Origin of the sequence: Agrobacterium sp. Ap1, from assembly GCF_017313375.1 — a bacterium.
Classification (GTDB): Bacteria; Pseudomonadota; Alphaproteobacteria; order Rhizobiales; family Rhizobiaceae; genus Neorhizobium; species Neorhizobium cellulosilyticum.
In genome coordinates this window covers 1-57,671 of record NZ_JAFLMY010000016.1, presented here as the reverse complement: position 1 = coordinate 57,671, position 57,671 = coordinate 1, and the positions used below count along the sequence as shown (strand labels likewise).

The following is a 57,671-nucleotide window of genomic DNA, read 5'->3' as shown; positions in this document are numbered from 1 at the left end:
GCAGATCATCAATCTTCTACGGTCGGGCATACGGAGTGAAAAACATGCGTGACATCATTTTCGATACGGAAACGACCGGGCTTGAATCCAAGCAGGATCGCATCATCGAAATCGGTGGTGTCGAGCTGATCAACAATTTCCCGAGCGGAAAGACGATCCACATCTTCATCAATCCGGGTGATCGTAAGGTTCATCCCGATGCTTTGGCTGTCCATGGCATCACGGACGAGTTCTTGAAAGACAAGCCGAGCTTCGCTGAAGTCGCCCAGCAGATCGTGGACTTTTTCGAAGGGGCACGATGGATCGCCCATAACGCCAACTTCGATATGGGTTTCATCAACGCGGAATTCGAGCGGATAGGTCTGCCTCCTGTACCTTCCGATCAGGTTGTCGATACGCTGGCCATGGCGCGTCGGAAACACCCGATGGGTCCGAACTCGCTCGACGCCCTTTGCCGTCGTTACGGGATCGACAACACCCACCGTACAAAACACGGCGCATTGCTGGACTCCGAACTACTGGCCGAAGTCTATATCGAAATGAATGGTGGCCGACAGGCCGCCTTGGGACTGGTCGGCTCAGATCAGGTGGTAGAAGTCGCCGAGGCTGAAGAGACGGTAGTCATCACGGACCAGGTGCGCCCGCGCGCACTTGTGAACCGGTTGAGCGCACAGGATTTGGAGCATCATGCATCAATGATCGCCTCTATGAAAGGCAAGGCGATCTGGCTAAAATATCGTCAGGAATAGGGTCGTTCCAGCAAAGCGCAAAACGGTCTTGTGTCTGGAACTGCGTGAGACGCAGCGATAGTGCAATAAAAAAGCCCGGAACTTCCGGGCTTTTCCGATTTTTGTCTGATCAGCTGTTGAGCGGCTGAACCTTGGCGCGGGCCTGTTCTTCGGCCATGCGCTGCGAAAACATCTGGGCAAAATCGATTGGATCGATCATCAGCGGCGGGAAACCGCCATTGCGGGTCACATCTGCGATGATCTGACGCGCGAACGGGAACAGCAGGCGCGGGCATTCGATGAACAGAACCGGCAGCATGTGTTCCTGCGGAAAACCGGTGATGCGGAAGACGCCGCCATAAACCAATTCGGCTGCGAACACGACCTTGTCGCCTTCCTTGGCTTCGGCGTTCAGCGAAAGAACGACGTCGAAATCGGTATCCGACAGCGGGTTGGCGTTGACGTTCACGCCGATATTGATGGCCGGCGCGTTGTCACGCGCCTGAAGCGACCGGGGTGCACCTGGATTTTCGAAGGAAAGGTCCTTGGTGTACTGGGCAAGAATGTTGAGCGAAGGGCTCGCCGACTGCGTGTTTTCGTCTGCCATGGGATATCCTCAGGACTGATGCGTTGAGGCCGCATAACATCTAGGCATTTTGCTTACAACCCGTTGCGGCTCTGGCTTATGGTCACGGATCGCGGTCAATGCCTTTTGACCACGGAGAAGATGGGTTCGGATCCGTGTTCCGATGAAAATCCTCTTCCTCGAGATCGACGACCTTGCCGGCTGCATTCGGATTTTCGCGCGCGCCGCCGGCCGGATGGCTGAAACCGCCACGGCTGCTGCGGGGGCCGACCACCACGACACGCTTTCCGATCGCCGACCAGAGAAGCCGCCGCACGAACGGAATGAACAGTGCGATGCCGATAATGTCAGTGACGAAGCCGGGCAGAAGCAGAAGGATGCCGGCAACGACGATCATCGCCCCGTCGATAACGGAACTTGCCGGGATTTGCCCCTGCTGGCTTTGCTCCGAAAGCTTCTTCAAAAGATGCAGGCCCTGTTGCCGCATCATGAAGGCGCCGAGCAATCCGGTACCGATGACGAGGCCAAGTGTCCACCACAGGCCGAGCGCACGCCCGACCACGACAAATCCGGCGATTTCGGCCAAAGGCCAGGCAAGCAGCACGCTAAGAGCAATAAATGGGCGCATGATCCATTGAATGTTGTACGAGGTCGTTTCGAAGGCTCACACCTTCGCTATTTGAAGATGGCTTAATGCAGACTATATGATGATGTGAATTCAACTTTTAAACGGTAATTGCGGGTTAATATGGGTTCCAACGACTTCATTACACTCTTTTTCCTTGTTGCGGCGGTCCTGATTTTCCTGCAACTGCGCAGTGTGCTCGGCCGCCGGACGGGAAACGAGAAGCCGCCGGAGACATATGTCTCGCGCGAAGCGCTTAAAACCCCTGCCGCTGCGGATGACGGTAAGGTCGTAACTTTGCCGCGTCGCGAAGCCGGCGAAGAGGATCAGCGTCTGGCGGAGGTCGATGCTCTCGTAAAGCCCGGCAGCGAGTTGAACGAGTCGCTGAAGTCGCTGATAAGGGCCGATGCGTCCTTCCAGCCGAAGGAATTCCTAAACGGCGCTAAGATGGCCTATGAGATGATAGTCATGGCGTTTGCCGATGGCGACCGGAAGACCCTGAAGGGCCTTCTCTCTAAGGAAGTCTTTGAAGGTTTCGATTCCGCTATCCGCGAACGCGAGGCCCGTGGCGAAGTGGTGAAGTCCACTTTCGTCGGCATCGACAAGGCGGCCTTCACCCAAGCCGCTCTCAAGCAGTCGGAAGCTCAGGTCACGGTTCGCATCGTCAGCCAGCTGATTTCGGCTACCTTCGACAAGGAAGGCAAGCTAATCGACGGTGACCAGGAGGCCGTTGCCGAAGTGACCGATATCTGGACCTTTGCAAGGGATGTCCGCTCCAAGGATCCGAACTGGAAACTGATCGCGACCGAATCCGAACAATGAGCCCGACTTCGCCAGGATACCGCCTGTCTTCCGTATCCTTCGGCGACCTTCCCGGTTGGGAAAGGGACGATCCCCGCGCCTTGTTTGATGCGATGGCGCGGTGTCTTACCCATATTCGCGACGTGAAGCCCTATCGGGCCGGCGTTCTTGGCCTCACCGCCGATGACTTGATGCCGCTTCTGGCTGCAGCTGGCATACTATCGTCTGATATGACGCAAGCGCAGGCGCGCGCGTTTTTCGAAGAGAGTTGCATTCCCTTCCGTATCGAGCGCGATGACGCCCAGCCGGGTCTGGTGACCGCCTTTTACGAGCCGGAAGTCGATGTCTCGGCAAAACCAGACGAGACGTTCGCCCATCCCTTCTATTTCCGTCCTGACGATCTCATCGATCTTGACGAAACCAACCGGCCTACCGAAATGGACTCCGGCTACATGTTCGGTCATGCGACTGCTTCCGGTGTGACCGAATATCCGGATCGTAAGGAAATCGATCGAGGTTTTCTCGCCGGGCGCGGCCTTGAAATTGCTTGGGCACGGTCGAAGGTTGACGTCTTTTTCGCCCATGTCCAGGGCGCAGCACGCCTTCGTTATCCGGATGGCGACATTCGCCGTATCACCTATGCCGCAAAGGCTGGTCATCCATTTTCTCCGATCGGAAAGCTCCTGATCGATCTCGGGGAAATCCCGCGCGAAAAAATCTCGATGCAGAGCATCCGTAAATGGCTAGCCGAGAATCCGGCTAAGGTTGATGAAATCCTTTGGCATAACCGGTCCTATATCTTCTTCCGCGATGCCGATGTTTCCGACGACACACTCGGTCCCGTCGCCGCGGCCAAGGTGCCGCTCATCGCCGGGCGCTCCCTTGCTGTGGATCGTATGATCCATACATTCGGTTATCCCTTCTTCATTCATGCTCCGACGCTGCTTCATCTCGATGACGGTCAACCCTTTGCCAGGCTGATGCTGGCACTCGATACCGGATCGGCTATTGTCGGCCCAAGCCGCGGCGATATCTTTACTGGTTCAGGTTATGAAGCGGGAGAACGCGCCGGAACTGTCAGGAACGAAGCCGATTTCTATATCCTGATTCCCAAGGCGGCGGCTGGCAGGTTTGGAGCATGAACGGCGGACGTAAACTCAATTCCGAGGAACGGATACTGTGGGGCAAGGTGGCAAAATCCACCCGCGCCTTCAAGGAGCGCTGGACCGATCTTGCCGCCTTCGAGGCCGAAGAAGTCGCCCACGCGGCAGAGGTCGAGAAATCGAAACCCGCATCGCCTCGAGAAGTGCCGGAACAGCTGGCAGAACAGGTTCGCACCGCTAAGAAGCCGGCCGGCTATCACTATCCGCTCGAAAAGCCGACGAAGAAAAAACTCGCCAAAGGAAGGCTTGCAATCGAGGCGCGCCTCGATCTCCACGGCCTTTTCCAGGGTGAGGCGCATGACCTTTTGCTCGATTTCATCTATCGGGCGCATGAACGGGGCTTGCGCCATGTTCTCGTCATCACTGGCAAGGGCAGTTCGATGGGCAGTGAAGGCGCCCTTCGCCGCGCAGTCCCGCTCTGGTTCTCCAAGGCCGAGTTTCGTTTCCTGATTTCGTCCTATGAATGGGCAGCCCGCCATCACGGCGGCGAGGGTGCGCTCTATGTGAGGCTGGCGCGCACTGAGAGGGCAGACCGTTGACGCCGTTCGGCCAGGCGATGCGCGAACTGCGCCAGCGCAGGGGCGTTACCCAGCGCGCCCTGGCGCAGGCCATAGGCGTCACGCCAGCCTATCTTTCTGCGCTCGAACATGGCCATCGCGGCCGCCCGACCTTCGAGCTTCTGCAGCGTATTGCCGGCTATTTCAACATCATCTGGGACGAGGCGGACGATCTCTTCCGCCTGGCGGATGCATCCGATCCCAGGGTCGTTATCGATACCGCAGGCCTGCCGCCGGAATACACGCTTCTGGCCAATCAGCTGTCGAAACGGATTAGCACTTTGACGCCAGAGATGGTAGAAGAGATCAACAGGCTCTTGAATAGCCCGCAATAGTCATTTTTCTCGGGAAGAACCACGGCTTTCCTGCCATAATGGTGTGCTCAACCTTTAGAAGCCGCCCGCGATTTCCTATATTGAAAACGGAAAAAGCGGTGATTCGCGCGTCACCGAGAAGAACCAACTGGAAGAAGCTGAATGACCGATCTACCCGCCAGCGAAAATGGTGCGAGTGCAGAATATGGTGCCGATTCGATTAAGGTGCTGAAGGGCCTAGATGCCGTTCGCAAGCGCCCCGGCATGTATATCGGTGATACGGATGACGGCTCCGGTCTTCATCACATGGTCTACGAAGTTGTCGACAACGCGATCGATGAGGCTCTGGCCGGCCATGCCGATATCGTCACCGTCACACTCAATTCCGATGGCTCCGTCACCGTGACCGACAACGGTCGCGGTATCCCGACGGACATCCACAAGGAAGAGGGGGTCTCAGCGGCGGAAGTCATCATGACTCAGCTCCATGCCGGCGGCAAATTCGACCAGAATTCCTATAAGGTTTCAGGCGGTCTGCATGGCGTTGGCGTCTCGGTCGTCAATGCGTTGTCGGTCTGGCTTAAGCTTAAGATCCGCCGCAACGGCAAGGTCCATGAAATTCGCTTCACCCATGGTGTCGCCGATGCGCCGCTGAAAGTAATCGGTGATTACGAGGGACGTTCAGGCACGGAAGTCACCTTCCTCGCCAGCCCTGAAACCTTCACCATGACCGAGTTCGATTACAACACACTCGAACACCGCCTGCGCGAACTCGCCTTCCTGAATTCGGGTGTCCGAATTCGGCTCACGGATCGCCGCAAGCCGGACGTGAAGGAAGAAGAGATGGTCTATGACGGTGGCCTCGAGGCCTTCGTCAGCTACCTCGATCGTTCGAAGAAACCGCTCGTTGAAAAGCCTGTCGCCATCAAGGGCGAGAAGGATGGGATGACGGTTGAAGTGGCCATGTGGTGGAACGACAGTTACCACGAGAATGTTCTCTGCTTTACCAACAATATTCCGCAGCGTGACGGCGGAACTCATATGGCGGGTTTCCGGGGAGCGCTTACCCGGCAGATTACATCCTATGCGGAAACCTCGGGCATCATGAAGCGTGAAAAGGTTTCGCTGACAGGTGACGACTGCCGCGAAGGACTGACGGCAGTGCTGTCGGTTAAGGTACCAGATCCGAAATTCTCATCGCAGACCAAGGACAAGCTGGTTTCCTCGGAAGTTCGTCCTGTTGTCGAAAGCCTTGTCAACGAGGCGCTCAGTTCTTGGCTGGAAGAACACCCTGCAGAAGCCAAGGTTCTCGTAGGCAAGGTCGTAGAAGCCGCCGTTGCTCGTGAAGCCGCCCGCAAGGCGCGTGAGCTCACCCGCCGCAAGGGCGTTCTTGATATCGCTTCCCTGCCGGGCAAGCTGGCTGACTGCTCCGAGCGTGATCCATCCAAGTCCGAAGTCTTCCTCGTCGAGGGTGATAGTGCAGGTGGCTCCGCCAAACAGGGTCGCTCGCGTGAAAACCAGGCGATCCTTCCGCTGCGTGGTAAGATCTTGAACGTCGAGCGCGCCCGTTTCGACAAGATGCTTTCCAGCCAGGAAATCGGCACGCTGATAACTGCGCTCGGCACATCGATTGGCAAGGACGAGTTCAACGCCGACAAGCTGCGCTATCACAAGATCATCATCATGACGGACGCTGATGTCGACGGAGCGCATATTCGCACACTGCTCCTGACCTTCTTCTTCCGCCAGATGCCGGAACTGATCGAGCGTGGCCACATCTACATCGCCCAGCCGCCGCTCTATAAGGTCGCGCGCGGCAAGTCCGTTCAGTACCTGAAGAACGAGGCGGCGCTTGAGGAATACCTCATCAGCATGGGTATCGAGGAAGCAAGGTTGATCGTCGGTTCCGGTGAGGTTCGTGTCGGCGAAGACATGCGCGAAGTGATCCACGATGCACAGCGCCTGCGCTCGCTCGTCGACGGCCTTCATTCCCGCTATAACCGTTCGATCATCGAGCAGGCGGCAATTGCTGGCGCGCTCAATCCGGACCTTACCGACAACCGCGAACGTGCCCAGCAGACAGCCGACCTCGTCGCACAGCGCCTAGACATGATTGCGGAAGAGACGGAACGCGGCTGGACCGGTCACGTGACGGACGAGGGTGGCCTGCGTTTTGAGCGCATGGTACGCGGCGTTCGCGAAGTGGCCTTCATCGATAACGCGCTGATCGGCTCGGCCGACGCTCGCCATATCGATCAGCTGTCGGGCCGTTTGCAGGAAATCTACTCGACCTCGCCGATCCTTGCCCGCAAGGATGGCCAGCTGGAAATCTCCGGTCCGCGTGCGCTTCTCGATGCTATCTTCGCCGCCGGCCGGAAGGGCCTGTCGATGCAGCGCTACAAGGGTCTTGGAGAAATGAATGCCGAGCAGCTGTGGGAAACCACGCTCGACCCGAATGTTCGCTCTCTGCTGCAGGTCAAGGTGAACGATGCGACCGATGCCGACGGCCTCTTTTCCCGCCTTATGGGCGACGAAGTCGAGCCGCGTCGCGAGTTCATCCAGGACAACGCATTGAGCGTCGCCAACCTCGATATCTGAGGTATTTGCTCAGTCCAAAGCTGAAACGGGGCCGACAGGCCCCGTTTTCGCATCCGGCTAAGGATTCAGGCGAAACCTTGCACAGTCAGGCTTTTGATCACGGTTCGCCGGAGAACTTCCCCTCGAAGGCGATCTCCGAAACGGCCTTTCGTCCGCTCGGTATCTCGCGCTCCCTCAGGTCTTCCGGCAATGTCTCCTTCGCGGCCATGCGGCCAAGCGCGGCTGCGGCTTCCACTCTGAAACCCTCGGGCAGTTCGAGCACGTCCACAGATTTTTCCTTGTCGAACCCCTCCATTCCATGCGCGTGATAGCCGAGCTTCATGGCCTGGCAGATTACTGAGAACCAGGCTGCGCCCGTATCGTAGGAATGCGTATAGGCGGGCTTGTGCTCGCCGTTTGATGAACCCCGGTAGCATTTCGAAACGATAATCATCAGGGCAGCGGCATTCTTTGCCCAACGCTGGTTGCCGGGAACGAGAAGATCAAGGATCGCCTCGAATGCCGGCGTGCCGCGAAGACCATAGATGAAGCGCCAGGGCTGATTGTTGCCGGACGAGGGCGCCCAATGCGCCGCGTCGAGAATGGTCAGCATCTGTTCGCGATCCATCGTCTCGTCAGTAAAAGCGCGCGGCGACCAGCGATCGAGAAAATACGCGTCGATGGGAAATTCGGATGTGCGGGAATTGCTGCTGGTCATCGAGGTCTCCTTGTCATGTTGCCCAACATATGCCTCACCGGCTCTTTGGCAATCACCCTCGCGCAGGTGACAATCGACCCCACATCCGTCATAGATGGGTGAGGGGAGGGAGGCGTTCTACGGAGCGCGCAAGGAGAGGAGTGCACCGCCATGAAAGGCAGCGCGATCATGTTCTATCAGCTGTATGAATTGAACCACGCTGCGCTCGCGCCGTTTCGCGCCGGTGCGGAAGCACTTCGCTATGTCTCTAGCAATCCGCTCAACCCCATGTCGCAAACCGTGCTCGGCCGTACGTTGACGGCAAGCCTCGAAGTTTTCGAGCGGGCCACGCGACGCTATGCCAAGCCGGATTTCGGCCTGAACGAAACCACCGTGAATGGCGAAACGGTCGCAGTGGAAGAAGAGATCATTTGGTCTAAACCCTTCTGTCAGCTGCTGCATTTCAAGCGCGATCTTCCGCCGGCCCATCAGCCGGATCCGAAAATCCTGTTGGTCGCGCCTATGTCCGGACATTATGCGACACTGCTGCGTGGAACGGTCGAAGCGCTGCTTCCTCATGCGGAGATTTACATCACCGATTGGGTCGATGCGCGGCTCGTGCCTGTCACGGAAGGCGGGTTCGATCTTAACGATTACATCGATTACGTTATCGAGATGCTGCAGGAGATAGGCCCTGGCGCACATGTCGCCGGCGTCTGTCAGCCGTCGGTACCCGTGCTCGCAGCCGTCGCGATCATGGAAACGCGAAAGGACCCGATGCTGCCTGCCTCGATGATCCTCATGGGTGGCCCGATCGATACCCGCATCAACCCGACGGCGGTCAACAAGCTGGCAAACGAGCATCCGCTCGAGTGGTTCAAGGATAACGTCATCATGACGGTACCCTTTCCGCAACCCGGTTTCATGCGTCCTGTCTATCCCGGCTTCCTGCAGCTCTCGGGTTTTATGTCGATGAACCTCGACCGCCATGTGATGGCACATCGCGAATTCTTCGATCACCTCGTCAAGAATGACGGCGAGTCGGCGGAGCGACACCGGGACTTCTACGACGAATACCTCGCCGTGATGGACCTGACCGAGGAGTTCTATCTCCAGACCGTAGATACCGTCTTCATCCGCCATTCTTTGCCGAAAGGCGAGATGATGCATCGCGATGTCCCGGTTGACACTGGTGTCATTCGCAACGTTGCATTGATGACGGTCGAAGGCGAGAATGACGATATCTCCGGCTTGGGCCAGACCAATGCCGCCCATGCGATATGCCCGAATATCCCTGACAGCATGCGCCTTCATTACATGCAGCCGGATGTCGGTCATTACGGCGTTTTCAATGGTTCCCGTTTCCGCCAGGAGATCGCGCCGCGGATCATCGAATTCACCCGGCTGCATTCCGGAACCCGGCCAAGCGATGCGGCGCCTAAGCCTACGCGTAGCGGCAGGAAAAGCGCGCCGAAGCCGGAATAGATCGAATTCCACTATCGATTTCCGCATTTTAGCGGATTTAATCTTTGCTCTTCTTGAAGCGCGATCCGGGGCTCACCAAATCGATTCCCGTCGGGCTGGCATATGGCCTCCCGCTCTAACCCTAAGGGTGTGACCTATGAACCAGTCTGCATTGATACGTCCGGAGTGGACGCCGGCCACCATTGCTCTCATGGTGCTCGGTTTCATAGTTTTCTGGCCACTCGGCCTTGCTATGCTCGCCTATATCATTTTCGGGGATCGGCTTCGTGGCTTCAAGCGCGATGGCAATGATCGCGCTGACAAATGGTTCGCCGGTTGCCGCAAGGCAAGCCGCCGTTACAACACGCATTTTTCGACCGGCAATGTCGCTTTCGACGACTGGCGCAAGGCCGAGCTGGATCGCCTGGACGAAGAACGCCGCAAGCTTGATGAGATGCGGGAAGACTTCGATACCTATGCGCGCGAGCTTCGCCGCGCCAAGGACCAGGAAGAATTCGACCGCTTCATGCGCGACCGCAAAAATCGTCCTTCGGGCGATCAGCCGGTGGTCGATGTCTGACCTCAAGGTCGGCTCCGAAATGATGAAGGCCGGTGCTCTTCGGAGCGCCGGCTTTTTTGATGGGCAGAATCCCGGTGAATCGGGTAAGGAATAGTCATGTTCGCGCTGTTGAAGAAGCCGGTTCGCCGATCACCCAAACCACTACAGACGGTCAAGCGGATGCTTGCTGTGGGGGATCGCGCCATGCCGTTGACCATCAAGGAGAACAGCCGCGCGACCCGTATCACGCTCAGGATCGAGCCGGGCGGCAGGGCGCTCAATCTCACCATCCCCGTGGGCCTGAAACATTACGAGGTGGATGACTTTCTGTCTCGCCACGAGGGCTGGCTGAAAACCAAGCTCGCCAAATTCTCCCTCGACAACCCGATCCGGCCGGGTGGCACCATTTCCATCCGCGGCGTTCAGCACCGCATAGAACATACCGGATCCTTGCGCGGCATCACCCAGGCGCTGGTTATCGATGGCGAACCGGTACTCAAGGTAAGCGGGCTTGAGGAACATATGGGCCGAAGGATCTCAACCTTTCTCAAGAAGGAAGCGCGCCACGATCTCGAAGCGCAGGCCCGCCGTCATGCCGCGGCGATCCGCAAGCCGATTGCCTCGGTTTCGATGAAGGATACGCGCAGCCGCTGGGGCTCATGTTCCTGGGACGGCAATCTCAGCTTCTCGTGGCGCATCGTCATGGCGCCGCCGCTGATCATCGATTACCTCGCAGCTCACGAGGTCGCACATCTGAAAGAGATGAACCACGGCCCGAAATTCTGGGCGCTCTGCGGAGATCTTTGCCCGCGCATGGACGAGGCACGCCGCTGGCTGAAACTGCATGGTTCGCAGCTTCACGCGATAGATTTCAGCTGAGAGAGTTGCGCCGAAAGGCCGATACAGCATGTCTCTCGAAAGCGGTCCCGGTTTCGGGATAAAGACATGCGTAAAAACAAAGACCTAATGCACGACAGGCGAATCTGAAAGATCGCGACGTGCTTTAGGCAATAACTGGCTTACTGCCAGTTGCTCATGCGCATGTTCCAGTTTTCCTGGCTCGTACCCGGCGCCTGATCAGCCATCGCCATCCCGGCTCCAAGACGCTTCTGCACATTCGGACGTGCAGCCGGGACCGGAACCTTCGCGACGTTCTCAAGGCTGGCCTGATAGGCATGGGCAGGGGTATAGGAAGCGTTCTGCGGCACCGCATAGGCGGTATCGAATGCCTCTTCCATGCTGGACCGAGCAACCGCTGCCGTAATCACCGGCGCAAGCGGCGGGTTGTTCGAGGCGACGGCCGGCTGTGCCGAACCGTTATGTCCGCTCTTTTCCGGCATTGCAGCAGCCTGGGACGTGACGGCAGGTGCCGAAACCGCGGCCACCTGCGTGCTCGCAGCGGCAGCACTTGCAGCCTCGGCAATGATCGACGACGACAGGGCTGGGTTCTGCTCGGGATCGTTCGACGCATAGGCGAGAATGTAGCTGTTGGCCGGCTTCGGAGCCGCCGTCTGCAGATTGCCGTCCTCGTCACGCTTTTCGTAGAACACGTTGCCGCCGGCAGCGGCTACATAATGCATGTTGTTGTATGGGAAGCTGTATCCCTCTGTATGGAAGAACATAGCGTTCTTCACGTCGGGATGGCGCGCGCCCTTCAACACTGCATCTGCCGCCGTGTTGAGATCCGGCGCGGTAGCCTCGTCCATCTTGCGGGTCATCACGCCCGGAGCAAACTGGTTTTTCTGTGCCACGACGCCGCAAATCGTCTCCGGGTAGATGCCGGAGGTCAGGCGGTTCATGATCACGCTTCCAACGGCCAGAAAGCCATTTTCGCTCGTCCGCCTGGATTCGAAATACATCGCACGCTTCAAGCATTCACGATCTTTATTGGTGTAGCTATATACGGCCTTTTGTGAGCCAGTTTGTGCTGACGCCAATTTGGTCGTTTTGTCTTTAGCGTCCACTGACGACACGGTCTGCGTGCTGGTGCATGCAGAGAGCAGCCCCCCAACCGTCAGACATAAAGCTGCCCGCCAGGCAGCTGTCGTAATCCTCGTCATGGTACCCCGCCAAAAAATTTCAAAAATCATCTGGTTGAGGAATAACCTACCTCAATTCATACAGTTTATCAATTATCTTTCATGACAGGCCAAACCTCGGAAATTCCATTCCTTTTTCGATTTTGGCTGCAACAAACTTTCATGAGCGAAAACTGATATTTCACACATTCATCAAGCGTGAGCATGTTACGATTCGTATATGAGACATCACGGTTAATTCTTCGTATCCGGCAATCCGCCGCTGTCCATCCATGTAAAAGATTCTCGACTCCGCAGGCATTTCGTGTCACTCCGCGATCATGAAACTCGACATCAAGATTTGTGGTTTGTCGACGGCGGATGCCGTGGATCGCGCCGTTGAGCGCGGCGCAACCCATATCGGCTTCATCTTCTTCGAAAAGAGCCCGCGTAACATCGCGCCCGAGATCGCCGGTGAGTTGGCCGACCGGGTCCGCAGCAGGGCAAAGATCGTCGCCGTTACCGTGGATGCGAATGACGAAGACTTGGACGATATAGTCTCGCTTCTGCACCCGGATATTCTCCAGCTTCACGGACATGAGACGCCGGAACGCATCCTGCATATCAAGGCGCTCTATGGCCTGCCGGTAATGAAAGTGTTTTCGGTAAGGGAAGCCACGGATCTGCATCGGGTCGACCCCTTCATCGGCGTCGCCGACCGCTTCCTCTTCGATGCGAAGGCACCGAAAGGATCGGATCTTCCGGGCGGTAACGGTGTCTCCTTCGACTGGAACCTGATGGCTTCGCTTGACGAAGGCGTGAATTACATGCTTTCCGGGGGCCTGAATAAGGATAATGTCGCTGATGCGATCGCGTCCACGCGCGCAACGGGTATCGATGTATCGTCCGGAGTGGAAAGCGCCCCGGGCCTCAAAGACGTTGGAATGATCGATGCGTTTTTTGATGCTGTCGCCGATGCGAAAGCCAATAAGCGCTGAAGGAGCATAGAGTGAACGATACGCCTAAACCCAATTCCTTCCGCTCCGGCCCCGATGAGGACGGCCGTTTCGGCATTTTCGGTGGCCGCTTTGTCGCGGAAACACTGATGCCGCTGATCCTGGATCTTCAGGCCGAATGGGAAAAGGCGAAGAACGATCCGGAGTTCCAGAAGGAACTGGCTGATTTAGGCACCCATTATATCGGTCGCCCAAGCCCACTCTATTATGCCGAGCGTCTGACTGAACATCTCGGCGGCGCAAAGATTTATTTCAAGCGCGAAGAGCTGAACCATACCGGCTCCCACAAGATCAACAACTGCATCGGCCAGATTCTGCTGGCCAAGCGCATGGGCAAGACCCGTATCATCGCCGAAACCGGTGCCGGCCAGCACGGCGTGGCCTCGGCCACCGTCGCTGCTCGTTTCGGCCTCCCTTGTGTCGTCTATATGGGCGCCACCGATGTTGAGCGCCAGGCCCCGAACGTCTTCCGCATGAAACTGCTTGGCGCCGAGGTGAAGGCCGTCACGGCCGGTTCCGGCACGCTGAAAGATGCCATGAACGAGGCGCTGCGTGACTGGGTCACCAATGTCGACGACACCTATTACCTGATCGGCACTGCCGCCGGCCCGCATCCCTATCCGGAAATGGTCCGCGATTTCCAGGCCGTCATTGGCCAGGAAGCCCGTGAGCAGATCCTGGAAGCCGAAGGCCGCCTGCCGGATGTCGTCATCGCTGCCGTTGGCGGCGGTTCTAACGCCATCGGCCTTTTCCATCCCTTCCTCGATGACGAAGGCGTCAAGATCGTCGGCGTCGAAGCCGGTGGCCATGGCCTCGACGGCAACGAACACTGCGCCTCGATCACCGCAGGCTCTCCGGGCGTGCTGCATGGCAACCGCACCTATCTCTTGCAGGACAAGGACGGCCAGATCCTCGAAGGCCATTCGATCTCTGCCGGCCTCGATTATCCGGGCATAGGCCCTGAGCATTCCTGGCTGAACGATATCGGCCGCGCCGAATATGTGCCGGTCATGGATGACGAAGCGCTCGAAGCCTTCCAACTCCTGACGAAACTCGAAGGCATCATCCCGGCGCTAGAGCCCAGCCATGCCATCGCCGAAGTGATCAAGCGTGCGCCGAAGATGGGCAAGGACCAGATCATCCTGATGAACCTGTCCGGCCGCGGCGACAAGGACATTTTCACCGTCGGCAAGTTGCTTGGAGTGGGGCTGTAATCATGACTTCCAGAATGGACACACGCTTCGCCAAGTTGAAGGCCGAAGGTCGCCCCGCTCTTGTCACCTATTTCATGGGCGGCGATCCGGATTATGCAACCTCGCTCGGCATTATGAAGGCTTTGCCGGAAGCCGGCGCCGATGTGATCGAACTCGGCATGCCGTTTTCCGATCCGATGGCGGATGGCCCGACCATCCAGCTCGCCGGCCAGCGCGCCTTGAAGGGTGGCCAGACGCTGGCAAAGACGCTTGATCTCGCCCGCGATTTCCGCAAGAGCGACGATGAAACCCCGATCGTCATGATGGGCTATTACAACCCGATCTATATCTACGGCGTCGACAGGTTCGTCGATGACGCGATCGCAGCCGGCATCGATGGCCTGATCATCGTTGATCTGCCGCCGGAAATGGATGACGAGCTCTGCATCCCGGCGCTCGCCAAGGGCATCAACTTCATCCGCCTGACGACCCCGACCACGGACGAGAAGCGTCTGCCGACCGTGCTCAACAATACGTCCGGCTTCGTCTATTACGTTTCGATGAACGGCATTACCGGTTCGGCTTTGCCCGATCCGTCGCTGATCTCCGGCGCCGTCGCCCGTATCAAAGACCACACGGATCTGCCGGTCTGCGTTGGCTTCGGCGTCAAGACCGCCGATCATGCCAAGGCAATCGGTGCCGCAGCAGATGGCGTTGTCGTCGGCACGGCGATTGTCGCCCAGGTCGCCGGCAGCCTCACCAAGGATGGTGCTGCTACCGCCGACACGGTTTCCGCCGTTTCCACTTTCGTTCGCGGTCTTTCAACCGGCGTGCGTTCCGCGCGCCTTGTTGCTGCCGAATAACTGGCCCACATAAGGCATGCCTCTCGAAAGTCGCCACCGGTCTCGAGAGCGAGGCATGTCTGAAAATTGAAGATCTGAGGCGTGGCACGCGATTTTAAGGATCGCGATACGCTTCAGTCCTGACACTGTTTTATCGGAGTACCCCCAAGTGAACTGGATCACCAATTACGTTCGACCGCGCATCAATTCCATGCTGGGTCGTCGCGAAGTTCCGGAAAACCTCTGGATCAAGTGCCCTGAAACCGGCGAAATGGTCTTCCACAAGGACCTCGAAGAGAACAAGTGGGTCATTCCTGCCTCCGGCTTCCACATGAAAATGCCTGCCAAGGCGCGCCTCAGGGACCTGTTTGACGGCGGCGAGTTTGAAGCCCTGCCGCAGCCCAAGGTCGCCCAGGATCCGCTGAAGTTCCGCGATTCCAAGAAATATGCCGACCGCCTCAAGGACAGCCGCCTGAAGACCGAGCAGGAAGATACGATCCTGTCGGGCCTCGGCACCGTCCAGGGCGTCAAGCTGGTTGCCGTCGTGCATGAGTTCAACTTCATCGGTGGCTCGCTCGGCATGGCAGCCGGCGAGGCGATCGTGAAGGCTGCCGAGCGTGCGCTGAAGGAAAAATGCGCCCTGATCATCTTCCCGGCGTCGGGCGGTGCCCGCATGCAGGAAGGCATTCTTTCGCTCATGCAGCTGCCGCGCACCACGGTTGCCGTCGATATGCTGAAGGAAGCCGGCCTTCCTTACATCTGCGTGCTGACCAACCCGACCACCGGCGGCGTTACCGCGTCCTACGCGATGCTGGGTGATGTCCATATTGCCGAGCCGGGCGCTGAAATCGGTTTTGCCGGCAAGCGCGTCATCGAACAGACCCTGCGTGAAAAGCTGCCGGAGGGTTTCCAAACCTCTGAATACCTGCTTGAACACGGCATGGTCGATATGGTGGTCAAGCGCCACGATATTCCCGAAACGCTCGCCCGCATCATCCGCATGCTGATGAAGCAGCCGATGCAGGAAGCGGTTCCCGCGCCGGAGCCGAAGCTGGAAGCAGTTGCTGCGACGGCCTGACCTGAGGCAATTCCGGCAACCGGTTTTGTCGGAATTGCGTTGAAACCAAAAGACTGGGTGGCCGCACTCTCGGAAAAGGGTAGGGCCGCCCGCAAAGACGACCAGAGCCGGAGCTACGGGATGTCGACCATGAACCAGCCCGTCGCAAGCGAAGCCGCTCAGGAGATCGAGCGGCTGATGACCCTTCATCCGAAAGGGTTTGATCTGTCGCTTGAGCGTATTACCCGCCTCCTTGAGATGCTCGGCAATCCGCAGCTGAAACTGCCGCCGGTCATCCATGTCGCCGGCACCAACGGCAAGGGCTCCTGCACCGCCTTCTGCCGCGCGCTGCTGGAGGCAGGTGGCCATTCGGTCCATGTCCACACATCCCCTCATCTGGTAAATTGGCACGAGCGTTTCCGCATAGGCGTGAAGGGCGGTCGCGGGCAACTGGTCGATGACGCGCTCCTTGCCAATGCTTTGCGCCGCGTCGCAGCCGCCAATGACGGCCAGATGATTACCGTCTTCGAGATCCTCACCGCCGCCACCTTCCTGCTGTTTTCCGAACAGCCTGCGGATGCGGTCATTCTGGAAGTCGGGCTGGGCGGCCGCTTCGATGCGACCAATGTCATCGCCAATCCCGCCGTTGCCGTGATCATGCCGATCGCGCTCGATCACCAGGCCTATCTGGGTGATCGTGTTGAACTGATCGCCGCCGAAAAGGCCGGCATCATGAAACGCAAGCGTCCCGTCGTGATCGGTCATCAGGAATTCGAGGCCGCCCGCGAAGTGCTGATCTCGACGGCCGATCGCCTCGGCTGTCCGCTCTCCGTCTACGGTCAGGATTTTTCCGCCCATGAGGAATTTGGTCGCCTGATCTATCAGGACGAGGATGGTCTTCATGACCTGCCTTTGCCGCGCCTGCCGGGCCGCCACCAATACGCCAATGCCGCAGCCGCCATTCGCGCCGTCAAGGCAGCCGGTTTTACGGTCACCGATCAGATGATGGAGAAGGCGATGGTCAGCGTCGAATGGCCGGCACGCCTGCAGCGGATCACCGAAGGCAAGCTTCTCGAATTTGCACCCAAGGGAGCCGAGATCTGGCTCGATGGTGGGCATAATCCCGCCGGCGGCGAAGTCATTGCCGAGGCAATCGCAGCCTTCGAGGAACGCCAGCCGCGCCCGCTTTATCTGATTACCGGCATGATCAACACCAAGGACCCGGTCGGTTATTTCCGCGCCTTTGCCGATCTGGCGGAACACGTCTTTACTGTCCGCATCCGCGACAGTGAGGCCGGCCTCGATCCCGTGGTTCTCGCCCATTCCGCATTCGATGCCGGACTGGTCGCCGAACCGTCCGCCTCGGTCGCCGAAGCGCTTCAGGAAATCACCCTCCGCCAGATCCCCGATCGCCCGCCACCGCGCATTCTCATCGGTGGCTCGCTCTATTTTGCGGGCAACGTCCTGGCAGACAACGGCACGCCGCCGACTTGAGGGTCTTTGACTGGATTGGGACGGGCTAAATCTTGCTCCGAGCGAGAGCAGCCACACGGATCACAACCCAACAATGCCGCATAACTTCATCAAGGCAAACAAAAACCCGGCTGGAAAACCAACCGGGTTTGGATTCACGTGAAACACTTTTTTAAATGTTATGCGGCGCCGGAAATCCAGGCGGCAAGCGCGGTCTTCGGTGCGGCCCCCACCTTGATATCAGCCACTTCGCCGCCTTTGAACATGGCGAGCGTCGGGATCGAACGAACGCCGAACTGGGCGGCCAGTTCCGGGTTTTCGTCGATGTTCAGCTTGGCGACCTTCACCTTGCCGGAAAGCTCGGTTGCGATCTCTTCAAGGCTCGGAGCGATCATCTTGCACGGGCCGCACCATTCAGCCCAGAAATCCACGACGACCGGCTCGGCGGAGTTCAGAACTTCGGCCTGAAAATTGTTGGTATCGACCTTAACGGTAGCCATAGGGCTCTCCTTTACGATTCTTCGTTGATGCAAATGTGAGATCGGCATTGATCATTTTCAATGTCCGTCATGTCACTTTGTCTTGAGCTCCGCAAGCGAGCGCGACATCACGTCGACAGGTAAAGTGATGACGTTTGCACTCTCGGTATAGACCAGTACACAGTCGATCTGCTTGCCGGGATAAAGCGGCTTTAAAATCTCGCGATAGATGGTGAGCTGCGCCCGATGCGTCAGCGGCACTGCCTCGACTTCCATCGGCGGTTTGCGGTTGGTCTTGTAATCGAGAATGATCACCCGGTCGTCCATCTCCACCAGCCGGTCGATCCGCCCCGAAATCGCATAATCCTGCCCCTCCAGATGAAGTGTCCCCATGATCGACACTTCCGCCTGGCTGCGGGCCGAAAATACCGGCGCCAGTCCTTCATGCGAAAGTACCGACATCACGCTATCGACCAGCTTTTCCCGCTCGGCCTTCGGCCAGAACCGTGCAGCCCGCTCGGCATAGCGATTGGCGGCCGTTTCACGCTCGCCATCGGAAAACTCGGTCAGCATCTGCAGCATGCGGTGAACCAGCTTGCCCTTCTGCAGCGCAAGGCTTGCTTTTGCCTTGTCGCCGAACAGGGGAGAGGCGACGATCAGGTCATCCGCATCGTCATCGATCATCACGCCGGCGCCCGATGGGCTGAGCGGCCGCGGCAATATCTTCTGCGGGGGCAGGGGGCGTGACAGGTCGCCCGGCAGGCCCGGCCTTTCCGCCGCCTTGTGTTCTTCGCGCTCCGCCCGCTCGACGGTGCCGCCGGTAACCGGAAGCCGCCATTTCAACCCGTTCCATTCGCCATCCGGTCCGCTGAACGTGGCGGCGCTGCAATGCTGCTCGTCGAGCGAAAGCGCACGCGAGATCATCGCCTGCCAGCTGTCGGGATTGTCGCGCACGCCGCGATAGCCGCAGACGATCAGCCGGTCGGCCGCGCGCGTCATGCCGACATAGAGCAGCCGTCGATACTCCTCTTCGGAAAGCGTCTTCAGCCGCTCTTCGTCGGTACCGGTCAGCGCGTTCGAAAGCGTCTTGCCCGGCAGCCATGCCGGAACATCGCCCCGCGCGGTTTTCAGAAACCGGAATTTCGGCACATGCGATGAGATGAAGGATTTCGAATTGCTGTCGACCAGAAACACGACCGGCGCCTCGAGCCCCTTGGAGGCATGCACGGTCATGATCCGCACCTCGTTGCGTCCGCCATCCTGCTCGCGTTTCACCTCCGGGCTTTCCAGCTCCAGCGTCGAAACGAAGGCCTGCAGCCCGGGCAGGCCTGATGTTTCATGGTCCAGCGCAAAGGTCAGGAACTCGTCGAGAATGTCGCCCGCTTCCGTGCCGAGCCGCCCGAGAAACTTTCGCCGCCCACCATATTGCCCCAGAATCCGCGCATAAAGATCATGCGGGCTCAGCAGCCGGGAGAGATGAAGTAGATGCTGCAGCCGCTCCGCAGCATCACCGAACCGCAGCGGCTGCTCCTCGGCAAGCGCCAGAAGCCGCACCCAGGCGCTGGTATTTTCCGCCCGCAGCGCCGCAACCTCGAACACGTCCTCTTCGGAAAGATCAAACAGCGGGCTTTTAAGCAAAGCCGCCAGCGAAAGATCGTCCTGCGGCAACAGCATGAAACGCCCGAGCGCCAAGAGGTCCTGAACCGCGATATGGCTGGTCAACCGAAGGCGGTCGGCACCGGCAACCGGAATGTTGTCGCGCCGCTTCAACGCTCTTGTCAGCGCGTTGACAAAGGCGTCACGCTTGCGCACCAGAACCAGAATGTCACCCGGCTCGATTGGACGTTCCACGCCCTTCTCGATCACCGTTTCACGGCCGATCATCTCGCCGATCCGGTCGGCGATCCGCGCTGCCAGAATGGCGGCCGGCGCCTTGTCCGGTGTCGAATCGAAGGGCGCTGTCCAGTCCTCTTCCTGCTCGGACACTTCCGGCGCGACCACATCCCAGAGATCGACCGCACCGGCATGGCCCATGCGGTTGGACCGGTGCTGCACCGCGTCACCGATCGCCGAAAGTCCCTTGGCATTCTCTTCGAGCGAAAAGACCTGGTCGACGGCGGAGAGAACATCTGCCGTGGAACGGAAGGAGAGGGGCAGGCGGATCGCGTGAAACGGCTGGCCGCTGCCGCTCACCTGTTTCTGCGTCGCGGCGCGCTCCTCGGCAAACCGTTCCGGACGCGCGCCCTGAAACGAATAGATCGACTGTTTCTCGTCGCCCACGGCAAAGATCGTCCGCAGCGTTTCACGTGCGCTGGCGCCGGAATAGAAATCCTCAGCCAGCGACTTGATCACCGTCCACTGGATCGGGCTGGTATCCTGCGCCTCGTCGACCAGAATATGATCGATGCCCTGGTCGAGCTTGTAATGCACCCAGGCACCGACGCCATCTCGGGTCAGAAGATCGGCGGTCCGCGCAATCAGATCCTCGAAGTCGAGCAGGCTGCGCCTTCTCTTCAGCTCCTCGTAATCCTCGGTCAACCGCGCCGCCAGTGTCAAGGCCGCCGTGGTCGCGGAAAATATCCGGATCAGCCGCAGCCGGTCCTGGCACGCGAGCACATGGTTGCGAGCCTCATCGATAGCAGCGGCCAATTCCGGGGCGATCTTGGTCATCGCGGAGGCGATCAGGCTGCGATCTGCCTTCACCGTTCCCTTCGCAGTCAGGAATATCGAATCGAGATGTTCCGCTCGCTTGAATGGATCGGCCTCCTTCATCACCACACGCAATCCGTAGGCGACGGCATGAACGGTAGAGCCACCCTTCTGGTCGGCCAGCGACAGATAGAGATCGAGCGTGAGGCCGGAAAGCCCCGGAAGCGGCCAGTAGCTGGCAGCGATACTCTCTTCCGTATCACCCGCATCAAGCCCGAGCATCCGCTTGAGTGCAGGCCCGATCCCGTCATGGCGCTCCGCATTCGCCGTGAAACGCCGGATCGCCGTGCGGTTGGCCACGATATCGGAAAGCAGCGTTTCCAGCCCGAACTCGTCACCCAGATCGAGCACATGCGCAAAGGCCTCCGCCAGATCAGCGTCGTCTTCAGCAGAGGTTGCGGTCAGAAGCGAACGCCGCGCCTCCGCCAGAAGCGCCGAGGCCGCCCGGTCGTCGAGCACGGAAAAATGCCCCGCGACATTTGCCTCCAGCGGAAACTGATGCAGCAGCGCTTCGCAGAACGCGTGGATCGTCTGGATCTTCAGCCCGCCCGGCGTCTCCAGCGCCTTGGCAAACAGCCGCCGCGCCTCGGCCAGCTTGGCCGAATCCGGCTCATGACCCTCAATGCCGGTTATCCGCTTGCGCAATTCCTTGTCGGAAAGCACCGTCCATTCGGAGAGCCGCTGAAACACCCGGTTCGACATTTCCGATGCCGCAGCCTTGGTATAGGTGAGGCACAGGATGGAGGAGGGGCGGCAACCGGCCAGCAGCAGCCTTATCACCCTCTGGGTCAGAACATGCGTCTTGCCGGAACCGGCATTGGCCGAAACCCAGGCGGAACTTGCCGGATCGGAAGCGCGCGATTGCTGCACCGTGGTCCAGTCGATCCACTGTTTCGGCTCGTCGCCGGCCGGCAGATCATCGCCCTTTTGCAATTCATCGGTGAGGATCTCACTCATCGGTTTCACCCTCTCCGTCATCATCCGCCGTCGACCATTCGGCAACCCGGGCGAGGTGATCATATTCACCACCGAAATCGCCCTGCGCAAACGGTACCAGCCGCGAGGCAAAGCCGGCATCGCCGCTTCTCAGTTTCAGCACGAACTTTGTCAGCTGATCGATCGATTCTTCTGCAAGATCGATTGCCGATTTCGGCTGATTCTTGGCGGTGGCCGTCGTCCCTTCATTATTGACTCGGTCCGGTTTGAATCGATGCCCGGGCTTCAATCGGATATAAAGAAGATCGCCCGGCTGCTGAGTGCCAAGTGACTTGAAGCCGCCTGCCTTGAGCACTGCTGCTTCCAGCGCCAGTTGCGGCTCAAGCAGCGTGCGTGCTTGCGGAGGCGTCGGGCTCGAGCCCGTCTTGTAATCGATAATGTCGGCCGCACCGGAGGTCATGATGTCGATACGGTCGGCACGCCCGGTGACATGTATGCCGGCCCCGGGAATTTCCCAACCGCCGCCGACTTCCGTCACCGTGCTGCGCACTTCCGGCGCACGTTTCTCTTCCCAGTCAAGAAATGCCTTCGCCACTTCGACAAAACGCGGGCGCCAGACCCGGTCGATATGCGGCGGCAATTGCTCGGCGTCGAACAGTTCCTCCGTGATCCGCATCATGGATTCACGTGAAACATTGCTGCCCGGCTTGTGGCCTTCGCGAGTGTAGCGATCGATGATCGCGTGATAGAGATTACCGCGCTCCCGTGCGCCGGGGTCTTCGTTGAACGGCGAAAGCGGATCGAGCTTCAGGATACGGCGGGCGTAAACGGAGTAAGGATCGCGCCGCAACCGGCCGACCTCGCTGAAGGAATATTTGACCGGCTGCAGCTCCGCCGGCGGTGTCGGGGCAGGGCGCTTTGCCGGCTTCTGGTCTTCGCCCGCGTCGATCAGTGAAGCCCAATGACGAAAATCTTCGCCGCGCGCTTTCAACCCGTCGGCAAAAGTCTTGCCCCCCAGCGCCAGCAATCGCTGCAGCCAGCGGGAAGCAACCGTCGGCGTTGCGCCCTGGCGCAGCGAGCGTGAAAAGATCAGGTTGCGGGTGCCGCAGGCCATTTCGAAATCATGCGCCAGCTGGCCGATCCGCCGCTCCGGCGGCTCCAGCCCCATATCGGTCTTCATCGAGCGGGACAGGAACGGGTTGTTGACCGTCTGTCCTGGCCACGATCCTTCGTTCAACCCGCCGAGAATCATCGTATCGACGCTCTGCAACCGTGCTTCCAGCGTACCGAAGATGAACACCCGCGGATGTGCAAGCGAACGGGGTTTCACCGCCCCGCCCGTCGTCAGCGCCATGACGATGTCGATCCATTGCGGACCATCGGCATCGATCTGACCGTCGGTCTCCATCACCTCGGCAAGCAGGCCGGAAAGCTGCTCACCCGCCTCGCCGGACCAGAGGGCCGCAAGATCGCCACGCTCGTCGATCGCAATTGCCTCCAGCGCCTTGCCGGTGCGGCTCGCCCATTCGGAAAGCGGCAGCTTTGCCGTCAGCCCGCGGCCGTCGGCACGCCGGTGAATGAAAGAACTGACCAGAGGTTCGACCGCCTGCGTGATCCGCCGGGCAACATCCCTCGCCATCTCGATCGCATCTTCCGGCAATGAGTCGATCCAATGCGGCGTGTGCCGGTTCTCGGCATGCGCTGCCAGCTGAGTTTCGAGCAGCGGTTCGAGCGTCGAAATATCCATCTCGCCGACGCCACCACGCAGTGCGAGAACTTCCAGCGCGTCGATCGCGGTCTTGAGTTCGGCAATGGGCAGGCCAAGCCGCATCAGCGGATGTTTCATCAGCCCGACGATCGCAACCGGATCGCCCGGCCGAAGTGCCGCCTCCAGAAGCAGCTGGGTCAGCGTTCCCTGCGGCGTGCCGGAAAGCGCCGAACCGGCCGAATCGTCGGCGAGGATGCCGAACCGGGCAAGCTCCGCCGTCACCCGCCGACCAAGCGCACGGTCCGGCGTGATCAGCGCCGCCTGCGCGGCATTGCCATTGCGGCCGGGCTTCTGAAGCGCCAGCCGAAGCGCGATGGCAATCGCAACCGCTTCCTCCCGCTCGTTGGCAGCCTCGATCAGAGACACATCGGCAAAGGCTGCACCAAGCGCCTCGATATCCGCATCGTCACGCCATTCGCTCCAGCGGTCGGTCGCCTTTGCCGGCACCAGCGCCTGCGAAATCGCAGCCGCCCGAAACGCCAGATCGACCGGTACCTCTCCGATGATCCTGACATCATCGCGTACAGCGCTGATCTTCTTCAACAGCTTTGAAAGACCGAATTGCGAATGGCTGCGGCTGGCGGGATCGGGCCTGCCGTCAAAAGTTTCCTCTTCGACGGTCGCCCACTGGTCATCCGGCATGGATGTGTCGAGGCCCGGAAGCACGACCGTGCCATTCGGCAGGCGGGAGATTGCCGCGATCAGCTCTGCTGCCGCCGGCACCGAACCCGTCGATCCGGCGACAATGACCGGCCCCCTATGCTCCCGCTCACCGATCCGCCGCGCTTCGCTGCGTAAGATCGCGGCACGATGTTTGGCAGGGGAGGAGCGTTTCAACTCTTCCAGTCGGAGAGGCCAGAAGGCGCTGGCGATCTTCAGAAACTCGGCGGTCAACTGCCACCAGAGCGCATGTTCTCCGGTCTGCAGGTTGTCGAGATCAGCCCAGTCGCGCTCTTCCGTCTCGATCGCATCAAGCAATTCGGCAAGCGCCCGGGCAAGCCAGATCGCATCGGCGGGGCTAGCCGGCGCCACGAGCGGCGATTCCGAATGCACGTCGAGCACGATCTTCGGCAGCTGGTTGCGCCAGGCAAGGATCAGCCGGCCAAGTTCGAGCAGCCGGGATGTCCCGCCGATCGGCAGCGCCATATCCATTTCTTCCGGCGCAACCAGATCGAAAAAGCCGCTGTCATCGTCCGTTTCGCCAAGCGGCCGGATCACCGGCAGAATGGCGGCGCTGCCGCCGAGCAGATCGACGAATTCCGAGCGCAGCACGCGGGCCGAGCGCCGTGTCGGCACGAAGATCGTTACATCGGCCAGTGACAGCGGATCGGCAGGATCGTAGCGAAAATCCTCGTTCAGCCGCCCGTCGCAAAGTGCGGCAGCCAGCGTCTTCAGGAATGGCACGCCCGACGGGATCGAGAAAATTCGCCGTTCAGCCGGCATGGGTCACACCTTTTCGGAATGGCGGGCAATAACCGCCTCTGCCTCTGGCAATGCTTCCGGCGTTCCCACCGTAATCCATTCGCCATCCATGACGAGACCGAAAAGCCGGCCCTTGGCGATCGCCCTGTCGAAATAGATGTTGAGATTGAAGGCATCATCCGGTGCGTCGTCAAGCAGCGAGGAATGCAGCACGATCGCGCCGGCATAGACCACCGGGTTGTCGCCATCGACATACCGGCTCAGCTGCCCGTCCGGATCGAGCTGGAAATCGCGTTTGCCGTTATGGCCGGTCGTGCGTTCCAGCGGCACGCAGAGCAGCGCCATGTCCATCCGCTCTGGGTCGAAGAATCCGGCTAATTTCTGCAGGTTGGTGGGCGAGCCCTGCTTCTCGCCGATCCAGAAAAGATCGGCATTCATCACATAGGTGATGCCGGGAGGAAGCAGCGAAAGCCCCTTCTTCAACCCACCGCCGGAATTCATCAGCTGGGTGCGCTCGTCGGAAATGAGGATGTCGAGCCGCGGATAGGCGGCAAGATGCGCTTCCATCCGGTCGGCGAAATGATGCACGTTGACGACGGCACGGGTCACGCCGGCATCCGCCAGCGCATCGAGCCCGTAATCGATCATCGGCTTTCCGGCGACCGGCACGAGCGGTTTCGGCATCGTGTCGGTGATCGGCCTCAGGCGCGTGCCAAGCCCGGCGGCAAGCACGACGGCCTGCGTGAGTGGAACCAAAGTCATCATCGAAGCCGTATTTATGATTCGGAAAAGTCTATTCCAGCCCGTGCACACCAATCGCGCAAGGGGGCGAGCGCCTCATGGGTAAGCGCCGTGGAAAGATGACGCAATGTGCGCGGCATGTGCTGAAGATATTGCGGCTTGCCGTCGCGCTCTTTCAATCGCACCCACAGGCCGCCGAGCTTGCAATTGCGTTGCGCCGCCATGATAGCCCAGGACTTGAGGAAAGAGGCCTCATTGAATTCACCCAGCGAGCGGCGAAGCGTCACGTAGTCGATCATCATCTGGTCGGCCAGCGCCTTGGGAATGTCGACACGGGCGTCCTGCACGATCGAGGCAAGATCGTAGGCAGTCGGCCCGATCATCGCATCCTGGAAATCGATCAGCCCGACGCGCCGTACACCGGCCTGTTGCGGCTGCCAGATGATGTTGGGTGAATGAAAATCACGCAGCAAGAGGTTCTTTTCCGCGCTTGCCAATTCACCGATCAGCCCGTCCCAGATCGCAAGATAGTCCTGCCGCTCTTCCTCGCTCGGCTGTTCACCGCGCTTCCACGGCAGATACCAGTCGAGAAGCAGCCGGGCCTCCATCTTCATCGCGGTCGGATCGAAATCCGGCACGTGATGGGAGGGGCCGCCTTCGATCGGCAGATCCTGCTGCATCGCATGGCTGTGCAGATAACCGAGGCAGACGACGCTTTCGCGATAACGGTCCTCGATCGGCCTGCCGTTTTCATCCAGCACGCCTTCCTGGCCGAGATTTTCGAGAAGCAGGATTCCCTGCTCGTAATCCACCTGCAGCACTTCCGGCGCCGTCAGGCCGATGCCGCGCAGATACTGCGAAATCGCCACGAAAGGATAGGCATCTTCGGCAATATGGGCGACCTTCGGATAAGGCTTGCCATCAAGCACCGGCGGCCCTTCCGACCGTTTCGGCCAGTCCATCAGCAACAGGGTTCCGCCGGTCGTGGTCTCCACACTTTCATAGGCCCGCATCGAGGCGTCGCCGGTCAGGAACCTGCGGGTCGCACCGGCATAGCCATGGAATTTAAGAAATTCGCGGATCGCCAGCACGCGGCGGATGCGCGAAAGGGCAGGGGCCGGTGCCGTGATCGTCACCCGGCGTCCCGTGCCCTCATGCGCAAGCTTCAGCACGATTCGACCGGCAGGCAGAAGATCGCCGGCCATTTCCGGCCATTCGACAAGGCAGATGCCGGATGACAGCGCTTCGTCGAATCCGAGCTCATCGAGTTCGGAGGAATCACCCAGCCGGTAGAGATCGAAATGCGCGATCGGAATGCGCAGCTCGTCATAGGATTGCACGAGCGTGAAGGTCGGGCTCGGCACTTCCAGATCGACGTCATCGGCCACCGCACGGATCAGCGCCCGGGCAAAGGTCGATTTACCGGCGCCGAGATCGCCCGAAAGCGCTACGCAATCGCCCGGCTTCAGCGCCAGTGCCAGGTCCTCGCCGAACTCTATCGTGTCCCGCTCACCGGCAAGGATCAGCGTCAGCGACTGGCCGTCACTCATTCGGCCGCGACCGAGTGGAATGAGGCATTGGTCGGAATGCGGCAGGTGACGGTCGTGCCTTCACCGGCCCGGCTGTCGATCGCAACATCGCCATTATGCAGGTGAACGAAGCTTTCGACGATCGAAAGCCCGAGGCCGGCACCGCTGCGCTTGCCATCCTTGGCCTGAGCCTTGAAGCGGTCGAACACGGTTTTCAGCATGTCCGGAGGAATGCCGGGGCCGCGATCGCGCACCGAGAAGAACACGTTCGCCGCATCGCGCCAGCAATTGAGCGTGATCGTCGAGTTCTCCGGCGAGAAATTCGTCGCATTGGTCAAAAGCTTGATCAGGATCTGCTTCAGCCGCTGCTGGTCCGCCACGATCGTGCCCATTCCAGCGGGCGCGATGATTTCCAGCGTCATGTTGTTTTCCTGCAGCCGGTCGGCGATCTGCATAGCCACATCGTCCAGCAGGTCCTCGATCGCCAGCTCCGAATAGTTCAGCTCCATGATACCGGCATCGACGGTTGCGAGATCGAGAATGTCGTTGACGATGGTGAGCAGGACCGAAGACGAGGTGGAGATATGGTCGATATATTCGGCCTGCCGGTCGTTCAACGATCCGATACCGGGAGTCTTCAGAAGATCGGTAAAGCCGATGATATTGGTCAGCGGCGAACGCAGCTCGTAGGAAACGTGCTGGACGAAATCGTTCTTCAGCTCGTCGGCCTTGCGCAGCGCCTCGTTCTTTTCCTTCAGTGCCTTTTCAGCCTGCACGCTGGCCGTTTTGTCGACGAAGGTTAGCATCGTCTGCGCGTTGGGCAGTGGTGTGACCGCGTAATCGAGAATCAGGCCGGAATAAAGCTCGAACGTGCCGTCGAGTGTCGGTCTCTCGTCATCGAAAGCGGTAAGCGCCTGGGCAAACCTGCGCCAGCCATCCGGCTCGGCATAGGAAGCGGCGCATGCAGTCTCGATCGTCTTGATATGGGTGCCGGGTTCCGCCTGTTCGGCGGTAATGCCCCAGAGGGCACGGAAAGCCGGGTTTGAAAGCCGGATGCGCCCATCGGGGCCGAACACCGCCACACCTTCGGTCAGATGGTCGATTGTTTCGCCCTGAACACGCACCAGCGTATTGTAGCGAGCCTCGAGATCCACCTGCTCGGTCAGGTTCTCGAACACCCAGGTCGCGCCGCCCTGCGGGTGGGCGGTGGCGATAACGCGCAGCGTCTGGCCGTTGGGCAAATGCCAGGTATCGGTCTTGGTATCGAGCGACTGGTAGACGGCAAGCGCCGTATCTTTCCAGTTCCGCCAATTCAGTTGTTCCGGCAGTTTGCCGTTGGTGCGCAGCTTGTCCAGCAGTTCGCTATTGTCCGGCTTTGATTCGAGGAAGGACAAATCCAGATCCCAGAGCTGCATGAAAGCCTGGTTGTAGAATTGCAGGCGGCGTTGGCTGTCGAAGATTGCCACCGGTGTTGCCAGATGGTCGAGTGTTTCGGCATGGCTTTTCAGTGTCCGCTTCAGTTCCTCGCGCACGGCCTCCGCTTCGGAGACGTCGATCGCCATGCCGGCCGAACCATCGGTCGTCACCACATCGACCACATCCAGCACGGTGCGATTGCCGTGAACGACTGTCGAGAGCCGATCATGGAAAGGCGATGTGACGGTGGCCTTGGCTCTGATCATCTCGCGGCTGACGGTGCCGAGCAGTTCTCGGCCTTCTTCGACCGCGCGTGTGGAGGTTGTTGCGTCGACAGCCTCGCCATAGGCATGGTTGACCCAGGCAAGCTTGCCCTGGCTATCACGGCGCCAGACCGGTTGTTCGATTGTATCGAGCAGCGATTCGAACATCGAGATTGAACTTCCCAGGCGATCTCGCTCGATCTTCAACTCGGCAAGTTCCGCCCTCAGATTGTTGAGCGCAAGGAAACGCACGAAGGCCTTGCCGCCCGAAACCCGGCCTTGAACTTCAAGAACCTCGTCTCTGGCGGTCTCGATCACCATGTCGAAGCTTCGCGCATGGCTCCTGAGCTCGTCGATCGCTTTTTCGAGTTCCGCAGCCGAGCCGGGACGAAGCCAGCGGCCGAAAGCGAGGAATTCCCGATCTGCCTGCGGAGCACCCGTCTCGACGGGGAGGTGACCGAGGAATTCAGCCTTTGGCGAGCCGCTTTCCCACACGACGATCCGCCGGTTCTTGTCGGCAATCAATGCTTCATATTTCGAGATTCGCTGCTGCGCTTCCGATAACGCGCCGCGCATTTCTTCCGTCTCGACTTCCATATTGCCGCGCTGGCGCACCAGCCAGACGGTCGAAAGCAGCGCAGCACCCAACGCACCGATGACGACCGAGGAGACGATGACCTGTGCTGAGGAGAACAGCTGGACAGCCGTTTCTTCCTGCGCGAAGGCAACCGTCGGCAATGCGACCAGCGCAGTCCCGGAAAGAAGGGAACGGGCGATCCGCTTAAGCCGGATATAGGTTTTTCTGCCGTATCCGCTCTTTGCGAAATACGGGTTTCCAAAAGCGCGCATGCGCAAGCCAGAAACTGGATCGGCCTGCTTTGACAGGCTCGTTTTTTTTACCGCCATGACCGGTGTGTCTCCGTCCAATTGCCGCTCATCGACAAGACATACCACTTCGCACCTTGCCCGAAGCCGAATGGCCGAGAGGTCGAATCAAGTCCCAAAACAATACGTGTTCGGCGGATAGGCGGGAAGGGATGAAGGCAAAAAAGAAGCCGCAGCCCTTTGTCAAGGCTGCGGCCACAAGATGTTGTGGATTAACCGGCTAGCTATTAGTAGCGGTAGTGGTCAGCCTTGAATGGGCCTTGCGCCGGAACGCCGATATAGGCGGCCTGCTCATCGGAAAGCACCGAAAGCTTCACGCCAAGCTTGTCGAGATGCAGGCGAGCGACCTTCTCGTCGAGATGCTTCGGCAGGATATAGACTTCGTTCTTGTACTCGCCCTGCTTGGTGAACAGCTCGATCTGGGCCAGCGTCTGATTGGTGAACGAAGCGGACATGACGAAGGACGGGTGACCGGTCGCGTTGCCGAGGTTCAAGAGACGGCCTTCCGAGAGAAGGATCATCCGGTTGCCCTTCGGGAACTCGATGATGTCGACCTGCGGCTTGACGTTGGTCCACTTGAGGTTCTTCAGAGCAGCGACCTGAATCTCGTTGTCGAAGTGACCGATATTGCCGACGATCGCCATGTCCTTCATCTCGCGCATATGCTCGATGCGGATGACGTCCTTGTTGCCGGTCGTGGTGATGAAGATGTCGGCAGACGATACGACGTCTTCGAGCGTGACGACCTCAAAACCGTCCATGGCGGCCTGCAATGCGCAGATCGGATCGACTTCGGTAACCTTGACGCGAGCGCCGGCGCCCTGTAGCGAAGCGGCCGAACCCTTGCCCACGTCGCCGTAACCGCAGACGACGGCAACCTTGCCGGCCATCATCACGTCGGTGCCGCGGCGAATGCCGTCGACCAGCGATTCCTTGCAGCCATACTTGTTGTCGAATTTCGACTTTGTGACAGAGTCGTTGACGTTGATCGCCGGGAAGGGCAGCAGGCCCTTCTTGGAGAGTTCGTAGAGACGGTGAACGCCTGTCGTGGTCTCTTCGGTGACGCCCTTGATTGCATCGCGCTGCTTGGTGAACCAGCCCGGCGAAGCCTTGAGGCGGTTGTTGATCTGCGCAAACAGGATCTCTTCTTCTTCCGAACCCGGATTGGAAAGAACATCCTCGCCGGCTTCGGCGCGAGCGCCGAGCAGGATGTACATGGTGGCATCACCGCCATCATCGAGGATCATGTTGGAGCTACCGCCATCGGTCCACTGGAAGATCTTGTCGGTATATTCCCAGTACTCGGTGAGCGATTCACCCTTGACCGCGAAGACCGGGATGCCGGCGGCAGCGATGGCCGCAGCAGCGTGGTCCTGGGTGGAGAAGATGTTGCAAGAGGCCCAACGGATATCGGCGCCGAGTTCCTTGAGCGTCTCGATCAGGACGGCCGTCTGGATCGTCATGTGCAGTGAGCCGGAGATGCGTGCGCCCTTCAGCGGCTTCGAAGCGCCGAATTCGGAGCGGCAGGACATCAGGCCCGGCATTTCGGTTTCGGCAATGTCCAGTTCCTTGCGGCCGTAAGCAGCAAGGTTGATATCCGCGACGATGTAGTCCTTTTCAGTGCTCATAAGCTCTCCGATCACGTTGCATGGCGCTCAAGCCGGGTGAGGCACCCGGCTGGCTCAAAACTCCCAAGCGGTGTAGCAGGCTTCCTGGCCGCTTGCAACGGTGATATAAAGAGGTCTTTATATGTTTATGTGACGTCGTTAATCAGGCTTCTTCGCCGAATTTGTTGGCGATCAGAGCCTCAAGCGCATCGAGCGCTTCTCCTGCCTGAACGCCTTCGGCAGAAACATCGATGTAACAGCCCGTGCTCGCGGCCAGCATCATCAGGCCCATGATCGACGTACCGCCGACGCTCATACCGTCCTTTGAAACAGTGACCTGCGCATCGAAACCTTCAACCATCTGGACGAACTTGGCGGATGCCCGGGCATGCAGCCCACGTTTGTTTACGATCACGAATTGGCGGGAGGAGGCGGACATAAGGTTCATGTTCTCACTTGCCGCTCAGCACGCGGCTGGCGACGTTGATATATTTGCGCCCGGCCTCCGAAGCTTCCGCCAGCGCCTTTTCCATATTGTCCTCGCCGCGTATGCCGGCAAGCTTGATCAGCATCGGCAGGTTGACGCCGGCGATCACTTCGGTCGTGCCGCTTTCCATGACGGAGATCGAAAGATTGGATGGCGTACCGCCAAACATGTCGGTCAGGATGATGACGCCCTTGCCTGCATTAGCTCGCGCGACCGCATCGACGATATCCTGCCGACGCTGGTCCATGTCGTCCTCGGGACCGATACAGACGGTTTCGATGAATTTCTGGGGTCCAACGACATGCTCCACCGCATGTCTAAACTCCTCAGCCAGCTTGCCATGGGTGACAAGCACCAGTCCGATCATGAAAATACGCCCCCTGATTTCAAAGCTCGCGGCCCATATCGTAACGCACTGGTGCCGTAAAGCGGCGGGATGCCATCTTCGCCAACTGGAAATGAAGTTCAAGTCAAAAAATCGGGCGCAGCGCTCACCAAAAAGGCGCTTCCTGCCTCCAGGCGGGCATGAGGGCTCCGATAACCGCCAGGGGATCGGTCGCCGTATTGGCAATTCTGACAAGCGGCAGCCTGTCGAAATCGCCGATTTGCCAATACTCGTTTTCTGGCGGAAGCCGTTCGGTCCCGGCAACTGAAACCAGTTGAACGGCAAGGTCGAGCGGTGCAGAAGCGACGTTGTCCATTTTAACAATGCCGCTGCCGCGCAGTTCCATCAGCCCGGTTATGCTCGGGGGACAGGTTGCAACGATCCGGTCGTCCTTATGGTCGAGGAAAACCTGATCATCCGAGATTAGCGCCGAAAAGGCCCCGGCGCGGCGGGCGATGGTGAGGCAGGTAAAGGCCAGCATCGATTTGCCGATACCCGATGGGCCGAGAAAGATCAGCCCGCGTTCGCCCACAACAATGGCTGTGCCGTGGACGTTTCGGTTCATGCTGCGTTGCCTGCGGGAAGAGAAAGAGTGAAGCGCGCGCCGGTCGTCTCCTGCGCCTTGCCGTGCAGGTTTTCCGCCTTCAGGCTGCCGCCATGCGCCTCTGCGATCTGTCGGCTGATGGAAAGCCCAAGCCCTGAATTTTGACCAAAACTCTCGCCGTCAGGGCGGTCTGTGTAGAAACGCTCGAAGATCCGATCGATATTTTCAGCCTGGATGCCGGGGCCATTGTCATCGATTGTGATGACTACCTTGTCCTTGTTCCGGGAAAGACGGATGGAAAGCTTGCCACCCTTTTCAGGCACGAAGGAACGGGCATTTTCGATCAGGTTGGTGACGATCTGGCCGAGACGCAGGTCGTGGCCGTTGACCACATAGATATGCCGATCGCCGCCCTTGTGGTCGATCGAAAGGTCGATCTCGACCGGTTTGCGCCCGCTGCGGATCTGCCGGGAAATATCGACCAGGTTGGTCAGCAGGGTCTCCATGTCGACAGGCGCCGAATCCGTGCGGGCAAGTTCCGCATCGAGACGGGACGCATCGGAAATATCGCTGATCAGGCGGTCGAGACGACGCACGTCATGGAAGATGATTTCCGTCAGCCGCCGTTTCGAATCCTCCGATTTCGCCAGCGGTAGTGTTTCGACAGCACTGCGCAGCGAGGTCAGCGGGTTTTTCAGCTCGTGGCTGACATCGGCGGCAAAGCTTTCGATCGCGTCGATACGGTCGTAAAGCGCATTGGTCATGTCACGGACAGCGATCGAAAGATTGCCGATTTCGTCCTGGCGATAGGAAAAGTCCGGAATTTCCTCGCGCTGCTTGGCGCCACGGCGAACCCGGATGGCGGCCGCAGACAGGCGGCGCAACGGATTTGCGATGGTTGACGACAGAAGCAGCGACAGCACGATGTTGACGAGCGTCGCCACGCCGAAGACGCGCATGATGGCAAGACGTTCGGCGTGAACGATCTTGTCGATATCGCCGGCCTGTGTCGAAAGAAGCAGAACGCCGAGAACCGCCCGGAAGCGCTGGACGGGAACCGCAACGGAAACGATCAGTTCGCCGCGTTCGGTAATGCGCACCAGCGCACCGCGAACGCCGGTCAGCGCATTCATCACTTCGGGATATATCGAGCCGTCGCCGCCCGGCGCTTCTTTATAAATCGGCAGGTTTCCCGGTTGCAGTAACCGGTTGAACATGCCCGACATCCATTCGCTCCATGTCTGCGTCTCGTTTTCAACCGGCGGCAGATCGTAGCGAAGAACCTGTCCACGCGAATAGAGATGCCGGGAATCAAGCAGCAGGTTGGCATCCGCATCGAAAAGACGTGCGCGTGTTCTTGTGGGAGAAATCAGTCGTCGAAGCACTGGCGCAACGCGCTCCGGATCTATCGGAAAATCGAGATCCTCATCGTTCGGCACCGGCGTGATGCTTTGCCCGGCTTGAAGTTCCAGCAGCTTTTCGGGGTCGATCGTGATCGAATTCGTGTCGACGGAGGCGGATGCCGAAATTGCGGCTGAAATGATCTCGCCCTGGGTCAGAAGGCTTTCTACGCGGGCGTCGATCAGCCCCTCGCGGAATTGGTTCAGGTAGAGGATGCCGGCCACGAGAACGACAGTCGCGGCGATATTGAAGAATAGGATACGCCGTGTAAGGCTCGAAAACACGGCATGGCCAAACAGTCGTCGGATGATGGTGAAGACATGCGGCCAGTGCCGGCGCGCCTTGGGCTTCGCCGGTGCCGTCTCCGTTTCGTGGTTTTCGAGCAGTCTGTCTGCCACGTCTTATCCTTCCACCGGGCCAGTCTATCGCTGACCCGGTCGTGGCTTCAAGTTAACCTGTTGTAACGCGACGCGTCAGGCTGCTTCGCGGAAGCGATAGCCGACACCGTAAAGCGTTTCGATCATGTCGAAATCCGTGTCAACCATCTTGAACTTCTTGCGCAGTCGCTTGATGTGGCTGTCGATCGTGCGGTCGTCGACATAGACCTGCTCGTCATAGGCTGCATCCATCAGCGCATCACGGCTCTTCACTACGCCGGGCCGTTGGGCCAGCGAGTGCAGAATAAGAAACTCCGTAACCGTAAGCGTGACGGGCTCGCCTTTCCAGGTGCAGGTATGCCGCTCCTGGTCCATTGCCAGTTGCCCGCGCTCCAACGTACGGGCGGCGATCTGGTCGGCTGTGGGCTTCATGCCCGGCGCCTGAAGATCACGGCTTCCGGCACGACGCAAAATGGCCTTCACCCGCTCCACCAGAAGGCGCTGCGAGAACGGCTTGGTGATGAAATCGTCGGCGCCCATCTTGAGACCGAACAATTCATCGATTTCCTCATCCTTCGAGGTGAGGAAGATAACCGGAAGGTCCGATTTCTGCCGCAGGCGGCGAAGAAGCTCCATGCCGTCCATGCGTGGCATCTTGATGTCGAAAATGGCAAGCTGCGGTGGGCGGGCGACCAGACCGTCCAGCGCCGATGCGCCGTCCGTATAAGTCTCGACCTTGTAGCCCTCCGCCTCGAGCGCGATCGACACCGAAGTCAGAATATTCCGGTCATCGTCTACGAGCGCGATTGTCTGCATACCGTCCATCTCCATTGCCATTTCGTGCGCATCTCCAGGTAATGACTTCTCGCCAACCCCCAGCCCTCGCCATGCGCTTCATGGGGAGAAAGGTGGAACAAATTGTGGCAAAGTTAAAGAGTGGCGATTTGCTTTCATGCTCAATTGCGCAGCTCAACGCCTCAAAACTGCCTATTATCAAGCGCATTAAAACGCTCGGCTAACCGATTTAAAAAGAAATAAATTTCTTTAAATCGATTAAAGAATTGATTTCGTTGATATATTTTAGCAATGACGCTTGCCGTATTGAGAAACACCAACTAGCTTCCCGCCTCACACCCAATCCCTTCAAATGTAACCTGAGGTGAGCGCGTATGGAGCAGCTTGGACTTTACAACCCGGCAAATGGCGTAGCGGCGATCGGCCTCGAAAAGGTTTCTCGCGTCAACTACAATCTGTCCGAGGTCGAGCTTTACGAGGAAGCCATTCGCCGCGGCGAGGCCGATCTGACCGCCGATGGTGCGTTGCGCGCGGTCACTGGCCAACACACCGGCCGTTCGCCGAAGGATAAGTTCGTCGTGCGCGATGCCGTGACCGAAGACAAGATCTGGTGGGACAACAACAAGCCCATGTCTCCAGAGCATTTTGCCGTTCTGAAGGCTGATATGCTGGCCCATGCGGCGGGCAGGGAGCTTTTTGTTCAGGATCTGATCGGCGGTGCCGATGCCGACAACGCACTCCCGACCCGTGTCGTCACCGAATTTGCCTGGCATGCGCTGTTCATCCGCAATCTTCTGATCCGCCCGAAGCGCGATACCCTCGGCTCCTTCGAACAGAAGCTGACCATAATCAACCTGCCGAGCTTCCGGGCTGATCCGGAGCGTCACGGTTGCCGTTCGGAGACCGTGATTGCCTGCGATCTCGCCAACGGCCTCGTCCTCATCGGCGGCACATCCTATGCCGGTGAGAACAAGAAGTCGGTATTCACTGTCCTCAACTACCTTTTGCCTGCCAAGGGCGTCATGCCCATGCATTGCTCGGCTAATGTCGGCGCCGAAGGCGATACCGCCGTGTTCTTCGGCCTTTCCGGCACCGGCAAGACGACGCTTTCTGCCGATCCGGCCCGCACGCTGATCGGCGATGATGAGCATGGCTGGGGCGAAAACGGCGTCTTCAACTTCGAAGGCGGCTGCTATGCCAAGGCGATCAAGCTTTCGGCGGAAGCCGAGCCTGAAATCTATGCCGCGACCCGCCGTTTCGGCACCGTGCTCGAAAATGTCGTGCTCGACGAGAACCGCGTGCCGAATTTCGACGACAATTCGCTGACGGAAAATACCCGCAGCGCCTATCCGCTGCATTTCATTCCGAACGCTTCGGAAACCGGCCTTGCGCCGCATCCGAAGACGATCATCATGCTGACGGCAGATGCCTTCGGTGTCATGCCGCCGATCGCCAGGCTGACGCCGGAACAGGCCATGTACCACTTCCTCTCCGGTTATACCGCCAAGGTCGCCGGTACGGAAAAGGGCGTAACCGAGCCGGAAGCGACCTTCTCCACCTGCTTCGGCGCTCCGTTCATGCCACGTCATCCGGCCGAATACGGCAACCTGTTGAAGGAGTTGATCGCCAAGCACGGCGTCGATTGCTGGCTGGTCAATACCGGCTGGACCGGTGGCGCCTACGGCACCGGCCGCCGCATGCCGATCAAGGCCACCCGTGCGCTGCTGACGTCTGCCCTGAACGGCAGCCTGAAGAATGCCGAATTCCGCACCGACGCCAATTTCGGCTTCGCGGTTCCGGTTTCGGTCGAGGGTGTCGAAACCGCGATCCTCGATCCGCGCTCGACCTGGGCCGACAGCCTTGCCTATGACAACCAGGCGGCAAAGCTGGTTTCGATGTTCATCAAGAACTTCGAAAAGTTCGAGGCTCACGTCGATGCCAAGGTCAAGGATGCCGCGCCTGGATTGCTGATCGCCGCCGAGTAAGCGCAAAACGTGTGATTCAAGTGGAACCGTCGGTCGGGTAACACCTGACCGGCGGTTTTCTTTTGTCCACGTTTGTGGGAAAGATGCGCGCCGGAGAATATCATGGCCAGCAATCCCCTCATCATCAACAGCCGCATCACCATCGCCGCATGGGAACTGACCGAACAGTTCGTGCTGGCAGGCGGTCCCGGTGGCCAGAACGTCAACAAGGTCTCGACTGCCGTTCAGCTGTTCTTCGACCTCGTGAACTCTCCGTCGCTTCCGGATCGCGTGAAGACGAATGCCTTGAAGCTTGCCGGGAAACGGGTGTCGAAGGATGGCGTGTTGATGATAGAGGCAAGCCGCTCCCGCAGTCAGGAGCGTAACCGCGAAGATGCACGCGAAAGGCTGAAGGAACTGATCCTCGAAGCCGCCAAGCCGCCGCCGCCCGTCCGCAAGGCGACGAAACCGACGAAGGGTTCGGTGGAACGACGGCTGAAGGCGAAATCCGGCCGTTCGGATGTGAAGAAAATGCGCGGCAAGCCAACTGGTGACTGAACAGGGAGACGGATATGGCGACCTTGCTGAACGGAATTCGCCATCTGCCTGGCTATCTGGATCGTCCCGCACAGGAAAATCTGGTCGAGATCATCCGCCGGATCGTTACCGAAGCACCCCTTTATACGCCTGCCATGCCCGGTACCGGCAAGCCGATGTCGGTCAGGATGACCAATTGCGGGCAGCTAGGCTGGGTGACGGACAAGGAGCGCGGTTATCGATATCAACCCACCCACCCCCAGACGGGAAGACCCTGGCCAGCCATTCCTCCTGAATTGATGGCGTTATGGCAGAAACTGGCCGGATATTCGAAACCGCCCGAAGCCTGTCTGGTGAATTTCTATACTGACGACGCGAAGATGCGCCTGCATCAGGACAAGGATGAAAACGAGCTTGCCGCGCCCGTTCTGTCGATTTCGCTCGGCAATAGCTGCCTCTTTCGCGTCGGCGGTCTGGAGCGGAAGGATCCGACCAGTTCCTTCAAGCTGCAGAGTGGCGATATCGTGCTGCTCGGCGGGGAGGGCAGGCTCGCCTTCCATGGCGTGGACCGCCTCTATCCGGGAACTTCTACGCTGCTGAAAAACGGCGGGCGGATCAATCTGACGTTAAGGCGAGTGACCTAGTTTGGACGCCGGGCAATACCGGCAAGGGTAAAGACGTTGTGCGCGACAGGCAGGATCTTCAGTTTGCGGCGGTGATCGCTGGTTGCGGCATTCTTGTCGGCTTCGTCTATCACCTTCAACTATGGACATTCCGCCCTGATGGCTACTCGGTTCTTTCCGAGCGGCTAGCCTATTGCGATTTTACCAACCTCTGGTCGGGAGGACGGCTCGCAACCGAAGGCCGGGTGGATGCCATATTCGATGTCGAGGCCTATCGCTTGGCGCTGCGCGGATGGTTTGGCTCCGGCCTGCCGGATCAGGAGTGGAGTTATCCGCCGTCGATACTGTTGATCGGCGTTCCCCTGTCGCTTTTGCCATTGCCATTGGCCTACGGCATCTGGACGGTGGCAACATTGGCTTGCCTCTATCTGGCCGTGAAGAACCTGAGGCTTCCAGCCATTGTGACACTGGCGTTGCTTTTCTCGCCTGCCGCGGTGATGAACTCGATTTTCGGCCAGAACGGCGCTCTCACAGCTGCACTTCTCATCGGCACTTTGCTTCTCCTGCCCCACCGGCCCGTTTTGGCGGGCATTCTGGCCGGCCTGCTTACGATCAAGCCGCATCTCGGTTTGTTGTTGCCATTCTGTTTTCTGGCAGCAGGGCAATACCGGGCCATCATGGCGGCGATCCTCACCACGATCGTGCTCATCGTCCTGACGGGCCTGCTATTTGGTTTCGAGGTATGGACCGGCTTTTTCAAAGAGACCGGACCTCTCATGCGGAAAATCATGGAGGCGGACTATCCGCAACCCTATCACAAAAATGCCCTGACGGCCTTCATTCTGGGCCGATGGCTGGGGTTTGGTATCGCGGGGGCCTATTTTCTACAGGCTCTCGTAACCTTGTTGGCGATTATAGCCTCAGTTCGGATCTGGCGACCCGAATTCATGATGGACAATCGCCTGCGCGCCCTTCTGACAGGCGTTCTGGCAATTCTCGCCACACCCTACGCATATTCCTACGACGCAATACCCTATTGCCTTGCCGTGGCCTGTTTTTTCCTCGCCGATCGGCGTTTGCCACGCTGGCCGATCGCGGTGGCGTATCTTTGGCCGCTTTTCCTGCATGTCCTCAATGGCCAGGGAATCGGCATAGGGATCTTGCCGCCGGCCGTTTTCGCAGGCGCGATGGTCAGACTGGCAATAGTGGACGACAGGTCGACAAAAAAACGCCAAAATCCCGAGCGCTCTAGAGCTTCCTGAGCGAGACCGTCTCGATGAAATGATTGCGGCTCTTGCGTAGGATGATGTCGGCGCGGGGACGGGTTGGGATAATGTTCTGGCGAAGGTTTTTGAGGTTGATGTTTTCCCAAAGCCCTTCGGCAACGGCCAATGCCGCATCCGTGTCGATCGCCGCATATTTCTTGAAGAACGATGTCGGATCGCGGAAAGCGGTCTCGCGCAACTTCATGAAGCGCTGCACATACCACTGATGGATTTGCTCTTCGTCCGCATCGATATAGATCGAGAAGTCGAAGAAATCCGAAACGATCGGCACGATCTTGCCGTCCGCCGGCAGCGGCCGCGATTGCAGCACGTTGATGCCTTCGAAGATCAGGATGTCCGGTCGGTCAACAAGCGTATGGGCGTCGGGCAGCACATCATAGGTCAGGTGCGAATATTGCGGCGCCCTGACATTCGGCTCGCCGGCCTTGATCGCCGAAAGAAACCGCAGAATCTGGCCGACGTCATAGCTTTCCGGAAAACCCTTGCGCTGCATCAGGCCGTCGCGCTGAAGCACGGCGTTCGGATAGAGAAAGCCGTCCGTGGTGATCAGGTCCACCTTCGGGCTCGATGGCCAGCGCGCTAGCAGTTCCTTCAGCACACGTGCCGTCGTCGACTTGCCGACTGCAACCGATCCGGCAATGCCGATGATGAAAGGCGTCTTGGAAACGTCGGGCAGGCTCAAAAACCGGTTTCGCTGCCGAAACAGTTGCTGCGACGCCTCGACATGGGTCGACAGAAGGCGCGACAACGACAGATAGATCTGCCGAACCTCATCAATATTGATCGGATCGTCCAGCGAGCGCAGGCGCGCGATTTCATCGGATGTCAGCGTCAGTGGCGTATCGGCGCGAAACTTGGCCCACTCGTTCGCTGTAAAGTGATGATAGGGAGAATAATACTCTGTCATCGGGCTGACTTCCGACACTTCGACGGGCTGCGGTGCGCTACTCATGACTTGGGCCGGCTCGCCTTTTCCTGCAGTCCAGATTGCGCGGTCCTGCGTTGAAGTTCGTCCAGCACATCCTGCAATGGAATCCCTGCAATATTCAATACGACTAACAGATGATAGAGCAGGTCGGCGCTTTCGGAGGCGAGGTCCTTTTTGTCTTGGGCAAGCGCGGCAATTACCGTCTCCACTGCCTCCTCGCCGAGCTTCTTGGCGGCTTTGGTCTGGCCTGCCGCGGCAAGTTTCGCTGTCCAGGATTCGTCCGGCGAAGCTTTCGCCCGTGCCGCGACGATCTTTTCGAGATCGCTGAGAGTGAATTCGCTCAAGTCTTTGTCCTCCGGTCCCGAAACTCAGTCGAGACGCATGGCAATGCCGTGATCAGCCATATAGCGTTTTGCCTCTCCGACCGTATAGGTGCCGAAGTGGAAAATCGATGCGGCGAGAACCGCCGTCGCATGACCTTGTTTGACGCCAGCCACGAGATCGTCGAGATCCCCGACGCCGCCCGATGCAATCACTGGCACACGCACTGAGTCCGCAATCGCGCGGGTCAGCTCCAGATCGTAGCCGACCTTGGTGCCGTCACGGTCCATCGAGGTGACCAGTAACTCTCCGGCGCCGCGCTCGACCATACGCTGAGCAAAATCGACGGCGTCGATCCCAGTCGGATTACGGCCGCCATGGGTGAAGATCTCCCATCGGTCCGCTTCGCCTGCTGCCGAAACCTTCTTGGCATCGATCGACACGACGATGCACTGGTTGCCGAACTTGTCGGCGGCTTCCGCGACGAAATCGGGATTGTTCACCGCTGCCGAATTGATCGAAACCTTGTCGGCACCGGCCAGCAGCAGCTTGCGGATATCGCCAACCGCGCGCACGCCGCCACCGACGGTCAGCGGCATGAAGCAATGGTCAGCCGTGCGGGCGACGACATCGAAGATCGTCTCGCGATTGTCGGAAGAGGCGGTGATGTCGAGAAAGCAGAGCTCGTCGGCACCGGCCAGATCATAGGCCTTGGCCGCTTCCACCGGATCGCCAGCATCGACCAGATCGAGAAAGTTGACGCCCTTGACGACGCGGCCGTCCTTCACGTCGAGGCAGGGGATGACGCGGGCTTTGAGGGTCATGCTGCACGGCCTTTCGCGGCGCGGATCAGCGCCAGTGCTTCGGTGGGATCGATACGGCCGTCATAAAGCGCGCGACCGGAAATCGCGCCTTCGAGGCGGGCCGCATCCGGCTCGAGCATCCGGCTGATGTCGTCGAGCGAGGCAAGCCCGCCCGAGGCGATGACCGGAATTGAGACTGCATTGGCGAGTTCCAGCGTCGAAGCCCAGTTGATACCGGCCAGAATGCCATCGCGGTCGATATCGGTATAGATGATCGCGGACACGCCGGCACCTTCGAACTTCTTCGCAAGCTCGATCACGCCGAGTTCGGACGCTTCCGCCCAGCCTTCGACTGCTACCTTGCCTCCCTTGGCATCGATGCCGACGGCGACCTTGCCCGGAAACTGTTTGCAGGCCTCGATGACAAGCGCCGGGTCACGCACGGCAACCGTGCCGAGGATCACCCGTGCCAGGCCTCGGGAAAGCCAGCTTTCGATATGATCGAGCGTGCGGATGCCGCCGCCGAGCTGAACCGGGTTTTTCGTTGCCTTCAGGATCGCATCGACCGCAGCGCCATTGACGCTTTCGCCGGCAAATGCGCCGTTGAGATCGACCACATGCAGCCACTCGAACCCTTGGTCTTCGAAGGCTTTCGCCTGCGCGCCGGGGTCCGGGTTGTAGACGGTCGCCTGCTCCATGTCGCCAAGCTTGAGGCGCACGCACTGACCGTCCTTAAGGTCGATAGCCGGGAAAAGGATCATCTTTTGGGTCCTAGAATAGATGCGCGAGCCTTAAGGCTTCCAGCGCAGGAAGTTGGAAATCAGGGCGAGGCCGAGTTTCTGGCTCTTTTCCGGATGGAATTGCGAACCCGCCATGTTGTCGCGTCCGACAAAGGCTGTCATCGCACCGCCGTATTCGGTCGTGGCGATCACTTCGGCCGGATTGGTTGCGGCAAGATGATAGGAATGGACAAAATAGGCATGCAGGCCGTCCGGCCCGGTCGGGATGCCGTCAAACAGCGGGTGAGGGGTGGTAAGTTCCAGCGTATTCCAGCCGATCTGCGGGATCTTCAGGTCTGGATCGGATGGCGTCATCTCGACGACATCGCCCTTGATCCATCTAAGCCCTTCGGTCGTGGTCTTTTCCAGCCCGCGCGAGGACATGAGCTGCATGCCGACACAGATGCCGAGGAAAGGCCGTGCCTTCTGCTCGACCGCTTCGATCAGCGCTTCATTCATGCCCGAAACAGCCTTCAGGCCGGCGCGGCAATCTGCATAGGCGCCGACACCCGGCAGCACGACGCGGTCCGCTGCGGCAACGACATCCGGCTTGTCGGTCAGCTCGATGGCAGCATCGATGCCGGCCTCGCGGGCGGCCCGTTCGAATGCCTTGGTGGCCGAGCGCAGGTTGCCCGAGCCGTAGTCGATGATTGCGACGCGCATCAGCGTCCTCCGTGATCGAAAAGTCCGAGAGCCGGACCTTGCCAGCCCGAAACGGGCGGCTGTTTTGTCTTTGCCCAATCCGCAGAAGAGGGCAGGGGCTGCGTCTCTTTCTGCGGCAGGGCGGAAAAATAGATCTCTTCTGCGGTCTCTCTGTCTGTCGCGCTGATTACGCTTTCGAGCGTCCAGCCGCGGCGGGCGAGAGAGTTGGCGTAATGGTTACGGCCTTCGAGCGCGACCAGGACATGTATCGCAAAGCCGAGCAGCAATCCGCCAAGCCAGAAGCCCTGTGTGCCCATCAGCAAGGCTCCGGCGACCTGCAACACGAGCGCGAAAATTCCCGCAAGCCAGAGCCGATGCCAGATCAGCCAGATCCAGGAAAAGATGAGCGCCATCCAGGAAAACCCGTCGGGCAGGAAAAGCGTCGAGCGGTGATCCCTGTCGGGACCATTCGGCGGTATCAGAACGAGATAGCTTCTCAAGGATGATCTCCCGGAAGCGTCAGGCGAGCGTTCCCTTTGTGGACGGAACGCGGTTGGCCTGTCGCGGATCGATTTCGGTCGCAACGCGCAGAACGCGCGCCACGGATTTGAAGCAGGTCTCGGCGATATGATGGTTGTTGGCGCCGTAATGGTTGAGGATATGCAGGGTGATCCCGGCATTCTGTGCCAGCGCCTGGAAGAATTCGCGCACCAGTTCCGTATCGAATGTGCCGATCTTCGGTGCCGAAAACGCAACATTCCAGACGAGGAAAGGCCGGCCCGACACGTCGATTGCAGCCTTCGTCATCGTCTCGTCCATGGCGAGATCGAGCGAGGCATAACGGGTGATGCCGCGACGGTCGCCGAGCGCCTTGGAAATCGCCTGGCCGATCGCAATGCCGGTATCCTCGACCGTATGATGGTCATCGATATGCAGGTCGCCCTTCACGTCGATTTCCATGTCGATCAGCGAATGTCGCGAAAGCTGGTCGAGCATATGGTCGAAAAAGCCGACGCCCGTCGAAATCTTGGCCGCGCCGGTACCGTCCAAATTGACGAAAACGGAGACGGAGGTTTCATTGGTCTTGCGGGAAACGCTTCCCACGCGTGCGGCTGCGGTTTCGCCCATAGGGGTCTGCTCCAATTCTGATTGCCGCTCCTTATCAGCCGATTGGTGAAATATCCAGCAAAAGCACGGGCCTTTGCGACACCTTGTCGATCGGAGGCGGCGAGATTGTATTCGGCGATGAGCCACTTACATAGGTGTCGACACGATCCCGGCAAAGCCAGAGTGGTTTGGCGGGATTTCTTCGATCCAAAAGCCCGCTTTCAAAGGGGCAGACAGGTGTATTGATGACAACTATTATTACAGTCAGGAAGGGCGGCAAGGTGGTCATGGCCGGCGACGGTCAGGTGAGCCTAGGCCAGACCGTGATGAAGGGCAATGCGCGCAAAGTGCGCCGCATCGGCAAGGGCGGCGACGTGATCGCCGGGTTTGCAGGTGCCACGGCAGATGCCTTCACGCTTCTCGACCGTCTTGAAAAGAAGCTCGAGCAATATCCCGGCCAGTTGATGCGCGCCGCCGTCGAACTCGCCAAGGACTGGCGCACCGACAAATATCTTCGCAATCTTGAAGCCATGATGCTGGTCGCCGACAAGTCCACGACGCTGGCGATTACCGGCAATGGTGATGTACTTGAACCGGAACACGGCGCGATCGCCATCGGTTCCGGTGGCAACTACGCCTTCGCCGCAGCCCGCGCCCTGATGGACAGCGAAAAGTCCGCTGAAGACGTGGCGCGTCAGGCACTCGATATCGCAGCCGATATCTGCGTCTATACCAACCACAATCTCATCGTCGAAACGCTCGACGCCGAATAATCATCCATTCCCACAAGGGTCCCGCGGACCGGGCCGCGTTGGCCGGCCGCAACGGGAAAGCCGAGAGGATCACATGACCAATTTCTCCCCCCGCGAAATCGTCTCCGAACTCGACCGTCACATCATCGGCCAGCATGATGCCAAGCGTGCGGTGGCGATCGCATTGCGCAACCGCTGGCGCCGCCATCAGCTCGACGAGAGCCTGCGTGACGAAGTGATGCCGAAGAACATCCTGATGATCGGCCCGACCGGCGTCGGCAAGACGGAAATCTCCCGCCGTCTCGCCAAGCTCGCCGGTGCGCCCTTCATAAAGGTCGAGGCGACAAAATTCACCGAGGTCGGGTATGTCGGCCGCGATGTCGAGCAGATCATCCGCGATCTCGTCGAGATCGGCATCGGCCTCGTGCGCGAAAAGAAGCGCACCGAAGTGCAAGCCAAGGCGCATCAGAGCGCCGAAGAGCGCGTGCTCGATGCACTGGTCGGTGCAACGGCCTCTCCCGCTACACGCGACAGCTTCCGCAAGAAGCTCCGCGCCGGCGAACTGGACGACAAGGAAATCGAAGTCGAAGTGGCCGATAGCGGATCCGGCATGCCCGGTGGTTTCGATATCCCAGGCATGCCCGGTGCCAACATCGGCGTGCTCAACCTGTCGGAAATGTTCGGCAAGGCCATGGGCGGCCGCACCAAAAAGGTCAAGACGACCGTCGCGAAGTCCTATGGCGAACTGATCCGGGATGAATCCGACAAGCTGATCGACAACGAAGTCATTCAGCGTGAAGCTGTCCGTTCGGTCGAAAACGATGGCATCGTTTTCCTCGACGAGATCGACAAGATCGCGGCGCGCGACGGCGGCATGGGCGCCGGTGTTTCACGTGAAGGCGTGCAGCGCGACCTGCTGCCGCTGGTCGAAGGCACCACCGTTTCGACGAAATATGGACCGGTAAAGACGGATCATATCCTCTTTATCGCCTCCGGCGCCTTCCATGTTTCAAAGCCATCGGACCTGCTGCCGGAACTTCAGGGCCGTCTGCCGATCCGCGTCGAACTTCGTCCGCTGACCAAGGAAGATTTCCGCCGCATCCTGACGGAAACCGAGGCCAGTCTCATCCGCCAGTACAAGGCGCTGATGGGCACTGAAGATCTGACCCTGGAATTCACCGAGGATGCGATCGATGCCTTGGCGGATGTCGCAGTTCACTTGAACTCGACGGTCGAGAATATCGGTGCTCGCCGCCTGCAGACGGTGATGGAGCGCGTGCTGGATGAAATCTCCTTCACCGCTCCGGATCAGGGCGGCACGTCGGTGAAGATCGATGCCGAATATGTCCGCAAGCATGTCGGCGATCTTGCGGCCGATACCGACCTGTCGCGCTACATTCTCTAATGCTCATGCGTGGCAGCCGGGCAACGTTCGGTTGCCACGCATCTCTGCCTTGACGCCTTTTTGAACGTCTTTATCTCGACATTCCAATATGTCTTAACGTATGGGTGACGCGCTTTCGCGAAGACGCGAGCGGCTTCCCAGATCGATCTGTCACAGTTTCTGGAGCCGGCAGTGGCGCAGATAAAACGCTGGGACACGGAAAATCTTGAAACGCACTCTTATTGCATTGCTGCTGACTGTCGCCTGGGCGGCTTCCTCGACCGGTCCGGTCATGGCCATGACCATCGTGCCGGAAGGCAATCGCAATGCCGTGCAGCCCAAGATCCCCGGCGCTTCCGTGCGCCGCACCCGCGCTGGCCGCACCACTTTCGACGACAAATACGACAAGATCCGTGAGCTTTTGGCGACCGACAAGACGCTGATCGGCAAGATCAAGTCCACCGCGGCGGCCTATGGCATCGATCCGATCCACATGGTGGGCGCGATCGTCGGCGAGCACACCTATAATGTCGACGCCTATGACAGGCTGCAGAGCTATTACGTCAAGGCGGCGGCTTATGCAGGAAACGCTTTCCGCTTTGCCTATGACGGCGAAACCATCGCCGAATTCCTGACGCATTCGCAATTTTCCGCCTGCGAAGACAAGTCAGGTTCCTACGCGCTGTGGAATTGCCGCGAAGGCGTATGGGAAAAATCGTTCCGCGGCAAAAAGGTCGATGGAAAGGCCTATCCCGACAACCGTTTCAGCGCGGTCTTCTTCCAGCCCTTTTATGCCGGCCAGACCTTTGGTCTCGGCCAGGTCAATCCGCTGACGGCGATGATGTTGTCCGACATGGTGTCGCGCACGTCCGGTTATTCGAAGCTGGATGAAAACGACGCTGCGGAAGTCTATGAGGCGATCATGGATCCCGACAAGTCGCTCGCCTATATGGCGGCCAATATCCGCCGGTCAATCGATGACTACAAGTCGATCGCCGATGTCGATATTTCTCGCAATCCCGGCATCACCTCGACGCTTTACAATACCGGCGGTTCGGCCCAGCGTGCAGCGGCGCTGAAAGCCCGCGGCGGCCTGCCGGAAGAGAATTATTACGGCTGGCTGGTCAACGACAAGATCGCCGAGTTGAAATCGCTGCTCTAAGTCCTGATATTCATTTAATCAGGAACGGAAGAGGAGGGTTGCCCTTGGACATGCGCCCCGACCCCTTTGTGCCGCCGGCACCCATACCGCGCACCATCCCGCCATCACGGCTGGAAATCATCCGCACGGTCATGCGCAACCCGCTGGAACTCTGGGGTGTGCCGTCCTACACCTTGCCATGGATCAAGACGAAATTCTTCAAGGAACGCACGCTGATCGTCAACGATCCCGGGCTGATCCGCCATGTCCTCGTCGATAACGCCTCAAATTACGAGATGTCGGAAATCCGCCAGCTGATCCTGCGGCCTATCCTGCGCGACGGATTGCTGACGGCAGAAGGCCCGGTCTGGAAGCGTTCGCGCAAAGCGATGGCGCCAGTTTTCACGCCCCGCCATTCCCGTGGCTTTGCCGGCCAGATGCTGGCGAAATCCGAGGAATACACGGAAAAATATGCGGCGGTCGGCACTGACGGAGCGGTACACGACATTTCCATCGACATGACGGAACTTGCCTATTCGATCCTGTCGGAAACCCTGTTCTCGGGCCAGATCGTTACTCAGAGCAACAGTTTCTCCGATGATGTCGACAGCCTGCTCCATCGCATGGGCCGCGTCGACCCGATGGATCTCTTGCGCGCACCGGCCTGGGTGCCGCGCCTGACCCGCATCGGCGGCCGCAAGGTGCTGGAAAAATTCCGAAACATCGTCGCTGATACGATGAGGGAGCGGCAGAAGCGCATGCGCGAGACGCCGGACGCGGTGCCGCAGGATTTTCTCACCCTGCTCCTGCAGCTCGAAGGTCCGAACGGCCTCTCGCTGGATGAGATCGAGGACAATATCCTAACCTTCATCGGCGCCGGCCATGAAACGACGGCCCGTGCGCTCGCCTGGACGCTCTATTGCGTCGCCCATTCACCGCATGTGCGCGAGGCAATGGAGAAGGAAATCGACCAGGTTCTGGCCACCGGTGCCGAGCCGGTAGAATGGCTGGAACTGATGCCCTGGGTGCGCGCCTCCTTTGAAGAGGCCCTGCGGCTTTATCCGCCTGCACCATCGCTCAACCGCGCAGCCATCACAGATGACAAATGGACGAGCGCGACGGGTGAGAGCGTTGAGATCGAAGCAGGTGTCACCATTCTCGTCATGCCCTGGACGCTGCATCGCCACGAACTTTATTGGGAAAAGCCGCGCGCCTTTTTGCCGGAACGTTTTCTGCCGGAAAATCGCGACAAGATCGGCCGGTTCCAGTACCTGCCTTTCGGTGCTGGTCCGCGAACCTGCATCGGCGCTACCTTCGCCATGCAGGAAGCGGTGATCGCGCTTGCCGTATTGATGAAGCGCTACCGTTTCGATGCCCTGCCGGGTACTGACATCTGGCCGGTGCAGAAACTGACGACCCAGCCGCAGAATGGCATGCCGATGCGTGTAAGCATCAGGTCCTGACCGCGACAGAACATGTCTTTCCCGGTCGATTGAACCTGTCGCGCCATGCTTTATTGATTGCTTCATAAGGATTTGGGAATTCTTGCGTGGCTTCACCTCTTCTTCTCGGCATCGATACCGGCGGCACCTACACGGATGCGGTTCTTTTCCGCGAGGATGAGGGGGTGATCGCCAAGGCGAAATCGCTCACCACTCGGCATGATCTTTCCGAAGGAATCTCGGGTGCTGTCGAAGGGGTACTGGCAAGGAGTGGTATCCCGGCCGCGGAAATCGCCATGGTCTCGCTGTCCACGACGCTTGCGACCAATGCTTTGGTCGAAGGGCAGGGGGATCGGGCAGCGCTTGTCATGATCGGCTTCGGCCCGGACGATATCGCCCGAGGAGGGCTCTCGGAAGCGCTCAGTACCGATCCGGTGATCTTCCTACCTGGCGGCCACGATGTCCATGGCAACGAAACGCCGCTCGATATGACATCGCTGGATGAAGCTTTGCCGCCACTCGGCCCGAGCGTCTCATCATTCGCCGTAGCCGGATATTTTGCCGTCCGGAATCCGGCTCATGAAATCAGGGTGAGGGATCGAATCCGCGAACTGAGCCACAAGCCCGTCACCTGCAGCCACGAGCTTTCCTCGAAACTGGGCGGACCGCGGCGCGCCTTGACGACGCTGCTCAATGCCCGCCTGGTGTCTATCATCGACCGACTGATCGGTTCGACCGAAGATTTTCTCGAAAAATCCGGCATCCATGCGCCCCTCATGGTCGTGCGGGGCGACGGTGCGTTGATGTCCGCTGGCGAGGCACGGCTACGGCCGATCGAGACCATTCTCTCCGGTCCGGCGGCAAGCGTTGTGGGTGCTCGTTACCTCACCGGCCTGGATGAGGCAGTTGTGTCAGACATCGGTGGCACCACGACGGATGTGGCGATAATTCAGGGCGGCAAGCCGAAGCTTGCGCTTGATGGCGCGAATGTCGGCGGTCACAATACGATGGTGGAGGCCGTCGCCTTGCGCACTTTTGGCCTCGGCGGTGATTCGGAAGTGCATATCGATGACCGTGGGCTAGATGCAAAAATCACACTCGGTCCTCGACGTCTTCTGCCTCTCAGCCTTCTGGCGGCCACCTATGGCGATAGCGTTCTGTCGGCTATCGATATGCAGCTACGTGCCACCCACACTGGTCGCCACGATGGCCGTTTCGCCGTCCGGATCGCTTTGAACGAAGCCTTGGCTGGGATCCTTCAACCGCAGGAACAGGCGCTTCTTGCGCGGATCGGCTCGGCACCCGTGGCTTTGAATGCATTACTCACAATGAATTCCCAGAAATCGGTTCTCGACCGGCTTGTGGGCCGTGGGCTCGTATACTTGAGCGGCATCACACCATCTGACGCGCTGCATGTTCTTGGTCGCCAAGGCCAGTGGAATGCCGATGCCGCACGATTGGGGCTGCAGCTCGCAGCCCGGAAGAAGACCGGCGCGGGACGCGAGATCGCCACGTCGCCAGAAGATTTGGCCGGCAAAATCGTCGCGAGGCTGACCCGGCAATCTTCCGAGATTTTGCTTTCGGCCTGCCTTGCGGAAGACGGTGCCGAATCAGTCAACCCATCGGTCTCGCTTGCGGTTGATCGGGCATTGAAGCGCGTACCGGGTATCGCCCGGTTTTCCATTTCGCTTGACCGTCCGCTTGTCGGTCTAGGCGCTTCGGCACCGGTCTATTATCCTGCAATTGCCGATATGCTTGGAGCCGAATCGATCATCCCTTCTGATGCGGATGTTGCCAACGCCATCGGCGCTGTCGTCGGCCATATAAGGGTTATGGCGACGGTCACCATCACTTCGCCGGAAGAAGGTGTCTATGTTGTAACCGGTGCCGGTGAGACAACCACGATAATCGGGGAAGCGAATGCGCTAGAAGCCGCTGAGGAGCGGGCAGTCATTGCAACGCGGCGCAAGGCCGGACAGGAAGAGGCCCAAGGCATCCTGATTTCTATCGAAAAAGAGATTATGGCACCGGAAGTTGAAGGCGGACGAAAACTCGTTGAAGCCCGCATCGTTGCCACTGCAACGGGCCGCCCGCGGATGGCACATCCACAATCCTGACCGAACCGTCGTGGGCTTTCCGCGCCTTGATACCCGTAATCCCGCAGGCAAAGCTACGGCACAGGAAAGGGTGACGGCCGGTAGATCTAGGCTCATGTCATAGCAGCAAAAAAGCCGCCGGGAATGCCCTCGGCGGCTTTTTGATTTCGGTATTCCGTCAGTCCTACTGGACCACGACGACTTTGGTTGCCTTGCCCGGACGCACCCGGCTGTAAAGGTCGATAACGTCCTGGTTCATCAGGCGAATGCAGCCGGATGAAGCCGCCGTGCCGATTGAGGCCCATTCCGGCGTGCCGTGCAGGCGAAACAGCGTGTCCTGGCCCTTTTCGTTGAACAGATACATGGCGCGTGCGCCAAGCGGGTTGTTCAGGCCTGGACCCATGCCGTTTTCGACATATCTGGCGACATCCGGCTTGCGGGCTGCCATTTCCTTCGGCGGATGCCATGTCGGCCATTCCTGCTTCCAGGCAACATAGGCCGTGCCCGACCATGCAAAACCAGCCTTGCCGACGCCGATGCCGTAGCGCACAGCACGGCCGCCCGGCAGGATGTAGTAGAGATGGCGTTCACGGGTATTGACGATAACCGTACCCGGCTTTTCCGCAGTTTCGTAGTTCACGATCTGGCGGACGAACTCCTGCTTGACCCGGTTGATCGGAATGGCCGGCAGGGTATAGCCTGCATCGGTCACCGATCCGTAGGAATCGGTGAAGATCTGGGCCGTCTCGATGCGAACCGGTGCATCTGTCTTGGCTGTTTCGGACGTGGTCGAGCAGCCGGCCAGGGCGGCGGTTGCCAACAGGCCGAGTGCGAGCATGCTGTTGCGAAAGCGCATGGATATCTCTTGGTGAAACTATCGATTGAAATGGCGTCAAGCCGCCGTCGAAACCGTTATTTTCCATTCGATTGCGGTTGGCAAGTTGCGCAAGCGCTAAGCGCGTCGGCAGCAGTCGAATTGAAAAGCCCATTGTCTTTTTGCAACATTCACAATGCTGCCCACCTGTAATGGCTGAGGAACAGGCATGACGATATTGAATGTTGTGAACGACAACCCTCTGATCGATGGCCGTCAGTCGCCTCGCGCGATGATGGTCCGCAAGGGTGCGCAAATCCTGCTTCACGATATGAAGCATGCTGTTCTGCCCGAACTGGTCTTGCCGAATGGCAGAAGGGCCGACCTGATCACCGTATCCGATAAGGGAGAAATCTGGATTGTCGAGATAAAGACCTCGATCGAGGATTTCCGTATCGACCGCAAGTGGCCGGAATATCGGACTTATTGCGACCGGCTGATCTTTGCAACGCACAGGGATGTCCCGCTCGAAATTTTCCCTGAAGACTGCGGCCTGATGGTGTCGGATGGTTATGGGGCGCATCTCTTGCGTGACGCATCCCAACACAAGCTTGCGCCGGCGACCCGCAAGGCGTTGATGCTCGATTTTTCGCGTACAGCGGCGCACCGCCTGATGATGGCGGAATGGTCTACCGGCAAGAGCTTCGACGACATAGAGACGTAGTCAAGGGCATGGCCTGCCTCTCTGCCGCAATTACATAAATCCCGCAGCCCGCAAGTCGCGGCGGGCGCCTTATTTCGGTGCCCGCTTTGCCAGGATGCGCTGCAATGTGCGGCGATGCATGTTGAGGCGTCGTGCCGTTTCCGAAACGTTGCGTTCGCACATTTCGTAGACGCGCTGGATATGTTCCCAACGCACGCGATCTGCCGACATCGGATTTTCCGGCAGGTCAGCCTTTTCTCCGGGACGCTGCGTCAAGGCGTTGAACACATCATCCGCATCGGCAGGCTTGGAAAGATAGTCGACGGCACCAAGTTTGACCGCAGTGACGGCAGTCGCAATGTTTCCGTATCCGGTCAGTACGATGACGCGTGTATCCTGACGGAACTGCCTGATGGTTTCGATGACGTCGAGGCCGTTGCCGTCGCCCAGCCGAAGATCCACCACGGCGTATTTCGGTGCCCGCTGGCGCACTTTGGCAATGCCTTCGGCGACTGTTTCCGCGGCCTCAACGGTAAAGCCTCGTGTTTCCATGGCTCGTGCCAGGCGACGCAGAAACGGTCCATCGTCGTCAACGATCAACAGTGAAGGGTCGGAACCAATAAAGTCCTCATTCTGAGGATTGGATTGCTGCAGTGTTGTTTCCATCTTCATTCTCCGGGATCGATGGACCCCAATTATCATATAGAACGCGATAAAATTGGAGCTAGATCAAATTGGCTTGTCCATAATTGATCTTGGCCATTCTATTCGAATGCGTGCACCGACCTGTCCGTCGCCGCGATTGCTGAAGCGGATCGATGCGCCTGATCGCTCTAGCAGGGTTTTGGCGATGAAGAGCCCCAAACCCAGTCCGCCGGCATGCTCACTCCGCTCGCGTGTCCGGGATGTCATATAAGGCTCGCCGATACGCGAGAGGATAACGGCAGAATAGCCTGGACCATCGTCCTCGATCATGATCGCCACCCGCTGGTCATCGTATTCCACCGAGATGACCACCTCATTCTTTGCATAATCGACCGCATTTTCAATCAGATTGCCAAGCCCATAGAGAATTCCTGCGTTTCTCACGCCTATGGGTTCATGGCCACCGTCGGTTTTCTGCACCAGTCTGATGTCTATGTCGAACTGACGGTGCGGAGCGATCACCTCTTCCATCATCGACGATAGAGGCAGGCGCCGCAAATGCTCCTCGCCCTCCGCTGGCAGTGAGGTCAAGCGCCGCAGGATATCGCGGCATCGCTCGCTCTGGCTGCGCAACAGTTGCACATCCTCCTTGAAGCGCTCGTCCTGCCCCAGCTCTCGCTCCATTTCCTTGGCGACGACGCTGATCGTTGCAAGCGGTGTTCCCAGTTCATGGGCCGCAGCAGCGGCCAGACCATCCAGCTGACCGAGATGTTTTTCCCGCTCCAGAATCATTTCCGTCGCCACCAGAGCGTCGGCAAGCAGGCTGGCCTCATGGGAAACGCGGTAAGCGTAGAAAGCCGCAAAAACCATCATCGAGGCGATCGAGAACCATACCCCGAGCTGCATGATCGGCTGGATACGCAAATGCTCTCCCTCATACCACGGGACCGGGTAAGGAGAGAGTGACAAAACCGTCGTGCACACAAGCGCGAAGACAAGCAGCACGAGCGAATGACGCAATGGCTGTGATGCAAAGGCTATGATGACCGGCACGCAGATCAGCGGTGCAAAGGGATTGCCCAGCCCGCCGGTGATAAACAATAGTGCGCCCATTTGCAGGAGGTCGAAGCAGAGCAAGGCGAGCGCTGATTTCGGTCCAAGCCGGTGGGTGGCCGGAAACCAAGCGGATAAAATGAGATTTGCGACCGCAAGGGCTGCGATCAATATGGTTGCCTGGGCGATAGGCATCGGAAAGTCGAGTACGCCCCAGATGATCAGGACCGTTATTGTCTGCCCCGCCACGGCCAGCCACCTCAGCCTGACGAGGGTTTGTAGGCGGATGCTGCGGCTTACATGGCCGATCTTGCTGTCCTGCGATGAAGTCATGTCTGTACTATGCAATATTGTTTCGGACATTGTTTATATGTGCCTTAAAGTGGTCAAACCTCTTAAAATCGACCCAGTATTTCATGGTACGTGACATCCTGTCACGTACCTTTGGGTTTTGCGCGGCTTGTCGGAGCGGCATCGACCGGATTTTCCGGCCATGGGTGTCTGGGATATCGGCCACGCATTTCCGCCCGAACATCTTTCCATGACCCGGACCAGAAGCCGGGCAGATCGCGTGTCGTCTGGATTGGCCTGTGTGCCGGCGATGTCAATTCAAGAAGCAGCGGCAGTTTGCCGTTCGCGATCGCGGGATGATTTTTCAATCCGAACAGCTCCTGGACACGGATTGTCAGCACCGGTTCTGCGCCATCATACTGGATAGGATGGCGTTGGCCGGTCGGCGCCTCGAAATGGGTCGGCGCAAGCCGGTTCATAGTGTGCAGCAACTCGTGTGGTACCAGCGAACGCAACCCATCCGAAAGGCTCGCCGCCGATATCGAAGTAAGTGCGGACGCATGGCCTTGATAGGGGACGAACCATTCATCAAGGCGGGCTATAAGCGCATCGTCGCTGACATCCGGCCATGGCTCGCCAAGCGATCGATGAAGGAACCCCAGCCTTTCCCTGAATTGCAGGGTTTCCTTCGAAAACGGCAGGCTGTGCAATCCGAACTGCCGTACGCCGTCGGCCAGCGCCCGTGCCGCCTGTTCCCCGGTCGGTTTGGGTAAGGGTTTTTCGCTAAATACGATTGCTCCGAGCCGGGTGGTTTGGCGCGCACGAACCTGACGGCTGGCCGGGTCGAAAAAACATTCTTCTGCGGACCGGATTGCACCGCCCATCTCCGCTTCCACCTCGGAACGAGATATTTCCGCGGCGCTGAGAATGCGTGGCCGCGCAGCCTTCCCGCTCACGTCGGAAATCACCAACATGGAGGCCCCGGCAAGTCGCTCGGTCTCCGGCAGTTCCGCTCCTCGGCCGTTGGCCATGATGAACCGGCCCTTGCCGCCGCGCTGCAGCGCGATCCGGTCGGGATAAGCATGGAGAAGAAGCGGGCCTGCTGACCCGCTTGTCTGTTGTGCTGCCTTGTTTGGCAGACTGTCGGCTATCCGATTGGCCAGACCCCGGCTGGCTTGCGCCCGCTCGCTACGGTCGGCCCGGAACCGCCGCAGCCGTTCATCGAGATCGATATCGTTTCCTCCAAGTCCCTGTTCGGTCAGGAGAACGGCGAGATGGCTCGCCTCGAGCCCGCGTCCTTCCTCGTCCGCATTGATGACCATCGCCGCCAGCCGAGGCGGCAAGGCCAGCTGACGGATAAGATGACCTCTCGGCGTTAGCCGGCCGGTGTCGTCCAATGCGCCGAGAAGGAGAAGCAGGCCTTTTGCCTCGGAAAGCGCAGGTCCGGGCGGTTGATCCAGAAAGGCGAGCGTTGTCGGATCAACCACGCCCCAATGAGCAAGGTCGAGCACGAGACTTGAGAGATCGCTCGCGAGTATTTGCGGCGGCGTGAAATCCGGCAGTGCAGCGGTCTGGCCCGCGTGCCAGAGCCTGATGGCGATACCCGGCATGGTTCGCCCGGCGCGTCCGGCCCGCTGGTCGGCCGAAGCCTGTGATACCCGTACCGTCTCCAGCCGGGTCATTCCGGTGGAAGGCTCGAAGACCGGCAGACGCTGCAATCCGCTGTCGATGACGATCCGCACACCGTCGATCGTGATAGATGTCTCTGCAATCGATGTGGCGAGCACGATCTTGCGCTTGCCAGGCGCTGCCGGCTTGATTGCCAGATCCTGCTCGTGTTGTGTCAGATTGCCATAAAGTGGCGCAATCGCGGTGTCTGCATCGAACCGGCCCTGCAGCCGCTCGGTTACCCTTCTGATTTCCGCCTGTCCCGGTAGAAAGGCAAGGATGGAGCCATCTTCGTCGCGATGTGCGCTTTCGATCGCACGCGTGACTGCGTCCTCGACACGCTCCTGCTGGCTTCTTTCATTATAACGGACCTCGACCGGAAAACTCCGTCCTTTGCTTTTGATCACCGGAGGGTCGTTCAGCAATGCCGCGATGCGATCCGTATCGAGGGTTGCCGACATTACGATTATACGCAGGTCTTCTCGAAGCGCCGACTGTGTGTCGAGCGCCAGCGCCAGTCCGAGATCGGCATCGAGCGAGCGTTCGTGGAATTCGTCGAAGATCACCGCGGAAACGCCGGCAAGTTCCGGATCGTCAAGGATCATTCGGGAAAATACCCCCTCCGTGACGACCTCGATCCGTGTCGCCTGCGAGATCCGCGTGTCGAGGCGCATTCTGTAACCGATCGTCTGCCCGACACTCTCTCCCTTGAGCGCCGCCATGCGCGAAGCGGCAGCTCGCGCCGCCAGCCGCCGCGGCTCAAGCAGGATGACCTTTCCCGTGCACCATGGCTCTTTGATCAGGGTAAGCGGCACCATGGTCGTTTTGCCTGCACCCGGTGGGGCGGAAAGGACTGCACAAGAGCTCCGGCGGAGCGCCACGGTTAGATCGCCCAGCACCTCTATAATAGGGAGTGGCGCATGCGTGCTGCTATCAGATCTGTCCTCTTGGGGTTTCTTTTCCATATATATGTGAGCTCTCGGTATTTTCGGGCGTCTAAAGACCCATCAGGTCGGTGGCGTCCTGATGAGGTTTTGCAATGCCATAGCAGCGCGAAACGCACGAGTGAACAAGAGCGCCGTTTCGACTGCTGAAAATCTATGCATGCCCGCAATTTAAGCCATGAGCATCTGCTCGCATGGCATTGGAGAAAAATGACATTTTTTTAAAAATGGCTGTTGACTCAATCGGGTCGTCGGATCTATAACCCGCTCACTGACGAGGGCGGCGGCGCTGCTAGCGACGAAGCTTCTCGTTCTAAAGAAAACCACTAAAGAT

51 protein-coding genes and 1 pseudogene (1 of these 52 running past the window's edge) are annotated in these 57,671 nt (G+C 59.1%); 25 read left to right on the top strand and 27 right to left on the bottom strand.

Features of this window, described 5'->3' with window-relative positions:
- Both coaE and dnaQ read left to right on the top strand, forming a co-directional pair.
- Window positions 1–52, top strand: partial view of a dephospho-CoA kinase gene (coaE, locus tag JZX87_RS23710; RefSeq protein ID WP_206828369.1) — the end only. The gene continues 554 nt to the left of window position 1, outside the view; only the last 52 of its 606 coding nucleotides appear in the window; the start codon falls outside the window, past its left edge; the stop codon is at window positions 50–52.
- The gene (dnaQ, locus tag JZX87_RS23705; RefSeq protein ID WP_206828367.1) at window positions 45–749 is read left to right on the top strand and encodes a DNA polymerase III subunit epsilon; all 705 of its coding nucleotides are present in this window, start codon (window positions 45–47) and stop codon (window positions 747–749) included. The genes coaE and dnaQ overlap by 8 nt, the downstream gene beginning before the upstream one ends.
- Before the next feature lie 109 nt (window positions 750–858).
- On the opposite strand, the gene secB is transcribed toward dnaQ, so the two are convergent.
- Together secB and JZX87_RS23695 are read right to left on the bottom strand one after the other, a co-directional pair.
- Window positions 859–1,335: a protein-export chaperone SecB gene (secB, locus tag JZX87_RS23700; RefSeq protein ID WP_148143820.1), complete on the bottom strand. Its 477-nt coding sequence runs from the start codon at window positions 1,333–1,335 to the stop codon at window positions 859–861.
- Between the two features lie 82 nt (window positions 1,336–1,417).
- Window positions 1,418–1,942, bottom strand: a complete 525-nt coding sequence (locus JZX87_RS23695; RefSeq protein ID WP_183829756.1) for an FxsA family protein — start codon at window positions 1,940–1,942, stop codon at window positions 1,418–1,420.
- Window positions 1,943–2,062: 120 nt separating this feature from the next.
- Between JZX87_RS23695 and JZX87_RS23690 the strand changes: the two genes are divergently transcribed.
- The 5 genes from JZX87_RS23690 to gyrB all read left to right on the top strand — a co-directional run bounded on the left by JZX87_RS23690 (window position 2,063) and on the right by gyrB (window position 7,372).
- Window positions 2,063–2,761, top strand: coding sequence for a Tim44/TimA family putative adaptor protein (locus JZX87_RS23690; RefSeq protein WP_148143822.1), 699 nt, complete (start codon window positions 2,063–2,065; stop codon window positions 2,759–2,761).
- A complete protein-coding gene (mltA, locus tag JZX87_RS23685) occupies window positions 2,758–3,882 on the top strand; it encodes a murein transglycosylase A (protein ID WP_206828365.1) in 1,125 nt (374 codons plus the stop codon). Before JZX87_RS23690 ends, mltA begins: the two co-directional genes overlap by 4 nt.
- On the top strand, window positions 3,879–4,442 hold the full coding sequence (locus tag JZX87_RS23680) for a Smr/MutS family protein (protein ID WP_206828364.1): 564 nt from the start codon (window positions 3,879–3,881) through the stop codon (window positions 4,440–4,442). The genes mltA and JZX87_RS23680 overlap by 4 nt, the downstream gene beginning before the upstream one ends.
- Window positions 4,439–4,795 carry a helix-turn-helix domain-containing protein gene (locus JZX87_RS23675; RefSeq protein WP_206828363.1) on the top strand — a complete coding sequence of 119 codons (357 nt, stop codon included), beginning with the start codon at window positions 4,439–4,441 and terminating at the stop codon, window positions 4,793–4,795. Before JZX87_RS23680 ends, JZX87_RS23675 begins: the two co-directional genes overlap by 4 nt.
- A 141-nt stretch (window positions 4,796–4,936) precedes the next feature.
- Window positions 4,937–7,372: a DNA topoisomerase (ATP-hydrolyzing) subunit B gene (gyrB, locus tag JZX87_RS23670; protein ID WP_148143826.1), complete on the top strand. Its 2,436-nt coding sequence runs from the start codon at window positions 4,937–4,939 to the stop codon at window positions 7,370–7,372.
- Between the two features lie 97 nt (window positions 7,373–7,469).
- Here gyrB and JZX87_RS23665 read toward each other — a convergent pair whose 3' ends face one another.
- Window positions 7,470–8,069 (bottom strand): nitroreductase family protein, encoded by a 600-nt coding sequence (locus tag JZX87_RS23665; protein WP_206828362.1) that lies wholly within the window; start codon window positions 8,067–8,069, stop codon window positions 7,470–7,472.
- Window positions 8,070–8,237: 168 nt separating this feature from the next.
- On the opposite strand from JZX87_RS23665, the gene JZX87_RS23660 reads away from it, so the two are divergent.
- From JZX87_RS23660 to JZX87_RS23650, 3 genes are all read left to right on the top strand, one after another.
- Complete coding sequence (locus JZX87_RS23660; protein ID WP_206828421.1) at window positions 8,238–9,533, top strand: polyhydroxyalkanoate depolymerase; 1,296 nt, start codon at window positions 8,238–8,240, stop codon at window positions 9,531–9,533.
- A 136-nt stretch (window positions 9,534–9,669) separates the two neighbouring features.
- Window positions 9,670–10,092: a DUF2852 domain-containing protein gene (locus JZX87_RS23655; protein ID WP_206828361.1), complete on the top strand. Its 423-nt coding sequence runs from the start codon at window positions 9,670–9,672 to the stop codon at window positions 10,090–10,092.
- Between the two features lie 96 nt (window positions 10,093–10,188).
- Entirely contained in the window at window positions 10,189–10,950 is a 762-nt protein-coding gene (locus tag JZX87_RS23650; protein ID WP_206828360.1) for a M48 family metallopeptidase, read from the top strand.
- Window positions 10,951–11,575: 625 nt separating this feature from the next.
- Here the strand turns inward: JZX87_RS23650 and JZX87_RS31490 are convergent.
- Window positions 11,576–11,972: pseudogene (locus JZX87_RS31490) on the bottom strand (cell wall hydrolase); the annotation flags it as partial.
- Between the two features lie 458 nt (window positions 11,973–12,430).
- Here JZX87_RS31490 and JZX87_RS23640 point away from each other — a divergent pair.
- From JZX87_RS23640 to JZX87_RS23620, 5 genes are all read left to right on the top strand, one after another.
- Window positions 12,431–13,087, top strand: coding sequence for a phosphoribosylanthranilate isomerase (locus tag JZX87_RS23640; protein WP_183829727.1), 657 nt, complete (start codon window positions 12,431–12,433; stop codon window positions 13,085–13,087).
- 11 nt (window positions 13,088–13,098) lie between these two features.
- Window positions 13,099–14,319 carry a tryptophan synthase subunit beta gene (trpB, locus tag JZX87_RS23635; RefSeq protein ID WP_183829724.1) on the top strand — a complete coding sequence of 407 codons (1,221 nt, stop codon included), beginning with the start codon at window positions 13,099–13,101 and terminating at the stop codon, window positions 14,317–14,319.
- A gap of 2 nt (window positions 14,320–14,321) precedes the next feature.
- Complete coding sequence (gene trpA, locus JZX87_RS23630) at window positions 14,322–15,161, top strand: tryptophan synthase subunit alpha (protein WP_183829721.1); 840 nt, start codon at window positions 14,322–14,324, stop codon at window positions 15,159–15,161.
- Between the two features lie 148 nt (window positions 15,162–15,309).
- Entirely contained in the window at window positions 15,310–16,218 is a 909-nt protein-coding gene (gene accD / locus JZX87_RS23625) for an acetyl-CoA carboxylase, carboxyltransferase subunit beta (protein WP_206828357.1), read from the top strand.
- Between the two features lie 129 nt (window positions 16,219–16,347).
- Window positions 16,348–17,691, top strand: coding sequence for a bifunctional folylpolyglutamate synthase/dihydrofolate synthase (locus tag JZX87_RS23620; RefSeq protein WP_502711333.1), 1,344 nt, complete (start codon window positions 16,348–16,350; stop codon window positions 17,689–17,691).
- 158 nt (window positions 17,692–17,849) lie between these two features.
- On the opposite strand, the gene trxA is transcribed toward JZX87_RS23620, so the two are convergent.
- The 12 genes from trxA to JZX87_RS23560 form a co-directional block, all read right to left on the bottom strand.
- Window positions 17,850–18,170, bottom strand: coding sequence for a thioredoxin (gene trxA, locus JZX87_RS23615; protein ID WP_148143837.1), 321 nt, complete (start codon window positions 18,168–18,170; stop codon window positions 17,850–17,852).
- A gap of 72 nt (window positions 18,171–18,242) precedes the next feature.
- Entirely contained in the window at window positions 18,243–21,815 is a 3,573-nt protein-coding gene (gene addA, locus JZX87_RS23610) for a double-strand break repair helicase AddA (protein ID WP_206828355.1), read from the bottom strand.
- Window positions 21,808–25,005 (bottom strand): double-strand break repair protein AddB, encoded by a 3,198-nt coding sequence (gene addB, locus JZX87_RS23605; protein ID WP_206828354.1) that lies wholly within the window; start codon window positions 25,003–25,005, stop codon window positions 21,808–21,810. Before addB ends, addA begins: the two co-directional genes overlap by 8 nt.
- A gap of 3 nt (window positions 25,006–25,008) precedes the next feature.
- On the bottom strand, window positions 25,009–25,746 hold the full coding sequence (locus tag JZX87_RS23600; protein ID WP_206828353.1) for a nucleotidyltransferase family protein: 738 nt from the start codon (window positions 25,744–25,746) through the stop codon (window positions 25,009–25,011).
- 14 nt (window positions 25,747–25,760) lie between these two features.
- A complete protein-coding gene (gene tsaE / locus JZX87_RS23595) occupies window positions 25,761–27,275 on the bottom strand; it encodes a tRNA (adenosine(37)-N6)-threonylcarbamoyltransferase complex ATPase subunit type 1 TsaE (RefSeq protein ID WP_206828352.1) in 1,515 nt (504 codons plus the stop codon).
- A complete protein-coding gene (locus JZX87_RS23590; protein WP_206828350.1) occupies window positions 27,272–29,839 on the bottom strand; it encodes a sensor histidine kinase in 2,568 nt (855 codons plus the stop codon). Before JZX87_RS23590 ends, tsaE begins: the two co-directional genes overlap by 4 nt.
- A gap of 206 nt (window positions 29,840–30,045) precedes the next feature.
- Window positions 30,046–31,446, bottom strand: coding sequence for an adenosylhomocysteinase (gene ahcY, locus JZX87_RS23585; protein ID WP_206828348.1), 1,401 nt, complete (start codon window positions 31,444–31,446; stop codon window positions 30,046–30,048).
- 142 nt (window positions 31,447–31,588) lie between these two features.
- The gene (locus tag JZX87_RS23580; RefSeq protein ID WP_148143873.1) at window positions 31,589–31,864 is read right to left on the bottom strand and encodes an HPr family phosphocarrier protein; all 276 of its coding nucleotides are present in this window, start codon (window positions 31,862–31,864) and stop codon (window positions 31,589–31,591) included.
- 13 nt (window positions 31,865–31,877) lie between these two features.
- A complete protein-coding gene (locus JZX87_RS23575; RefSeq protein WP_112459233.1) occupies window positions 31,878–32,279 on the bottom strand; it encodes a PTS sugar transporter subunit IIA in 402 nt (133 codons plus the stop codon).
- A gap of 124 nt (window positions 32,280–32,403) precedes the next feature.
- Window positions 32,404–32,862 (bottom strand): HPr kinase/phosphorylase, encoded by a 459-nt coding sequence (locus JZX87_RS23570; RefSeq protein WP_206828346.1) that lies wholly within the window; start codon window positions 32,860–32,862, stop codon window positions 32,404–32,406.
- A complete protein-coding gene (locus JZX87_RS23565) occupies window positions 32,859–34,628 on the bottom strand; it encodes a sensor histidine kinase (RefSeq protein WP_206828420.1) in 1,770 nt (589 codons plus the stop codon). Before JZX87_RS23565 ends, JZX87_RS23570 begins: the two co-directional genes overlap by 4 nt.
- An 87-nt stretch (window positions 34,629–34,715) precedes the next feature.
- Complete coding sequence (locus JZX87_RS23560) at window positions 34,716–35,435, bottom strand: response regulator transcription factor (RefSeq protein ID WP_112511969.1); 720 nt, start codon at window positions 35,433–35,435, stop codon at window positions 34,716–34,718.
- Between the two features lie 353 nt (window positions 35,436–35,788).
- Between JZX87_RS23560 and JZX87_RS23555 the strand changes: the two genes are divergently transcribed.
- From JZX87_RS23555 to JZX87_RS23540, 4 genes are all read left to right on the top strand, one after another.
- On the top strand, window positions 35,789–37,399 hold the full coding sequence (locus JZX87_RS23555) for a phosphoenolpyruvate carboxykinase (protein ID WP_206828345.1): 1,611 nt from the start codon (window positions 35,789–35,791) through the stop codon (window positions 37,397–37,399).
- A 102-nt stretch (window positions 37,400–37,501) separates the two neighbouring features.
- A complete protein-coding gene (gene arfB, locus JZX87_RS23550) occupies window positions 37,502–37,936 on the top strand; it encodes an alternative ribosome rescue aminoacyl-tRNA hydrolase ArfB (RefSeq protein WP_148143846.1) in 435 nt (144 codons plus the stop codon).
- A 14-nt stretch (window positions 37,937–37,950) separates the two neighbouring features.
- Window positions 37,951–38,559, top strand: coding sequence for an alpha-ketoglutarate-dependent dioxygenase AlkB family protein (locus JZX87_RS23545; protein WP_206828344.1), 609 nt, complete (start codon window positions 37,951–37,953; stop codon window positions 38,557–38,559).
- 38 nt (window positions 38,560–38,597) lie between these two features.
- On the top strand, window positions 38,598–39,800 hold the full coding sequence (locus JZX87_RS23540) for a glycosyltransferase family 87 protein (protein ID WP_206828343.1): 1,203 nt from the start codon (window positions 38,598–38,600) through the stop codon (window positions 39,798–39,800).
- Here JZX87_RS23540 and coaA read toward each other — a convergent pair.
- From coaA to hisB, 7 genes are read right to left on the bottom strand one after another with little or no spacing between them, the layout of a single operon-like run.
- Window positions 39,787–40,776: a type I pantothenate kinase gene (gene coaA, locus JZX87_RS23535; protein ID WP_183829684.1), complete on the bottom strand. Its 990-nt coding sequence runs from the start codon at window positions 40,774–40,776 to the stop codon at window positions 39,787–39,789. The genes JZX87_RS23540 and coaA overlap by 14 nt on opposite strands.
- Entirely contained in the window at window positions 40,773–41,096 is a 324-nt protein-coding gene (locus tag JZX87_RS23530) for a phosphoribosyl-ATP diphosphatase (protein ID WP_183829681.1), read from the bottom strand. The genes coaA and JZX87_RS23530 overlap by 4 nt, the downstream gene beginning before the upstream one ends.
- 24 nt (window positions 41,097–41,120) lie before the next feature.
- The gene (gene hisF / locus JZX87_RS23525; protein ID WP_206828342.1) at window positions 41,121–41,897 is read right to left on the bottom strand and encodes an imidazole glycerol phosphate synthase subunit HisF; all 777 of its coding nucleotides are present in this window, start codon (window positions 41,895–41,897) and stop codon (window positions 41,121–41,123) included.
- Window positions 41,894–42,637, bottom strand: coding sequence for a 1-(5-phosphoribosyl)-5-[(5-phosphoribosylamino)methylideneamino]imidazole-4-carboxamide isomerase (hisA, locus tag JZX87_RS23520; protein WP_206828340.1), 744 nt, complete (start codon window positions 42,635–42,637; stop codon window positions 41,894–41,896). The genes hisF and hisA overlap by 4 nt, the downstream gene beginning before the upstream one ends.
- A 30-nt stretch (window positions 42,638–42,667) precedes the next feature.
- Window positions 42,668–43,318, bottom strand: coding sequence for an imidazole glycerol phosphate synthase subunit HisH (gene hisH, locus JZX87_RS23515; RefSeq protein ID WP_206828339.1), 651 nt, complete (start codon window positions 43,316–43,318; stop codon window positions 42,668–42,670).
- Window positions 43,318–43,797 carry a DUF2628 domain-containing protein gene (locus JZX87_RS23510; protein ID WP_206828337.1) on the bottom strand — a complete coding sequence of 160 codons (480 nt, stop codon included), beginning with the start codon at window positions 43,795–43,797 and terminating at the stop codon, window positions 43,318–43,320. The genes hisH and JZX87_RS23510 overlap by 1 nt, the downstream gene beginning before the upstream one ends.
- Window positions 43,798–43,816: 19 nt before the next feature.
- Complete coding sequence (hisB, locus tag JZX87_RS23505; RefSeq protein ID WP_206828335.1) at window positions 43,817–44,425, bottom strand: imidazoleglycerol-phosphate dehydratase HisB; 609 nt, start codon at window positions 44,423–44,425, stop codon at window positions 43,817–43,819.
- 224 nt (window positions 44,426–44,649) lie between these two features.
- On the opposite strand from hisB, the gene hslV reads away from it, so the two are divergent.
- The 5 genes from hslV to JZX87_RS23480 all read left to right on the top strand — a co-directional run bounded on the left by hslV (window position 44,650) and on the right by JZX87_RS23480 (window position 51,240).
- Window positions 44,650–45,177: an ATP-dependent protease subunit HslV gene (hslV, locus tag JZX87_RS23500; protein WP_148143855.1), complete on the top strand. Its 528-nt coding sequence runs from the start codon at window positions 44,650–44,652 to the stop codon at window positions 45,175–45,177.
- A gap of 73 nt (window positions 45,178–45,250) precedes the next feature.
- The gene (hslU, locus tag JZX87_RS23495) at window positions 45,251–46,561 is read left to right on the top strand and encodes an ATP-dependent protease ATPase subunit HslU (RefSeq protein WP_206828333.1); all 1,311 of its coding nucleotides are present in this window, start codon (window positions 45,251–45,253) and stop codon (window positions 46,559–46,561) included.
- Window positions 46,562–46,766: 205 nt separating this feature from the next.
- Window positions 46,767–47,702: a DUF1402 family protein gene (locus JZX87_RS23490; RefSeq protein ID WP_206828331.1), complete on the top strand. Its 936-nt coding sequence runs from the start codon at window positions 46,767–46,769 to the stop codon at window positions 47,700–47,702.
- 44 nt (window positions 47,703–47,746) lie between these two features.
- On the top strand, window positions 47,747–49,144 hold the full coding sequence (locus JZX87_RS23485; protein ID WP_206828330.1) for a cytochrome P450: 1,398 nt from the start codon (window positions 47,747–47,749) through the stop codon (window positions 49,142–49,144).
- An 86-nt stretch (window positions 49,145–49,230) separates the two neighbouring features.
- Window positions 49,231–51,240, top strand: coding sequence for a hydantoinase/oxoprolinase N-terminal domain-containing protein (locus JZX87_RS23480; protein WP_206828329.1), 2,010 nt, complete (start codon window positions 49,231–49,233; stop codon window positions 51,238–51,240).
- A 163-nt stretch (window positions 51,241–51,403) separates the two neighbouring features.
- Here JZX87_RS23480 and JZX87_RS23475 read toward each other — a convergent pair whose 3' ends face one another.
- Window positions 51,404–52,075: a L,D-transpeptidase gene (locus JZX87_RS23475; RefSeq protein ID WP_183829654.1), complete on the bottom strand. Its 672-nt coding sequence runs from the start codon at window positions 52,073–52,075 to the stop codon at window positions 51,404–51,406.
- 187 nt (window positions 52,076–52,262) lie between these two features.
- Between JZX87_RS23475 and JZX87_RS23470 the strand changes: the two genes are divergently transcribed.
- Window positions 52,263–52,757, top strand: a complete 495-nt coding sequence (locus tag JZX87_RS23470; RefSeq protein ID WP_206828328.1) for an MmcB family DNA repair protein — start codon at window positions 52,263–52,265, stop codon at window positions 52,755–52,757.
- Between the two features lie 69 nt (window positions 52,758–52,826).
- Here JZX87_RS23470 and JZX87_RS23465 read toward each other — a convergent pair whose 3' ends face one another.
- The 3 genes from JZX87_RS23465 to hrpB all read right to left on the bottom strand — a co-directional run bounded on the left by JZX87_RS23465 (window position 52,827) and on the right by hrpB (window position 57,358).
- Window positions 52,827–53,402 (bottom strand): ActR/PrrA/RegA family redox response regulator transcription factor, encoded by a 576-nt coding sequence (locus JZX87_RS23465; protein ID WP_148143861.1) that lies wholly within the window; start codon window positions 53,400–53,402, stop codon window positions 52,827–52,829.
- Window positions 53,403–53,465: 63 nt separating this feature from the next.
- Entirely contained in the window at window positions 53,466–54,767 is a 1,302-nt protein-coding gene (locus tag JZX87_RS23460; RefSeq protein WP_183829648.1) for an ActS/PrrB/RegB family redox-sensitive histidine kinase, read from the bottom strand.
- Between the two features lie 101 nt (window positions 54,768–54,868).
- Window positions 54,869–57,358 (bottom strand): ATP-dependent helicase HrpB, encoded by a 2,490-nt coding sequence (hrpB, locus tag JZX87_RS23455; RefSeq protein ID WP_206828327.1) that lies wholly within the window; start codon window positions 57,356–57,358, stop codon window positions 54,869–54,871.
- Window positions 57,359–57,671 lie beyond the last annotated feature (313 nt).

Coding starts and splice junctions, on each gene's coding strand:
- hisB (WP_206828335.1), bottom strand. CDS start 44,425: ATGGGCGAAACCGCAGCCGCACGCGTGGGAAGCGTTTCCCGCAAGACC.
- hisF (WP_206828342.1), bottom strand. CDS start 41,897: ATGACCCTCAAAGCCCGCGTCATCCCCTGCCTCGACGTGAAGGACGGC.
- JZX87_RS23560 (WP_112511969.1), bottom strand. CDS start 35,435: ATGCAGACAATCGCGCTCGTAGACGATGACCGGAATATTCTGACTTCG.
- JZX87_RS23590 (WP_206828350.1), bottom strand. CDS start 29,839: ATGGCGGTAAAAAAAACGAGCCTGTCAAAGCAGGCCGATCCAGTTTCT.
- hisA (WP_206828340.1), bottom strand. CDS start 42,637: ATGATCCTTTTCCCGGCTATCGACCTTAAGGACGGTCAGTGCGTGCGC.
- JZX87_RS23465 (WP_148143861.1), bottom strand. CDS start 53,402: ATGGAAACAACACTGCAGCAATCCAATCCTCAGAATGAGGACTTTATT.
- JZX87_RS23575 (WP_112459233.1), bottom strand. CDS start 32,279: ATGATCGGACTGGTGCTTGTCACCCATGGCAAGCTGGCTGAGGAGTTT.
- JZX87_RS23600 (WP_206828353.1), bottom strand. CDS start 25,746: ATGACTTTGGTTCCACTCACGCAGGCCGTCGTGCTTGCCGCCGGGCTT.
- coaA (WP_183829684.1), bottom strand. CDS start 40,776: ATGAGTAGCGCACCGCAGCCCGTCGAAGTGTCGGAAGTCAGCCCGATG.
- JZX87_RS23680 (WP_206828364.1), top strand. CDS start 3,879: ATGAACGGCGGACGTAAACTCAATTCCGAGGAACGGATACTGTGGGGC.
- JZX87_RS23640 (WP_183829727.1), top strand. CDS start 12,431: ATGAAACTCGACATCAAGATTTGTGGTTTGTCGACGGCGGATGCCGTG.
- JZX87_RS23695 (WP_183829756.1), bottom strand. CDS start 1,942: ATGCGCCCATTTATTGCTCTTAGCGTGCTGCTTGCCTGGCCTTTGGCC.
- JZX87_RS23580 (WP_148143873.1), bottom strand. CDS start 31,864: ATGTCCGCCTCCTCCCGCCAATTCGTGATCGTAAACAAACGTGGGCTG.
- JZX87_RS23545 (WP_206828344.1), top strand. CDS start 37,951: ATGGCGACCTTGCTGAACGGAATTCGCCATCTGCCTGGCTATCTGGAT.
- JZX87_RS23570 (WP_206828346.1), bottom strand. CDS start 32,862: ATGAACCGAAACGTCCACGGCACAGCCATTGTTGTGGGCGAACGCGGG.
- JZX87_RS23650 (WP_206828360.1), top strand. CDS start 10,189: ATGTTCGCGCTGTTGAAGAAGCCGGTTCGCCGATCACCCAAACCACTA.
- JZX87_RS23470 (WP_206828328.1), top strand. CDS start 52,263: ATGACGATATTGAATGTTGTGAACGACAACCCTCTGATCGATGGCCGT.
- hrpB (WP_206828327.1), bottom strand. CDS start 57,358: ATGGAAAAGAAACCCCAAGAGGACAGATCTGATAGCAGCACGCATGCG.
- JZX87_RS23655 (WP_206828361.1), top strand. CDS start 9,670: ATGAACCAGTCTGCATTGATACGTCCGGAGTGGACGCCGGCCACCATT.
- JZX87_RS23555 (WP_206828345.1), top strand. CDS start 35,789: ATGGAGCAGCTTGGACTTTACAACCCGGCAAATGGCGTAGCGGCGATC.
- JZX87_RS23620 (WP_502711333.1), top strand. CDS start 16,348: ATGAACCAGCCCGTCGCAAGCGAAGCCGCTCAGGAGATCGAGCGGCTG.
- gyrB (WP_148143826.1), top strand. CDS start 4,937: ATGACCGATCTACCCGCCAGCGAAAATGGTGCGAGTGCAGAATATGGT.
- addA (WP_206828355.1), bottom strand. CDS start 21,815: ATGAGTGAGATCCTCACCGATGAATTGCAAAAGGGCGATGATCTGCCG.
- addB (WP_206828354.1), bottom strand. CDS start 25,005: ATGCCGGCTGAACGGCGAATTTTCTCGATCCCGTCGGGCGTGCCATTC.
- arfB (WP_148143846.1), top strand. CDS start 37,502: ATGGCCAGCAATCCCCTCATCATCAACAGCCGCATCACCATCGCCGCA.
- mltA (WP_206828365.1), top strand. CDS start 2,758: ATGAGCCCGACTTCGCCAGGATACCGCCTGTCTTCCGTATCCTTCGGC.
- hslU (WP_206828333.1), top strand. CDS start 45,251: ATGACCAATTTCTCCCCCCGCGAAATCGTCTCCGAACTCGACCGTCAC.
- hslV (WP_148143855.1), top strand. CDS start 44,650: ATGACAACTATTATTACAGTCAGGAAGGGCGGCAAGGTGGTCATGGCC.
- JZX87_RS23690 (WP_148143822.1), top strand. CDS start 2,063: ATGGGTTCCAACGACTTCATTACACTCTTTTTCCTTGTTGCGGCGGTC.
- hisH (WP_206828339.1), bottom strand. CDS start 43,318: ATGCGCGTCGCAATCATCGACTACGGCTCGGGCAACCTGCGCTCGGCC.
- trpA (WP_183829721.1), top strand. CDS start 14,322: ATGACTTCCAGAATGGACACACGCTTCGCCAAGTTGAAGGCCGAAGGT.
- trxA (WP_148143837.1), bottom strand. CDS start 18,170: ATGGCTACCGTTAAGGTCGATACCAACAATTTTCAGGCCGAAGTTCTG.
- JZX87_RS23665 (WP_206828362.1), bottom strand. CDS start 8,069: ATGACCAGCAGCAATTCCCGCACATCCGAATTTCCCATCGACGCGTAT.
- dnaQ (WP_206828367.1), top strand. CDS start 45: ATGCGTGACATCATTTTCGATACGGAAACGACCGGGCTTGAATCCAAG.
- JZX87_RS23460 (WP_183829648.1), bottom strand. CDS start 54,767: ATGACTTCATCGCAGGACAGCAAGATCGGCCATGTAAGCCGCAGCATC.
- secB (WP_148143820.1), bottom strand. CDS start 1,335: ATGGCAGACGAAAACACGCAGTCGGCGAGCCCTTCGCTCAACATTCTT.
- ahcY (WP_206828348.1), bottom strand. CDS start 31,446: ATGAGCACTGAAAAGGACTACATCGTCGCGGATATCAACCTTGCTGCT.
- JZX87_RS23660 (WP_206828421.1), top strand. CDS start 8,238: ATGTTCTATCAGCTGTATGAATTGAACCACGCTGCGCTCGCGCCGTTT.
- JZX87_RS23475 (WP_183829654.1), bottom strand. CDS start 52,075: ATGCGCTTTCGCAACAGCATGCTCGCACTCGGCCTGTTGGCAACCGCC.
- tsaE (WP_206828352.1), bottom strand. CDS start 27,275: ATGAGTGACGGCCAGTCGCTGACGCTGATCCTTGCCGGTGAGCGGGAC.